Raw genomic sequence first — 55719 nt, forward strand, 5'->3', positions numbered from 1 at the left:
GATCGCCGGCCCCTCGGAGGTGCTCGTCATTGCCGACGACACCGGCAACGCCGATTGGATCGCCGCTGACCTCTTGGCGCAGGCCGAGCACGATTCCAGCGCGCAGTCGATCCTGATCACGGACTCGGCGCGCCTTGCCGCCGACGTCGAAAAGGCGGTCGAGGCGCAGCTGAAGACGCTGCCACGCGCCGCGATCGCCAGCGCGTCCTGGGCCGATTTCGGCGCCGTTATCATGGTGAAGAACCTGGGCGACGCCGTCCCGCTTGCCGACGCCATCGCGGCCGAGCATCTCGAGATCATGACCGTCGATCCCGACGCGCTCGCGGCGAAGATCCGCAATGCCGGCGCGGTGTTCCTCGGACCGCACACGCCCGAAGCGATCGGCGATTACGTCGGCGGCTCCAATCACGTGCTGCCGACGGCGCGCTCGGCGCGGTTTTCCTCCGGCCTCTCGGTGCACGACTTCATGAAGCGCACCTCGATCCTGAAATGCGGGCCCGACCAATTGCGTGCGCTGGGACCTGCCGCGATGACGCTCGGCAAGGCGGAGGGGCTGGACGCCCATTCCCGCTCGATTGGATTGCGCCTCAATCTGTCATGACAAAGCCGCCCGCACAGGACGACTCAACTAATCGCATCGTCGGCGTCACGCTCGACGAGGAATCGATTGGCCGTTCCGGGCCCGACATCGAGCACGAGCGGGCGATCGCGATCTACGATCTGATCGAGCAGAACCTGTTTGCGCCCGAGGGTGCGGACGGCAAGGGCCCGTTCACGCTGCATATCGGCATCACCGGCAACCGGCTGATGTTCGACATCCGCCGCGAGGACGGCACGCCCGTGGTCGCGCATCTGTTGTCGCTGACGCCGTTCCGGCGGATCGTGAAGGACTATTTCATGATCTGCGACAGCTATTACCAGGCGATCCGCACCGCGACCCCCGACAAGATCGAGGCCATCGACATGGGCCGCCGCGGCATCCATGACGAAGGATCGCGCACGCTGCAGGAGCGGCTGAAAGGCAAGGTGCGGGTCGACTTCGAGACCTCGCGCCGGCTGTTCACGCTCATTACAGTCCTGCACTGGAAGGGCTGAGCGCGATGGCGGATCCGCCACGCGCACGCGATCCTCAGTCGGTGCTGTTCGCCTGTGCGATGAACAGCGTGCGCTCGCCGATGGCCGCGAGCCTGTTGCAGCACATGTTTCCGCAAGGGCTCTATGTGAAGTCGGCCGGCACCAAGAAGGGCGAGCTCGATCCCTTCGCCGTCGCCGTGATGGGCGAGCTCGGCCAGGACATCTCCGGCCACAAGCCGCAGACCTTCGAGGAGCTGGAGGATTGGGAGGGACTGAATTTCGACCTCATCATCACGCTCTCGCCCGAGGCGCATCACAAGGCGCTGGAGCTGACGCGAACGCTCGCGGCCGAGGTCGAATACTGGCCGACGCAGGATCCCACCACCATCGAAGGCAGCCGCGACCAGAAGTTAGCTGCCTATCGCGAGGTCTGCGATCAGCTCCTGATGCGCATCCGGCGGCGCTTCGCCAAGGTCGGCGCGGCGAGCGGGTAGCATCAGCCCGCCGTAACACCCGCGTCACAGAGAGCAGGCACAGCCGTGGCGGATACCTCGAATCACCAAACTCCGGTTCCCGGGTTGTGAAATCAGCCCCCTTCCGATAGGTTCCGCGCGCAATTCACCCCTGCCTCATCTTCCAAATCACCTGATGCTTGGCCGCCCCAAATTCGTACTTGCCTCCGGCTCGCCGCGTCGGCTGTCGCTGCTCAACCAGGCCGGCATCGAGCCGGATGCGCTCCGGCCGGCCGACGTCGACGAGACGCCGAAGCGGGGCGAGCTGCCGCGCGCCTGCGCCAACCGGCTGGCCAGGGCCAAGGCCGACGCTGCGCTGAAGTCGGTGCAGCTCGACGACGAACTGCGCGGCGCCTTCATCCTCGCCGCCGACACGGTGGTGGCGGTCGGCCGCCGCATCCTGCCCAAGGCCAATCTGGTCGACGAAGCCGCGCAGTGCCTGCGTCTCCTCTCCGGCCGCAACCACCGCGTCTACACCGCGATCTGCCTGGTCACGCCGCGCGAGGCTTTCCGCCAGCGTCTGGTCGAGACGCGCGTGCGCTTCAAGCGCCTGTCCGAGGACGACATCCAGGCCTATATCGGCTCCGGCGAATGGCGCGGCAAAGCCGGCGGCTACGCCGTGCAGGGCATCGCCGGATCCTTCGTGGTCAAGATGGTGGGGTCCTACACCAACGTCGTCGGCCTGCCGCTGTACGAGACCACGACGCTGCTCGGCGGCGAGGGCTTTCCGATCCGCTTCGGCTGGCTCAATACCACCGCGGTGTGAGCCCAAGTGAGCCCAAGGGCCGCGCCGACAAAAACCTCGAAAACAACCCCATGCACAGTAGAATGGCCCCGCCGGGTCCGCGCCGCGGCACATGCGCGGCTGCACCGGGAACCCGTTTCCTCGCGGGCGCTTGAACCCCGTTACCTCGTGTAAGCTGCCGACATCCATGGACGACCAGGTCACCAAGCCCACCGGCCCGCTCAAAACCTGCCCGATCTGCGGCAAGCCGCAGACGCAGGCCACCCGTCCGTTCTGCTCCTCGCGCTGTCGCGACGTCGACCTGAACCGCTGGCTGAAGGGCTCCTACGTCATCCCCGGCCGCGACGACGAAACCGACGACGTCGAATAATCGAGCTGTATCAAAGCTTTAATTGCCTCGCTGAAGCGCCGAGCAGCAGCCGCAGCAACCCCGCCCGATCTTGTGCACAGAAGGGCCGCGCCCGGCGCAGCCACTTGGCGAAGCCGGGTGGACAGGCCGCCTCGAGCCCACTATAAACCGCCCGCTCGATGGGCTTTGGCCCCTCTCTTGGAGCACGCCCAGGTAGCTCAGTTGGTAGAGCATGCGACTGAAAATCGCAGTGTCGGTGGTTCGATTCCGCCCCTGGGCACCAATCTACGCTTTTCCACACTGAAGCACGATCTCGTACGATAGCGCTTGCCAGATGACCGGCGCGAAGCGCGCTCGCGTTTTTCTTTTCTCTTCCTGGAGCTTGCCAAGAGGCATCTGGAAAACCCGGCGCGCGGCGGCGTCTGGAATCAAGGCATCTAAGTCGTTCGGCAGGCTTGGCCGACCGCCTAGGCTCCCGCTAAAGGCTGCGCGATCCCGCGCGGCTTCCGCAGGAGCCCAACCATGAAGCAACTCAAGGATATAGCCATCGAAGCCCATGGAGGCCTCGATCGGTGGCGGCAGTTCGAGCAGGTGTCGGCCGATCTTGTGCAGGGCGGCGTCCTGTGGTCCTTGAAGGGACAGGCAGTCACCCTCAAGCGGACCAACGTCACCGTGGGTCTGAAGAGGCAGTGGGCGTCACACGCTCCGTTCGGCGCTGACCATCGCCGCTCGCGCTTTGAGCCGAGCCGGGTGGCTCTGGAAGCAGACAACGGAACGGTTCTCGAAGAGCTGCTTGAGCCGCGCGCGAGCTTTGCCGGCCATGAGTTGCAAACGCCGTGGACTGAACTGCAACTCGCCTACTTCGCCGGCTGCGCGATGTGGACCTATCTGAACATGCCGTTCCTGCTTGCCTGGCCGAGACTTGAGACCGAGGAACTGGAGCCCTGGCCGACCGACAGCGGAGACTGGCGCCGCCTTGCGGTGCGATTTCCGGCAGAGATCGCGACGCACAGCACCGTGCAGACGCTCTATTTCGACGGTGAGGGGCTGCTGAAGCGCCACGACTACAACGTCGAGATCTCCGGCAACACGCCCGGCGCGCATATCATCGAAGACTACACGGAAGTCTCGGGCATCAAATTCCCGACGAAACGCCGGATCTATTCCCGCCAGCCAGACGGCAGCTTCAGCACCGAGCCCCTCGTCGTTTCGATCGATCTTTCCAACATCCGGCTCAGCTAGCGATGAGCCTTTGGAATCCAAACTCGACGGCGTGAGAAGCCGGTGGCCTTATGACGATTGATCCGACATGGGCCGCCTTCTCACACGCATTGCCGCGGTCGCGCGTCGATCATAGTGCGGCCAGCGGTCCGGCATCATTGCGGATGGCTCTAGGGACCTCCCCAAGCACGCGCGCAAACGCCAGACGCATCCGCTCTCGGTTCGCGAACCCCACCTCGCGAGCGATGACCTCGATCGGCAACCGACTTTGTTCCAGCATCAACTTCGCGGCTTCGACACGCAACGCTTCGACCGCCTTTGCGGGCGTGGTGCCGGTTTCCGCCCGAAACAGCCGCGTGAACTGCCGGGGGCTGAGGCACGCGGCCTCGGCAAGCTCGTCAACGGTGAGGTGTTCGGCAAGGTTCTGACGAGCGTAGTTCAGCACGCGCTGGACCCGATCTTCATTCGCGCCGAGGTCCAGCAAAGTGGAATGCTGGGACTGTCCGCCTGAGCGGCGATGGTACATGACCATGCCCTTCGCGACCGAACGGGCAATATCGGAGCCGTGGTCGCGCTCGATCATCCCCACGACCAGGTCCGTTCCCGCGGTCATGCCGGCTGACGTCCATATCGGTCCGTCCGCGATGAAGATCTTGTCCATGTCGACCTCGCAGCTGGGGAAACGGTCCTGCAGCGCCTGCGCGTAACGCCAATGCGTGGTGGCGCGCCGGCCGTTCAGCAAGCCCGCATCTCCCAGGACGAACGAGCCCAGGCAGATGGCGGCGACGCGGCGCGCGTCGCGAGCAGCAGCGCGAAGCAGCCGGACCAATCCCGGCGACGAGGTCGGTATCTCCAGGCCCGCGGCGACGATCAGCGTGTCATAGCGAGCATCGTCGATTGGGTCCGTCATGACCTGCATGCCGGATGACGAGGCGACCAGTCCTCCTTCCTCCGAGAGGACGCGCACGTCATAGACCTTCTCGCCGGCCTGCTTGTTGGCCACGTCGAACGCTGCGACGGCTCCGAAGCAGACGGGTTGGAAACTCGGGCAAAGGACGAGGCCGATCTTCATGCTTTCTCCGCGACGGTTGCTAATCGCCTAGATGGTCGTTCCAGCGATGTTTCGCCATGCATGGCCGGAATGATGGCATCTACGTCCTGTCGGCTTGGGCAGGCCGCTGGTAGCGCTCCGACAGGTTTTTCAGACCTTGGAGCTTTCATGTCGAGCGATCCGACGACATACAGCGCTGTTCAGGCCGTCGCGCCGGGACAGCTCGAACTGACGCAAAAGCCGCTTGTCGATCCCGGCCCCGGGCAGGTCCGCCTTCGCGTCGAGGCCTGCGGTGTCTGCCACTCCGACGCCGCGACCGTCGAAGGGGCTTTTCCGATCCAATGGCCGCGCGTGCCGGGCCACGAGGCTGTAGGCGTGATCGACGCGGTCGGCAGCAACGTCGAGGGTTGGACGCTCGGGCAGCGCGTCGGCATCGGCTTCCTCGGAGGTAGTTGCGGACACTGTGCAGAGTGCCGCGGCGGCGATCTCGTCAATTGCCGGAACCAGGAGTTCACCGGCGTTCATCATGACGGGGGCTACGCGCAGTACATGCTCGCGCGCTCAAGTGGCCTCGTGTCGATTCCCGATGGGCTCGCCTCGGAAGACGCCGCTCCGCTGCTCTGCGCCGGACTGACGACCTTCAGCGCGCTCCGCAACTCTCCCTCTCGCGCCGGCGATCTGGTCGCCGTGATCGGCATTGGCGGCCTCGGGCACCTCGCCGTGCAGTTCGCCCGGCGCATGGGCTTCGAGGTCGTGGCGATTGGGCGCGGACCGGACAAAGGTGGTCTCGCCGGAAAGCTTGGCGCCCACCATTATGTCGACAGCTCGAGCGTCGCGGTTGCTTCCGCGCTGCAGGATCTGGGCGGCGCGCAGCTCGTCGTCATCACCGCGTCAGGTGGTAGCGCTGTGGCAGACGCGGTGAAGGGGCTTCGGCCGCGCGGCCGGATCATCGCGCTCGGCGCATCTCCCGAACCTGCGGAGATCGCGACGTCCGACCTCCTGTTCGGCGAGCGTTCGATCGAAGGCGCCTTGACCGGCGATCCAGCGACCGCCGATGCCACCTTGCGGTTCAGCTCGCTCGCTGGCGTTGCCGCCATGATCGAGACGATGCCGCTAGAACGCGCGCCGGAAGCGTATCGCAAGATGATGGCGGGCGAAGCCCGCTTTCGCATCGTCCTCACCATGTAGATGCGCTGCCAATCATCAGGATCGACTCCGCATCAAGCAAATGCAACTCACAAAGGAGCAACCATGTCGCTCGAAACCGCTAGAACAGAATCTTTGAACGTCGGCGATGTGCGCTTCGCCTTCCGGCGGCTCGGCCCGACGGCCGGGACGCCGCTCATCCTGCTGCAGCACTTCACCGGGACGATGGATGCCTGGGATCCGGCAGTGGTGAATAGCCTTGCTGAAACGCGGCCGGTCATTGCGTTCAACAATCTCGGCATAGGCACCTCTACCGGCCGGACGCCCGACACGGTGGAGCAGATGGCCTCGGATGCCGAGACATTCATACGAGGCCTTGATCTGCCAAAGGTTGACCTCCTCGGCTTCTCCCTCGGCGGCATGCTCACCCAAGTGCTTGCCGTGCAGCACCCCGGCTTGATCCGCAAGCTCATCATCGCCGGCGCTGCACCGCGCGGGGGCGAGGAACATCTGCTCGCCGTAGTCGACGAAGCCTTCGCTCAAAGCGGGACGGATGTGCGGTTGCCCCTGTTCTTCACACCCTCCGAAGAAAGTCAGCGCGCCGGCCGCGCTTTCGTCGCCCGCGCAACGATGCGCAAGGAGGATCGTGATCCGGACAGCGGCGAGGATGTCAGCAACGCGCAGGCGAAGGCAATTATTGGCTGGTGCGCCAGGAAGCATGAAGGCGAAGCGACGCTCCGCGCCATCGCGCAGCCTACGCTCATCGTGCACGGCAGCGACGACACGATGTTTCCGAGCATCAACGCCTACAACATGTTCAAGGCTATGAAGAACGCCCAGCTCGTTCTCTATCCGGACTCCGGCCACGGCGCGCTGTTCCAGTATCCAGCGAGGTTCGTCGCCCATTGCCGAACCTTCCTGGACGAGTGAGGGAAGAGATCGATGCCAATCTTCAGCAACTGGCGATCGAAGCCCATGGCGGCCTCGATCGGTTTCGGCAGTTCTCGTTCCTCACGGCGCGGCTTCACCAATTCGGCATCCTCTGGAATCCGAAGGGAAAGCCGGACGTGCTCACTCATGCCAATACGTTCTTGTTGCTTGCTAGAAATTCTCTCGATATTTCAATCACAAGAGCGTCGGAGAGCGCATCCCGCCCCTGCGCACCACGCCCCGGACGTCGGATATCCCCCGAGCTGTAGCTGCCCCCGAGCCACGACCCTCGTCCGCTATACGCAGCCGGCCGCCGCTGATATGATCCTCCGACAGTAAACGGCAGCTCGCCACCAGACTATTTCTGCGATGCCGGCCTTCTGATCGGATCTCGATCCCGCTCGCGCCTTTTCGCATTGCTTCGACAAGAACGCTGAACAAATTCGTCAACGGCTGCCGCGTCCCCGCTCATATCAGGAGATGTGCCATGGCTGCATCGGACTGGCGTCTCGAAGGCGAATGGATGAAGAACTGCACCTGTTCGTTTGGCTGCCCCTGCGATTTCAACGCACGGCCGACCCAAGGCTATTGCAAGGGATTGGTCGCCATGCGGATCGCCAAGGGACATTTCGAAGGGACCAGGCTCGATGGTCTCTGCTTTGCGATCACGGTCGATTTCCCCGGGCCGCTGCATGAGGGCAACGGGACAATCCAGCCCATCATCGACGAACGCGCCACGGCGGAGCAGCGACAGGCGTTGTTCGATATCTTCTCCGGTAAGCATTCGGCCGAAGGCACGCTGTTCCAGATCGTCAGCATGATCGTCACCAAGATCCATGATCCCGTGTTTGTGCCGTTCGAGTTCTCCTTCGACAAGGACGGACGCGTCGCAAGACTCGTCGCCAAGGGCGTGCTCGAGACCGATGTCGAGCCGATCAAGAATCCGGTGACCGGTGATCCGCACCGCATCCAGGTGGTCATGCCCGAAGGGTTCGAACATCGGGCGGCCGAGGTCGCATCCGCCGACATCCGCTCGACCGGCGCGATCCGGTTCGAGACCCGCGCTACGCATAGCTCGCTCGCCAATGTCGTGCAGACGCCCAAGGGCGTTGCAGCATGATGCGGCGCTGACACCGACACAAGATCTCGGTGTCAGCTCCTCGTCGCCATGGACAAGTCGATGCAGGAGCGCTCGATACTCGAACACTTGCTCCACCGCGACCGGCTGATCGTCGCGATCGGGACCGCCGCAGTGGTCGCGCTCGCCTGGGCCTATCTCGCTGCGGGCGCCGGCATGGACACCGAGATGATGGCCGACATGCCGGACATGGCGCCGATGCCGTGGACGCCGTTCTATGGCGCGCTGCTGTTCGTGATGTGGTGGGTGATGATGGTCGCGATGATGGCGCCGAGCGCGGTGCCCACCGTTCTCCTGTATGCGACCATCAAGCGCAGGCAGGAGGCTGCCTCCCGCGCCGCAATCGATAGCTGGATCTTTCTCGCCGGTTATCTCGTGACGTGGGCCGGGTTCAGTCTCGCTGCGGTCCTGGTGCAAGGAGCATTCGAACGCTTCGGGTTGTTGTCGATGGCGATGGCAAGCACCAGCGCGATTCTGGGCGGCGGCGTGCTGATTGCAGCAGGGCTCTATCAGTTCACGCCGCTCAAACAGGCCTGCCTGCGCTACTGCGACAGTCCGCTGTTGTTTCTCAGTCGATATTGGCGGCCCGGCACGCGCGGCGCATTCCGGATGGGACTTCGCCACGGCAGCTACTGCGTCGGCTGCTGCTGGTTTCTGATGGTATTGCTGTTCGTCGGCGGCGTGATGAACCTGGCCTGGATCATCGGCATCGCGCTCTATGTCGCCGCCGAGAAGCTGCTGCCGTTCGGCCAACGGTTGAGTTATGCGGCAGGCGCGCTCCTCATCCTGTCCGGCACGATCGTCCTTGCGCGCGCGATGTGAAAAACGGTCCAAAGACGGTTAAAATGTGCCGCTTGCGACATGGCGATGTGCCTGATTGCCCAATACCAGCCGACCTCCGTGATGATACGGAGGCTTTGAGCTGAAGAATTGAGCTTCCTCCAAACAAAAACTTAAGGCTGTTTCGGCTACCTTCGCGCTATGAACGGCACCCGCGCGGGTGTCCCTGTGCAGTCGAGGCGGAGACAAGGCGATGCCAATACTGCGGGCGAGCGCAGTTCTGCCCTGGCGGCCGAAGCGGGGGTGCGCGTCGTGATTCCCGCAGGGGCAGTTCGCAAAGCCGGAAGAGCGATCCTGCGGAATGCTCCGCTGCAGATCGCATTGTTCTTTCTCCCCCTGGTCTGGATCGGCTATTTCGCGATCACCGCCTCCGAGCGGATGGACGCGATCCAGCAAGCGCGGTCGCACGGCAACAGCGTCGCCGAATTGTTCGAGGAGAACACCGAGCGCATCTTCGAGCGCGTGGATCAGTCGTTGCTGGTGGTACAGGCACTCTACGCCCAGGATCCGCAGGCCTTCAGCCTGAAGTTCTGGTCCGACAAGGCCCGCCTCGCCACCGGCGACGTGGTCCAGTTCGCTCTGATCGGATCGGACGGATACATGACCGAGACGACGGCGGGCTATTCCGGTCCGCCACTTTATCTCGGTGATCGCGAGCACTTCATTCATACCATGTCGCAGGTCGACGATCGCCTTTACGTGGCGAAGCCGGTGCTGGGCCGCGCGTCCAAAAAGTGGACGATACAGCTCGCGAGAAAGCTGTTCGATCTCGCCGGCAATCGGGTCGGCGTGGTTGTCGGCTCGATCAGCGTCGACGTCGTCGGCAGGTTCTACGACACCGCAAAGCTCGGCGTCGGGGGAACGCTGGTGCTCAGGAATGCGAGCCACGTGGTGCTCGCCGCCCGGGGCGTGGACCAGGGGTCAGTGCTGGGACAAAGCGCGCCGAGCCGCGTCGCGGGCGAACTGGGCGACGGCTTCTATGCGCAATATTGGAACGAGAACCGACCGGACCGCAGCGACCGACTGATCACGGCGCGCAGGTCGCGCGCGTTTCCGCTCATCTTCACCGTCGGCATTTCGGAGCAGGAGATCTATTCCCGCTCCGCCTTCAGGCAGAAGGTCTATCTCGGCGGCGCGGTGCTGCTCACGTTCATCATCCTCGCCGCGACGACATTTCATTGGCGACGGCAGCAGGCGCTGGATCGCGCCCACCGCGAGCGGCGCGATTTCGCCAGCAAGTTCGAGGATGCGCTCAGGAACCTCCCCCAGGGCTTGAGCATGTTCGATGGCCGCGACCGTCTGATCGCGTTCAACCGGCAATGGCTCGAACTTTACGACCTCGTGCCGGAAGACATCCGGATCGGCATGGACTTCCGGGAGGTGTTCGCGAAGCAGACCGCCGTGCTCGACGTCGAGGCGTACCTCGTCGATTTGAAGAACCGGCTCGCCCAGTCGGAGCAGATCTCGAACACCGTGCAGTTTCCGGACGGCCGGGTCGTCTACATCTCCTACGGCCGGCGCGAGGACGGCGGCTGGGTTGCCACGCATGAGGACATCACCGAGCGCAAGGCGTCGGCGGACCGCATCGAGCGGCTCGCGCATTACGACAGCCTGACCGGCCTTGCCAATCGCAACCTGTTCAAGGAGCGCATCGACGAGGCGCTGGCCCGCCCGCGCCGGCCGGAGCCCGCGTTCGCCGTACTCCTGCTCGATCTCGACAAGTTCAAGTCGGTCAATGATGCGCTCGGCCACCAATGCGGCGACGCGTTGCTGAAGCAGGTTGCCGACCGGATCAAGGCGCAGATCCGTGATGCCGATACGGCGGCGCGAATCGGCGGCGATGAATTTGCCGTCATCGTCGCACCCGGCGGGGCCGCGATGCGCGACGGCGCTGAAAGCCTGGCCGCGCGGCTGGTCGAGGCCATTGCCGAACCCTTTCACATCGATGGCCACCCCGTCGTGAGCGGCTGTAGCATTGGCCTTGCGCTCGTGCCCGAGCACGGCACGCGGGTCGACGAGATCCTTCGCAACGCCGATCTTGCGCTCTACAGGTCGAAGAATGCCGGCAGAAACTGCTTCCACGTCTATTCACCGGAGCTCAAGGCGGAAGCGGATCAACGCAACGTGCTCGAGATCGAGCTGCGTGAAGCGATCTGGCGTGAGGAGATAGAGCTGTTTTATCAGCCTGTGATCGAGCTCGGCACTGGTCGGGTAAAATCGGTCGAGGCCCTGGCGCGCTGGCATCACGGCACCAGGGGCTACGTCCCTCCGGCGGAGTTCATTGCGGTTGCCGAGGCGGGGGGACTGATCGTGGAGCTCGGCCACCAGGTGCTCGCCAGGGCCTGCCGCGATGCGATGAACATGCCGGGCGACATCAAGGTCGCTGTCAATCTCTCCGCCCTGCAATTTGCCAGCGCCAATCTCGTCGACACCGTGACCTTTGCGTTGACGCAGAGCGGGCTTCCGCAGACCCGGCTCGAGCTCGAGATCACCGAGAGCGTTTTTCTCGCCGACACCGAGGAGAACCTCAGGACGCTCCAGCGCCTCAAGGCGCTCGGCGTCTCCATTGCCCTCGACGATTTCGGTGTCGGATACTCGTCGTTGTCCTATTTGACGGCCTTTCCTTTCGACAAGGTCAAGATCGACAAATCCTTCATCGACAGGATCGATCGCTGCGAGACCGTCGCCGTGCTGAAATCCATCGTGCAGCTGGCAAAGACGCTGAAGCTGTCGATCGTCGCCGAGGGGGTCGAGTCCTCGGAACAGGTCAGACGGCTCCAATCACTCGGCATCCCGCTCGGCCAGGGATTTCACTTCAGCAAGCCCGTGCCGCTTGCAAGCCTCTCCTGGCAAGCCCCCACGGCGCGCCGGAAACGGCGGGTGGCGTGAGGTCAATGCCTCAGGCGTTTTCATCATGCCTCGCCACTGCAGCCCCTTCGGCCGAAGAGCGTTCCTCAATTGCCGGTTCGGAAGCCTGCGCCCGTCCTGGCACTCCCCTTGCTCAGTCCTGATCCAAGCCCGGGCCTCGGTGGAGAGGCCGTTTCAGGTTGAGGCAAGTGATGCAGGAAGTGTCCCGTTCTGGTGCTGTTGACGAACTCCGGCTCGACGCGTTGATCGCCGATCTATGGTGGCGCGTTCGGCTGATTAATACCGACATTCTCGAGGAAGAGGCGCGCGCCGGGGTGTTCGACCCGGTTCAGCCGACCTACCCGCTTCTCGCGGCCAACCTTCGCGCCCGGCGCGACAATCTGGTCGCGACGATCGGCGTGCTCGAGCAGCGTGCGAGATCGGTGTCGGAAGCGGCTTGAAGCGGTCGCGGGGGCGCGCCAGCCTCGGCGTCTTCGTCAACCGGCCCGGCTGCAGCGCCAGAGGCGGGCGCGGGATGCAATGCGCATCCTCGCATGGCTCGAATGCCTCCGACGCTGTGCCGCTAACAGTTGAATTCAGGCCGCCGCCTGCCCGTGTTATGGCTGGTCTCTGCACCCCCGCGAGGCCGCCATGCTCCCCATTCCCGCCGATATCTTCACCGAACCCGAGGACGTCTCGCCCGACGGCCTGGCCAATCTCGGCCCGCTTCGGCGTCTTGCCGGCACCTGGCAGGCGGACAAGGGCATCGACATCAATCCGAAGGCGGAAGGGCCGGAGCGGCGGACCTTCATCGAGCACATCCGCATGGATCCGATCGATCCGCAGGCCAACGGGCCGCAGCTGTTGTACGGGCTGCGGTACCACATCCACATCAACACGCCCGAGGAAGACATTACCTTCCACGACCAAGTCGGCTACTGGCTGTGGGAGCCGGCGACCGGGCTGATCATGCAGACCCTGGCGATCCCGCGCGGGCAGGTGCTGCTGGCCTCGGGCAAGGCCGGGCCCGACGACAAGACGATCTCGGTCACTGCCAAGCGCGGCGACACCGCCTACGGGATCTGCTCGACCGATTTTCTGGAGCAGGCCTTTCGCACCGATGCTTACCGCTGCGACATCACCTTCAACGACGACGGCAGCTGGACCTATCTGATCCAGACCGAGTTGTTCGTGCGCGGCGCGCCGTTCAATCACCACGACACCAACACGCTCCAGCTCATAGCGCCACCCAGGCTTAATCCGCTGGCCGCGATTGTGAACGATCGTGCCGCGCGCGGTGGACCCGCGGCCTGAGCGCTGCCCTGAGGATTGCATGAAACCGTATGTCATCTGCCTGATGCACTCCAGCCTCGACGGGCGCACGCATCCCAGCCGCTGGCGTCCGAAGGGCGCGGGCACGGACTGGTTCGAGAAGATCCACGATGAGCTCGGCGGCGATGCTTGGGTGATCGGCCGCGTCACGGGTTCGGAGTTCGCCAAGGGCAGGCCCTATCCCTCGACAGACGCGAAATTTCCGCGCGAAAACTGGTTCGCCCGGCGCGACGCGAAGACCTATGGCGTCGTGCTCGATGCAGAGGGCAAGATCGGCTGGGGGCGCGCGGAGATCGGCGGCGATCCGATCGTCGTCGTGCTGACCGAGAACGTCCCGGATTCGCATCTCGCTGGCCTCCGCAGCGAGGGCGTGTCCTACATCTTTGCCGGCAAATCCGAGATCGACCTCGCACTGACGCTGGACATTCTCAGCCGCGAGCTCGGCGTGAAGCGCCTGCTGGTCGAGGGCGGCGGCGTTGCCAACGGCGCGTTCCTGCGCGCCGGCCTCATCGACGAATTCAACCTGATCCTCAGCCCTGCGATCGACGGCGCAAAGGGCGCCCCGTTCGTGTTCGATTCCACCGAGGCCGACAGCGACCGGCGCGCGCCGATCGCCGCGATGACGCTGGAGAGCACGCGCGAGCTCGGCGGCGGCGTCCTGCTGCTGCGCTATCTGATCCAGAACGACCCGCAAGCCGTGAGCCGGTAAGGCGCGGCCATGTCCGATCCGTCCGAGCACATCGTCATCGTCGGCGCCGGCGCGGCCGGCCTGATGGCGGCGCGCGAGCTGGCGCGTGCCGGCAGCAAGGTGACGATCCTGGAGGCGCGCCAGCGCTGCGGCGGCCGCATTCATCCGCTGCCGGCCTCGCAGTTCGGCTATGCCGCCGACGGCGGCGCCGAGTTCGTCCATGGCGAGGCGCCGGTCACACGCGCATTGCTGCGCGAAGCCGGCCTGTCGCTTCAGGAGATGGAAGGCGAGCAGTGGCGCTTTGACGGGACGAAGCTCACGCGCGAGCGCGACGATCCCCATGAAGCGGAGCTTCAGGCCAAGCTGGCGGACTTGAAGGACGACCTCACGGTCGCCGACTTCCTGCGCCGGCATTTTGCAGGCGACAATTACGCGCCGCTGCGCCATTCGATCGAGCGGATGGTCGAAGGCTATGACGCGGCCGATCCCGAACGCGCCTCCACGCTGGCGCTGCGCGCGGAATGGATGGACGGCGGGCACGCTCCGCAGGCGCGCATCGAAGGCGGCTACGGCGCGATGATCGATTTCCTGGCGGCCGACTGCCGCAGGCAGGGCGTCACCATCCGCCTCGGCAGCGTTGTGTCGGCGATTGCGGAGGAGGGCGGCGCGGTGATCGTTCGCTGCGCCGGCGGCGACGTGCACGCCTGCGACCGCATGATCCTCACCGTGCCGCTGCCGCTGCTGCGCGAGATCGCGCTACCGGCAGGCGCGCGTGCCAAGCTGGCTGCTGTCGACGACATCGGCTTTGGCAACGTCATCAAGATCCTGCTGCGCTTCGCGCGGCCATGGTGGCGCGAGCGCAAGGAAGACCTTGCGGACATGACCTTCCTGCTGTCGGATGAGGCGATCCCGGTCTGGTGGACGCGCTATCCGGACCAGCATCCCGTGCTGACGGGCTGGTTCGGTGGCCCCCGCACGGCCGAGCTGGAAAGCCTCGACGCGCGAGCATTGATCGATGCCGGGCTCGGCTCGCTCGCCGCAATCTTCGGCCTGCCGCGCGATCACATCGTGCGCGAGCTGGTGGCGTCCGCCGCGACTAACTGGGCGCATGATCCGTTCGCGCGCGGCGCCTATTCGTGGGCGACGCCGCGCACGCGCGCGGCACAGGCGATCCTCGCGCGCGGCGACGGCTTGGTGCTGTTTTCCGGCGAAGCGCTCTATCGCGGCCGCGACATGGGCACGGTCGAGGCGGCACTGGCGAGCGGCCTGGAGACGGCGGACATGATCCTTCGGGGACAATGAAAAGAGGCCCGCATCTGATGCGGGCCTCTCGTCGCGTGTCTCTCCAGATCTTACCAGCGGCCGCCGCCGAAGCTGAACGTCACGCCGGGGCCTCCGCCGTAATAGCCGTAGGGCCCGCCGCCGTAATAGCCGTGGTGCCGCGGGTAATAACCGTAGCTCCTGTAATACGGCCGGTAATAGCCGTGATGATGCCGCCAATGATGATGGTGGCGGTAATGCCTGCGGTGCGCGCTGATGTCGGTGGTCTGGCTTTCCTGCGCGGTCTGCTTGGCACTTGTATTGCCGGCCGCACTCGCCGATCCACCGGCCAACGCCGCAGCACCAAGGGCGATCGCGGCAATGAGATATTTCATGTCATCACTCCAGTTGAAGGTCGTGTGACAACACATGAGTATCCCGCGCGTTCCAGCCACTGCGGGCGTCGAAACGACGCAGATTTTCAGTTCCCCGATGAACGCACGTTAACGTTTGTGAACGAGCGAAGGCCGCGCGATCTATCGTCGCATGAAGAGGCATGGCCTGCGACTCGCGCCCCGAACGCGGCGCAGCTTCTCTTCGACGATGCGGTGCGAGTCCGGGACACGAGAGTGGCGCATGTAGATTTTCGCAACTGGCACGGATGCGGATTAGGAAAGCGGTGTCGCTCGGAGAGCGCAGCGAGGATCGCATCCTGTCTGCGATGAATGTACGACCGTGATAGCTGAGCGCAGTGCCAGGGCTCCGTGGCATCAGCGCGATCGTACACGTTGACGCCAGCGGACACGGACCTACTTGAACGGGTCCTGGATCGACGGGGCCGACTGACGGATGCGGCGCACGCTGACCGGGGTGCCGTCGGAGACGAACAGCAGCTCGTATTTGCGGCCCTCGCTGTCGGTCGCCGAGCAGGTGACGTCGTTCACCTTTCTGGCGGCGAAGTTGCCGGTCTGGCGGCAGATGCCGGTCGAGGTCTGCTCGGCCGGCACCGGCAGGCCGTCGACCTTGGGGCGGTTCTTGGAGTTGAGCAGCACGCGGTCGATCCGCAGCTCGTAGGAATTGTCGTCGGCGCGCTTGCCATTCTCGCCGGAGAACGACACCACGTGGCTGTCATCGGAGGGATCGTCGACCGCGACCGCGAAATTGACCCGGCCCGTGTCGCCATGGGCATAGGCCACCGTCTTGCACGGGAAGGTGCGGCCCGCGACCCTGAACGTCTTGCAGTGGCCGGACATCAGCGCCAGGAGATCGATGAAGGCGTTCGGCTGCGCGGGCGGATTGTTGACCGGAACGGGTTTGGAAGTCTCGGCAAAACAAGGACTTGCCGCGATCACGAGCAACGCGGCGAGGACCAATCGGCGAAGGCGCGTCGTCGGGCTCATGAGCCAGGGGGCCATGGCGGAAGAGTTCCGCACCGTAACCATCGAACCGCAAGTTGGTTGCGATCCCGTTTGTGCTGCAAATCCCGTCTGGAATATCACCGCGTCAACCCCGAGGGCGATTCGTCCAAATCGCCCGATCCGTCCCGGCGGCCACATGCCATCAGGGCGGTGTTTTTTTCGTGGCGGAGCATGATCCGAAAAAGTGCGTAGCGGTTTTCCGAAAAAATCATGCTCAAACAATAACCTAACCCATTGCCGCCTGCCAGCGCCTGTCGCGGAAGGAGGGGCGGCGGTGGAGGCGGGCGTCCAGCACGGCGCGGGCGCGGGGCAGCTCACCGCTGCGCATGAGCGCGACGATATAGGTGTCCTCGATCAGCTCGCGCTGGGCGTGGCTGCCGCCGATGCGCACGACCTCGCCGAGCACCGGCGCGAGCATCTGCACGCAAGTCCGGTAATCCTCATCGGCGAAAGCCGCGAGTGCGCGGAAGATCGCCGGCACCACAGGGCCCGCCGGCAGCTTGCCGTCGGCAAGCCGCTGCTCGATCGCCGCAAGGCGGGCGGCGAGCGCTTCGCGATTCTGCGTCGCGGCTGCGAATAGCGCCATGTGGACGTCGGCAAAGGACAGACTCGATTTCGGACAGTTTTTGCGCGGCGGCGTCGGCTTCCTGCCACAGCGCCTTCGGCACCGCATGACCGTACATCGACAGGCGCCACAGCAGCGAAGCGCTGTCGGTGATGACGTTGAGCGGCGGCGCCTGCGTGGCAGTGGGCCGAAGCACGTCGGCATAGATCGCGAGCGCCCGCGCCGCATCGCCATGCTCGAGCGCGCCGAGCGCCTGATGCCAGCTTATATGGCCGTGGAGGATTCCGGAGCGGTCATAAGCCGGGAGCCATTCGTCCACGAGACGATCGGCGTCCTCGATCGATCCGTCCTCGAACATCGCATGCAGCACCGCGTGCGCGGCGTGGGCATTTTCCCGGCGCAGATGGAAGCCGCGCTCGGTGACGGCGCGGCCGCGCGCGACGTCGCCATTCTCCGTCATCGCCCAGCCGGACATGGTGAGGAACCACCAGTCCTCGCCGTAATGTGGGGCGACGCGTTCGCAGAGCTCGTGCCGGGCGCGGTCGTGATCGGCCATGCCTGAGAAGGCGAACAGGCCGAACACGCCAAGCGGCAGCGACAGCACCAATGCGTCGCGGGGCCATGCGTCGATATGCTTCAGCGTCGATGCGATCGCCTCCGGCAGCCGGCCCTCGATCGCGAGCGCCAGCGTCTCGACATGCGAGCGCTCGCGCTCGCTGCCGCGCCCGGCCACGAGCTCGCGCGCGCGTGCCGCCTTTTGCCGCGCGAGATCGCCCTGCTGGTAGAAGGCATGAACGCGGCCGCGGGCGATGTGGGCCAGCGCGAAATCAGGGTCGGCCGCGATCGCGCGCTCCAGCATCTCCGCCGTGCCGGTCCAGCCCGCGAGCATGAGGTCGACGCCGTCGCGATAGGCGGATGCTGCCTCGTGCGAGGTGGTGGAGAGCGGCAGGCCGTAGCGGTCTTGAAGCGCCATCGAAGGCCCCCTCACGCCGTCCGCGCGCGGCGGCCTTCGATCGGATAGGCCGGATCATTGTAGCCTGGCGTCGAGGGATGGCCTGGCGTCACCAGGCGGTCGATCAGCGCCTCGTCCTCCGCGGTGAAACGATAATCGAGCGCGCTGATGTAGCCGTCCCATTGCTCCTCGGTGCGGGGACCGGCGATCACCGACGAGACGAAGGCGGAGTTGAGCACCCAGCCGACCGCGAACTGGCCGGCGGTGATGCCTTTCGTGTCGGCGTGAGCCTTGATCTCCTGCGCAAGCTGGAGCGATTCCGGCCGCCATTCGGTCTGCATCATGCGGGTGTCGTTGCGCCCCGCGCGCGTCTCCTTGTCGGGCGCTGCATCCACCCTGTACTTGCCGGTGAGCACGCCGCGCGCCAACGGGCTATAGGGCACGATGCCGAGACCGTAATAGGCGCAGGCCGGAAAGTGCTCGACCTCCGGCATGCGGTTCATGGCGTTGTAATAAGGCTGGCTCACCGCGGGCCGGTCGATGCCGAGTCGGTCGCAGATGTTGCAGATCTCAGCGACGCGCCAGGCGCGGTAGTTGGAGACGCCGAAATAGCGCACCTTGCCGGCGTGGATCAGGTCGCTCATGGCGCGCACCGTCTCCTCCAACGGCGTGGCATGGTCTTCCTTGTGCAGATAGTAGATGTCGATGTGATCGGTGCCGAGCCGCATCAAGCTCTCGTCCGCCGCCTGCAACACCCAGCGCCGCGACAGTCCGCCGCGATTGGGATCGTCCCCCATGGGGTTTGCGAGCTTTGTGGCAAGCACCCAGGCACCACGATTGCGCGCGATGGCGCGGCCGACGACCTCCTCGGAGGCGCCTTTGGAATAAGCGTCCGCTGTGTCGATGAAATTGATCCCGGAATCGCGTGCCTTGTCGATGATCCGCTTCGACGTGGCTTCATCGGTCGGCCCGCCGAACATCATGGTGCCCAGGCAAATCGGCGAGACCTTGAGGCCGCTGCGGCCGAGCTGGCGGTATTGCATGGGCGAGTCCTCGATGTTGGTGGACGGCAGCATAGCCAGCAAAGTCCGTCATTGCGAGCGCAGCGAAGCAATCCAGAGATGTGTCCGCGGAGGGATGCTGGATTGCTTCGCTGCGCTCGCAATGACGGTGGGGCACGTTTGCGCCTCACATTCAGTGTCATCGCCCGCGAAGGCGGGCGATCCAGTACGCCGAGACAGTCGTGATCGATCGAGGGGCCGCGACGTACTGGATTCCCCGCCTTCGCGGGGAATGACGGCTGCGGGTGTGGCGCGCAGCAGCGCCGGCCTGATCGCCCGCTACCCCGGCCCCTTCAAGATCTTGAACACGCCGTTCGCCATCACGATGCAGCGGTCGTCCACGGCCACCTCGGTGCTCATGAAGATCAGGCTGCGGGTCGAGCGCACCACGCGCGGGCGGGAGATCAGGGTGTCGCCGATCTGGCCGGCCTCGACGAAATGGGTGTCGAGCTGCACCGTCGCCAAGTACTCCTTGCCGGAGACGTAACGGGCCGTCATGCCGCAGGTGCGATCGGCGAACGTCATCATCACGCCGCCCTGGACCATGCCGCGGCGGTTGTGGTGCTTGTCCTCGGTCGCGAGCGCGAATTCGTAATGGCCGTCGACCTTGCGCTCCCACAACGGGCCGATCAGATGCAGGAAGCCCGTGGTCTCCAGGATGCTCCAGCCCTCTGATTTCAACCTTGCGGCGGCCTTGCTGGTCATGTCGTCGTTCGTCCTTGCAACGCGATGTCTCCTCGTTTCATCAGATGCAGTCCTGGTGTAGTCAAGCATCATGAGAGCGTTCGACGATGCCACCAGACGGAATATCGCAGAGGCCTGCGCGGCCTTCGCGCGGCTGCCCGACACAGCCGAGCCGCCGGCGCTGAAGCGCGCCGCGGTGGTGCTGGCGCTGACCGAATCCGACGACGGTGGCGACACCGCCTTCTTGCTCACCAGGCGCGCCTCGCACCTGCGCGCCCATCGCGGCCAATGGGCGCTGCCCGGCGGACGCTGCGATGCCGGCGAGACGCCGGTCGAGGCGGCGCTGCGCGAGCTCGACGAAGAGCTCGCACTCGCGCTGTCAGCCGATGCGGTGCTCGGCCTGCTCGACGATTATCCGACGCGCTCGGGCTATCTGATCACGCCGGTCGTGGTCTGGGCGGCCGATAGTGCTGCGATCCGCCCGAACCCGGACGAGGTCGCCTCCGTTCATCGCATCGCGCTGGCCACGATCGAGCGCGACGATGCCTTCGATTTCACTGAGATCCCCGAGAGCAACCGCCGCGTGATCCGCTTCCATCATCAGATGAGCCTGATCCATGCCCCGACCGCGGCGCTGATCTACCAGTTCCGCGAGGTGCTGGCGGGGCGGCACACCCGCGTCACCGACCTGGAACAGCCGGTATTCGCCTGGACGTGACGATGGTAAACGGCGCGTTAACGCGACGGTTACCGGATGCCTGCTAAGAAGGCAGCATGCATCATTCGATTCGAAACAAATTGGCGCTGGTTCCGCTCGCGCTCGTCCTGATCTCGCCCGCGGCGCGCGGCGCTGAGGCCGAGGCGCTGCCGCCCGCCGTTCGAAATGCCAACGCCCAGCTGCTGTCGCAGTTTTTCGCACAAGGCGGGGGGGCTTCGCCGGCCGTGCTCGAATATCGCCGCAAGCTCGCGGAATATCAGGCCGCGCGCGCCGCCTTCGATGCCGAGGCCGGCGCCTATTGGAGCCAGATCTCCGAGAAGCGGAAGACGCGGAACGCCAAGCGGCGCAATGGGCAGCAGATCACGCTCGATGATTACGTGCTGGAGCATCCGCCGCTCTATACCGGGCCGAAGAAGCCGGTGAATCCGGAGCCGGAGGAAACGCCGGATCGCCCCGCGAGAAGACCGATTCCCGTGGTCGCCGATTTCCTGCGTGCGGCGCAGGAACTCTACCAGTTCACGCCGCAACGCCCGTCCAGCGAGCTCGAGTTCAAGCGCGCCTATGCGCGCTACGCTCTGGCCCATGGCCTGACGCGCGAGCAGGCGGTGCGGGTCTATTCGTTCGAGACCGGCGGCACCGGCAGTTACGACGTGCAGGCGGGCATCGAGCATGGCGGCAAGCGCGCGATCTCGACCGCGATGGGCTACAACCAGCTGCTCACCACCAACAGCGTCGAGCTGCTCGCCGAGCAGGGCCATGAACTGATCCGCGCGCTGTCCGAGAAGGTGACGCGCACATCTGGACCGGCGCGGCATGCGCTCGAGCACAAGCTCACTGTCCTGAAGAAGATGGTGGCCCACGCCAAGTCCGTGCCCGACACCTGGTCGGAGCACGAGAAGATGGGCGCCACCCCGCAGGGCTGGGCCATGCATGCGATGGTGCTCGACGTTGACATCGGACCGATGCTGCAGACCCACAAGCTGCTGACTTCGGTGCATTTCGCCCGCGCCAAGGGACACTCGCGCCCGCTGTCGGCGGCCGAGCTCGAGATGATGAACCTCACCGGCGACGGCACCGGCCTCGACATGGTGACGATGCCGCAAGCGATGCGCGAGCGGGTGCCGACCTCGAATTTCTTCCAGCGCGGCGGCTATGAGCGCAACCCAGTCGCGATCCGCCACAACACGGTGGCGAAGCTGCTGGCCGTGACCGACGAGCGCATGGACGTGAACAGCGGCAAACCCGGCGCAAGGGAATTGGCAGGGGCGTTCTAGGACGCTGGCGTAGGGTGGGCAAAGCGAAGCGTGCCCACCATTCGTTGATTCGACGATATGAGATGGTGGGCACGGCACTAACGCGCCTTTGCCCACCCTACGCTCTGTCGCCTGCGAGCGCGGGCCCCTACTGATCCGGCCCGAACTTGAACTTGCCGTCACCCTCCAGATACGGGCCGGTGCGCATGTAGAGCTGGCCGTTCTGGCCGATGAAGAACAGCGTGCCCTTGGGCACCTTCTTGGCGCCCTTCAAGAGCTCGCCGGCGTTGCTGGTCCCCATCTTGTAGGAAAAGGTCTTGCCCTCCCTGTCGTAGACGTAGCCGGTGTCGGTCTTCAGCTCCCAGGGCGTCGCTGCGGTTTGCGCCAATGCGGGCGCTGCCAATGCGCCGAGGGCGGCTGCGATTGCAAATGTCTTGATTGAAAATGCCGTCATCCCATCCTCCCAAGATCGGGACATTCCATGATTGAACAAATCACGAACGATGCGTCCCGGTCAACTTGCGATAGCGCCGCAGCGCATCACGTCTTGCCCAGCAGTTTGTGATTTTCCCTCCGTCCCCTCGCGACTATGTTCCGCTTTCCGTTTAGAACGCAACTCGACAAAAATATTGGTGGGGATGATTCGAATGAACCTTGTCGTCAAAGCCTGCTCGGCTGCCGCGCTGTTGCTCACGGCGCTGGCGCCGGCCGCCCAAGCCGATGACTACCGGCTCAGCCACAACCAGCGGATTTCGTGCAGCCGCGGCCTTGCCCCGGGCAAGCTGAACACGGCGACCTGCAAGTCCTACACCTATCTCTTCAACACCAGGACCTCGGAATATTTCCGCTGCCAGGTCTCCCTGGCGCTGACCCGCGACAACAAGGAAGTCATCAACGTCCAGACCGACGGCGGCTGCACCAAGAAACCGCGCATTTTCGAGACCGACGGCAAGTACGATTTCGACGCCACCGAGACCGAGCCGCCGAACACCAATTCGTTCTTCGGCCCCGGCGGCTATTCGGTCTGGGCCGCCGACGTCGGCGCGCAGAAGGTGCGCGGCTGCATCACCATCTCCTCCGGCCTCGGCTCCGACATCTCCAAATGCCTGGACATGACGTTCCAGTGAGCGAGCGCTCGATAGCCACTGCGTAGACGGTGCGCTCCCTGCCCCGCCTACGGGGGAGGGCTGGGGAGAGGTGTCTCCGCATCGGGACAATCTCCTAGAGGAGAAAACCCTCACCCGCGCCTTTGGCGCGACCTCTCCCGCAAGCGGGAGAGGTGACCGAGCAAGCCGCTCCGACTCGAATCTAACGCGACTCCAGTCCCGCTGCGCCACCTCGCCGCACCGTCCGGTTCCCAAAAACCCAGCGGGAACGGCCCTTTGCCGCAGTCCTGTTTTGCCTTTTGGATGGGTTGACCCGCATCCCTCGTCCGGCCAATTTCGCCGCCGGTTTGGGGAGAACAACAACCATGAAACGGACGATTTTCGGCGCGGCCGCGGCTCTGGCTCTGGCGGCGTCGGCACCTTGCGCCCAGGCGCAATCCTTCATCAACGTGCTGACCGGCGGCACCTCCGGCGTCTACTATCCGCTCGGGGTCGCGATCGGAAAGATCTACGGCGAAAAGATTCCGAACGTGAAGACGCAGGTGCAGGCCACCAAGGCGTCGGTCGAGAACCTGATCCTGCTGCAGCAGGGCCGCGGCGAGCTGGCGTTCACGCTGGGCGACTCGCTGAAAGCCGCCTGGGAGGGCGAGGAGGAGGCGGGCTTCAAGACCAAGCTCGACAAGCTGCGCACCATCGGCGCGATCTACCCGAACTACATCCAGATCGTCGCGACCGCCGACAGCGGCATCAAGACGCTCGCCGATCTCAAGGGCAAGAGCCTGTCGGTCGGTGCACCGAAGTCGGGCACCGAGCTGAACTCCCGCGCGATCCTGGCCGCTGCCGGCATGAGCTACAAGGAGCTCGGCAAGGTCGAATATCTGCCGTTCGCCGAATCCGTCGATCTCATGAAGAACCGGCAGCTCAACGCCACGCTGCAATCGGCCGGGCTCGGTGTCGCCTCGCTGAAGGACCTCTCGACCTCGAGCCCGATCACGGTGGTGTCGGTGCCGAAGGAGACCGTCGACAAGATCGGCCCGCCCTTCGTGGCGGCGACCATTCCGGCCAACACCTATACCGGCCAGGACAAGGACGTGCCGACTGCGGCCGTGATCAATTATCTGGTCACCAGCTCCGCCGTCTCGGACGATCTCGCCTATCAGATGACCAAGCTGGTCTATGAATCGCTGCCCGAACTCGTCACTGCGCACGCGGCCGGCAAGGAGATCAAGCTCGAGACCGCCGCCACCGGCAGCCCGGTCCCGCTGCACCCCGGGGCGATCCGCTATTACAAGGAAAAGGGGCTGATCAAGTAATCAGCTCCTGTCGTCGGACGTCATGGCCGGGCTTGTCCCGGCCATCCACGTTCTGCGGCTGTGCATGGAAGTTTCGTGGATGCCCGGGACAAGCCCGGGCATGACGGCTCGGGACATACCGTGCCAATGCTACAAGCGCTCGACGATTGGGGATGGGCTGAGATGCTGGAAAAGGCAGAGGGGACTGAGATCGCGCCCGACAAGGTCAAGGTCGAGTTCGACAATTTCGAGCATGGCTTCCCAGAAGGCTTCGGCCCGGGCTGGTGGGGCCGGCTCGCCTACTGGATCGGCATCGCGTTCGCGATCTTCCAGCTCTACGTCGCCGCCTTCAACTATCTGCCGAGTCAGGTGGTGCGCGGCGTCCATGTCGGCTTCCTGCTCCTGCTCACCTTCGGCCTGATCGCCAACTTCACCGCGAAGAGCAATTTCGGCCGTGCGCTGGGCTGGGCGATCGGCGCCGCCGGCTTCTACTGCGGTCTCTACCAATGGATCTTCTATGCCGACCTGATCGCGCGCGACGGGGATCCGACCAGGCTCGATCTCGCCGTCGGCACCCTACTCGCGGTGCTGATCTTCGAGGGCACGCGGCGGCTGATGGGCGCGGCGCTGCCGCTGATGTGCGGTGCGTGTCTCGTCTATTGGTTCTTCGGTCAGTACCTGCCGTCGCCGCTCAACCATCGCGGCTATGATTTCGACCAGATCGTCACGCATTTGTCGTTCGGCACCGAAGGCTTTTACGGCGTGCCGGTCTACGTCTCCGCGACCTACATCTTCCTGTTCATCCTGTTCGGCTCGTTCCTGGAGCGCGCCGGCATGATCCAGCTGTTCACCGATGTCTCGCTCGGCCTGTTCGGCCGCACCCGCGGTGGACCTGCCAAGGTCGCGGTGTTCGCTTCGGGCATGATGGGGACCATCTCCGGCTCGGGCGTCGCCAACGTCGTCACCGTCGGCCAGTTCACGATTCCCTTGATGATCAGGTTCGGCTACCGCCGCGCCTTCGCGGCCGGCGTCGAGGCGACGGCCTCGATGGGCGGCCAGATCATGCCGCCGGTGATGGGGGCGGTCGCCTTCATCATGGCCGAGACGCTCGGCGTGCAATATTCGGAGATCGTCAAGGCCGCCGCGATCCCCGCGATCCTCTATTTCGCCTCCGCGTTCTGGATGGTGCATCTGGAAGCCGGCAAGCACGGCCTCGTCGGCATGAAGCGTTCGGAGATCCCGAGCGCCTGGAAGGCGCTGGTGACGCGCTGGTACCTTGTGCTGCCGCTCGCAGCGCTGGTCTACATGCTGTTCGAAGGTTTTACACCGCTCTATGCCGGCAGCATGGGCCTTGCGCTGACGGTGACGCTGATCCTCGGCACTGCCATCACGACGGGCGCCTCCTCGAACGTGATCCGGACCATCTTCTGGGTCGGGCTCGCGCTCGTCGTCGCGGCATTGTCGCGCGACGGCCTCCAGATCGTGCCGGTCGCGACCGTCGTGGTCGGCCTGATCGTGATCACGGCCTTCGTACGCGGCGGCTTCGCGGCGTTGCGCGCCTGCCGCGATGCGCTGGCCGAGAGCGCAAAATCCGCCATCACCGTCGGCATGGCCTGCGCGATCGTCGGCGTCATCATCGGCATGATGTCGCAGACCGGCGTCGGCACCATTTTCGGCGGCTGGGTGATCGGGCTCGGCGAGAAGAGCCTGTTCCTGGCGCTGGTCATGACCATGCTGCTGTCGATCCTGCTCGGCACCGGCATTCCGACCATCCCGACCTACATCATCACCGCCGCGCTCGCAGCTCCCGCGCTGGCCAAGCTCGGCGTGCCCTTGATCGCGAGCCACATGTTCGCATTCTATTACGGCATCATGGCCGACCTCTCGCCGCCGGTGGCGCTCGCCGCGCTTGCGGCGGCGCCGATCGCCAAGGAGAACCCGGACAAGATCGGCTGGGAGGCGATGCGCATCGCGCTCGCCGGCTACGTCATTCCCTTCATCTTCGTCTATTCGCCGGCCTTGATGCTGCAGGCCGGCGATCCCATGGCGGCCAAGCTCGGCTTCTACGGCGCGGTGGCGCTGGCGAGCTTGAAGGCGCTGGTGGCGATCGGCCTGTTCGGCATGGCCGCGATCGGCTTCCTGTTCACGCGGCTGACGCTGATCGAGCGCCTGGTCGCGCTCGGCGCCGCGTTCTGCCTGCTCGGCGAATTCCCCTTCAGCGATACTGCGGGCTTCGTGCTCGCCGCCGCGCTGGTGCTGTGGCAATGGCGGCAGCGTCCGCCGGCGCCGGTCGAGGCGGTGTGAGCCTCTGTCTTGCGACAGCGGGCGGCGTGAAAGCGCTGACGCTGTCCGCGTTCACGCTTGTCTGGACGCATTCGATCGCGAAGGTCGAATGGCAGGAAGACTGGCGCCTCACGCCATCAGGCCTCGAGCTGGTGCAAGCCCGCGTCAAGGGCACCGGCCCCGGCATGGAGCCGCCGGCCGAGGCGCGGCTGGTCGACGGCTGGTTTCAATGGCGGCCGCAGCGTGCGCCGATGCCGGAATTGGTGCTCGGCAATTCCGGCGCGGCCGGAGAATGGCGGCTGTGCCATGACGGGACGTGCTGGACATTGTCGGAGATTGTCGGGCATCCCATTGGTGCTAACGTCACCACGTTGAGCGTCTGCAAAGAACCGTAGCCCGGATGGAGCGGAAGCGTAATCCGGGACCACTGCCCCGGATTGCGCTGCGCTCCATCCGGGCTACAAGAACAACAACACGGGAGACACGCGATGGATCGGCTCAAGGGCAAGGTTGCGATGGTGGTGGGGGCCGGCTCGATCGGTCCAGGCTGGGGTAACGGCAAGGCGACCGCGGTGACCTTTGCGCGCGAGGGCGCGCAGGTGTTCTGCGTCGATCGCAACGGTGCCGCGGCCGAGGAGACCGCCAGGATCATCAGCGGCGAGGGCGGCAAGGCGATTGCGTTCACGGCCGACGTGTCGCGGCCTGCCGAGATCGAGGCGATGGTCGCGGCGTGCCTCAAGGCCTATGGCCGCATCGACGTGCTCGACAACAATGTCGGCATCGCCGAGATGGGCAGTGTCGTCGAGGTGAGCGAAGAAAGCTGGGACCGCGTCTTCAGCGTCAACCTCAAGAGCGCCTATCTCGCCATGAAGCACGTCGTTCCCGTCATGGTGAAGCAGGGCGGAGGCTCGATCATCAACATCTCCTCGATCGCCTCGATCCGCCACATGGGCATCTCCTACGTCACCTACGGCGCCTCGAAAGCGGCGATGAACCAGATGACGCGCACCACAGCGATCGAGTTCGCGCGCCATCACGTCCGGGTCAACGCGATCCTGCCCGGCCTGATGAAGACGCCGATGGTCGAGCACTCCGCCGGCCTCGCCGCCAGCTACGCCAAGGGCGATGTCGAGGCGATGTGGCGCGCGCGCGACGCGCAGGTGCCGATGGGCCATATGGGCGATGCATTCGACGTCGCCAACGCCGCGCTGTTCCTGGCCTCGGACGAGTCGAAATACGTGACGGGCATCGAGCTCGTTGTCGACGGCGGGATCACGTGCAAGGCCGGGGCTTGATCAGCCCCAGCTTGCACTGCGAGTCATAGTCGATAGCCCTGTCTTGCAAGAAGGAAGCAGATCATTCACAGCAAGGTGTATTGCGCGCGTTCGCGCCTGGCGAGCAGCGGCAGCGCCTGTTCCGCGATGTAGCTCTTGAAATGCGCGCTCTCCTGGTGGGCCCTGAAGGCGGCTTCGTCGCGGAACAACTCGTAGAAGAGGAACTGGGCCGGATTGTCCTTGGCGCGCGAGATCAGGAACAGCTTGACGCCTGGCTCGCGCTGCGCCTGAGGGAGGAAGCCGCGCAGGATTTCAGCAACCCGGTCGACCTCTTCGGCCTTTGCTTCCCATTGCGCCACGACGAGAAGTCCGCCGCCGATGGCCGGGTGGCCGGTCTGTTGATTCATTGCCTGTTCGGTCATGATGGAGCTCCCTGAGAATGCTCCATTCGATAGCGCAGCTCTGGGCGACAATGGTTCGATGAAGATCGTAGTGCGAATGTCGCCGAACGGCCCGACGTTCCGTCGCGGGTCGAATTGATTTCCTGCGCGAATTTCGCTACCGCCTTTTCCCGTGGATACGCTCAAGGTCAGAGACGCTAAAGACGTCGAAGAGGTGGTGCGCGCGGCGATCGCGAGCGAGCAGCCGCTCGAGATCATCGGCCATGGCGGTAAGCGCGGCATCGGCCACGCCATGGCGACCAACGCCGTGCTCGACGTCTCCGCACTCAATGCCGTCACCGCCTACGAGCCGAACGAGCTCATCATCACGCTCCAGGCCGGCGCGCCGCTGGCCGACGTGCTGGCGCTGATCGACGCCAAGAACCAGCAATTCGCCTTCGAGCCTGTAAACACCGCCCCGCTGCTCGGCACGACGGCAACAGGCACCATCGGCGGCATGATCGCGGCAGGGCTCGCCGGGCCGCGGCGGATCCGGGCGGGCGGAGCGCGCGACCACCTGCTCGGCGCGCATGCCGTCTCGGGTTTCGGCGACAGCTTCAAGACCGGCGGCAAGGTGGTGAAGAACGTCACCGGCTACGACCTCTGCAAGCTGCTGGCGGGGTCCTGGGGCACGCTGTCGGTGATGACCGAGGTCACGCTCAAGGTGATGCCCAAGCCCGAGGCCGAGCGGACGCTGTTGCTGCGCGGGTTAGATGATGCCGCCGCCAACAAGGCCATGACTGCGGCGCTGGGCTCGCCCTTCGACGTCTCCGCCGCCGCGCATCTGCCGAAATCCGCACTCCGGGCCGGGACCGAGGGGCTGGGCGACATTGCGGGCCAAGGCGAGGCCGAGGCGCTGACCGTGCTGCGGCTCGAGGGCATCACCGCGTCCGCTGCGCACCGCGCCGGCTCGCTGCGCCAATTGCTGGCGCCGTTTGGAACCGCGACGCTGATCGAGGACGTGGCATCCGCGGCCCTGTGGAGCGCGATCCGCGACGTGCTGCCGTTCGCGGCGAGCGGCGCGCTCGGCGCCTGGCCGGTCTGGCGGATCGTCTGCCCGCCGGCCTCGGGCGCGGCGCTGGGCACGCAGCTGGCGCGCGAGACGGGGGGCGATGTGATCTACGATTGGGGCGGCGGCCTGATCTGGGCGGCGCTCCCGCCGAAGCCGGACGCGCATGCCCCGGCGGTGCGTGCGCACGCGAACGCGGCCGGCGGGCATGCCACGCTGATCCGGGCGACTGATGATGTCAGGCGCGAGGTCGACGTGTTCCATCCGCAGGCGCCGGGGATTGCCGCGCTGAGCGAGCGGGTGCGCGCCAGCTTCGATCCGAAGATCATTCTCAACCGGGGGCGGCTCACGCGGAGCGCTGGCTGATGAAGACCGAATTCTCACTCGCGCAGCTCGCCGACCCCGATATCGCGGAAGCCGACAAGATCCTGCGCGCCTGCGTCCATTGCGGCTTCTGCACCGCAACCTGCCCGACCTATGTGCTGCTCGGCGACGAGCTCGATAGCCCGCGCGGCCGCATCTATCTGATCAAGGAGATGCTGGAGAAGGACCAGGCGCCGACCGCCGACGTGGTCAAGCATATCGACCGTTGCCTGTCGTGCCTTGCCTGCATGACGACCTGCCCCTCGGGCGTGAACTACATGCACCTGGTCGACCAGGCCCGGGTGCAAATCGAGCAGCGCTATCGGCGGCCGCTGACCGAGCGGCTGCTGCGCCAGGTGCTGGCCTTCGTCCTGCCGGACCCGCAGCGCTTTCGCGTCAGTATGTGGCTGGCGCGGCTCGCCCGTCCGCTCGGCGTCTTGCTGCCGACACCCCGGCCTGCGGCGACGCCGGGCTTGATCCAGCGCATCAAGGCGATGCTGGCGCTGGCGCCGGACCGGCTGCCGCCCGCAGGGCCCGCCGCCGGCAGCGTGTTCGCGGCGCTGGGCAAGAAGCGCGGCCGTGTGGCACTGCTCCAGGGCTGCGCCCAGCAGGTGCTGGCGCCGCGCATCAACCAGGCCGCCATCAGTCTCCTGACCCGCCACGGCATCGAGGTCGTCCTTGTCAGGGACGAGCAGTGCTGTGGCGCGCTGACCCATCACCTCGGCAACGACCAGGATGCGCTGGCGCGGGCTCGCGCCAACGTCGCGGCGTGGAGGAAGGAAATGGCCGGCGAGGGGCTCGATGCCATCCTGGTGACGACCTCCGGCTGCGGCACGGTGATCAAGGATTACGGCTATCTCCTGCGCGAGGACACAGCGTGCGCGGCCGATGCTGCGAGGGTCTCGGCGCTCGCCAAGGACATCACCGAATACGTCGCCGGCCTCGAGCTTGCGACCGCGGCGCGAGCGGACGACATCGTCGTCGCCTATCACTCCGCGTGTTCGTTGCAGCATGGACAGAAAATCACAGGGCTTCCGAAAGAATTGCTTTCCAAGAATGGATTCGTGGTGAAAGATGTGCCCGAGAGCCATTTGTGTTGCGGTTCGGCGGGGACCTACAACATTCTCCAGCCCGAGCTTGCGGGTCGGTTGCGTGATCGCAAGGTCGCCAACATCGCGAGCGTCAAGCCGGACATGATTGCCGCGGGCAATATCGGCTGCATGGTGCAGATTGCCAGTGGCACGTCAGTTCCGGTCGTACACACGATTGAGCTTCTCGATTGGGCGACGGGCGGGGCGCGGCCGGCACTGAACGCGCAGGTTTGAGCTTTCAGGAGCCCGAACTGTCCTCCCGAGGTGACGACTGAAGACGCCCGATCAAGCATTGTTCGGCGGCAACAGGAGGACCACGATGGCGAAAGCGAAGAAGAAGAAAAGCAAGAAGGCCAAAAAGGCCAAGAAGGCCGTAGCGGCGAAGAAGTCCGCGAAGAAGGCGACGAAGAAGAAGGCGGCCAAGAAGACCGCCAAGAAGTCTGCCAAGAAATCTGCCAAGAAGGCCGCCCCGAAGAAGGCTGCCAAGACGACCGCAAAGAAGTCGGCGGCCAAGAAGGCTGCTCCGAAGAAGGCCGCGAAGAAGGCGGCACCGAAGAAGGCGAAGGCAGCGCCTGCTCCGAAGCCGTCGGCACCGGCGGAGACTCCCGCGCCCGCCGAGACAAGCTGGGCGATGCCTTCGTCTTCTGCGGAAGCGGCGCCGGCCGAGGGGCAGGGGTAGGAAGGCGGTCTCTCATCGCCTTCGGACTGTCACTCGGGACTGTCACTCGGGACTGTCACTCGGGACTGTTACTCGGGATTGTTACTTGGGATTGTAACGAGAAGGCCGCGGCACCCCGGTGCTGCGGCCTTTTTGCATCGCGGAAAGCCGCCCTGGCAAAGGCGCTCCGGGCCCACCCTGATTCGTAGCGAAGGTGTCACGCCGCCTGGCGATCCCCGGGTTTACACGGGTCTGCACTGCACCTTGGAATGCAAATAATGTGATCGAGAAGCCACACAGCCTGACAACCTTTCGTGAATTCGTCAAAACGCCTAAAAAGTCGGCAGATGCCCGTGCTTTTTGCTTCACGGTTCCTGTCCATCGATCCAAATTGCCGCAGTGACGCAATTTTGCAGGTAGGCCGCATGCCCCGGGGGGCTTCCGGGGGCGACTGCTAAGTAAGAACGGGTAGATGGGGATCGAAATGAAAAAAGTGGCTTTGTTGGCAACGGCGCTGGCAATGGTGACGACGGGTTCGGCGTTCGCGGCAGATCTGCGCGTGAAGGCATTGAAGGCCCCGCCGCCCCCGGCGTTCGATCCTTGGGATATCGCCTTCGGCGGCGGCATCATGAGCGATTACGTCTTCCGCGGCATCACCCAGTCGAACCATAAGCCGGCCGTCACGGCCTATTTCGAGCCTCGCTACAACGTCACCAAGGACTTGCAGCTCTACGTCGGTACGTCGGCCTCGAGCATCTCCTTCCCGAACCGCGCTGCGGCGGAAGTCGATTTCTACGGCGGTATCCGCCCGACCTTCGGCATGTTCGCCTTCGACTTCGGTCTCTGGGGCTATCTCTATCCGGGCGGACAATGCTTCGGCTCGCAGTACACATTGGCTCAGGGCAATTGTGGCGGCGACATCGATTACTCGCAGGGGGCAATCGGCCTTCCGATCAACGGCAACTTCGCCAAGAAGGACGCCAGCTTCTTCGAAGCCTACGCCAAGCTGAACGTCGTCATCAACGACCAGTGGACGGTCGGCTTCAACGAGTACTACTCGCCGAACTTCCTGAACCTCGGCGCCTGGGGCAATTACGCCTCGATCACGGCCAAGTGGACCGCCCCGAGCACAATCTTCGGTGCCAGCGGCGTCGGCATGTACGTGTCGGGTGAGTTCGGCCGGCAGTGGTTCGGCACTTCCGACATCTTCTACGGCATCGCGGGCGATCCGGTTTATGCGAACGGCATCAAGGAGCCGAGCTATAACACCTGGAACGTCGGCGTCGGCTTCACCTACAAGGTGTTCACGCTCGATCTGCGTTATCACGACACCGACCTGAACAAGGGCGACTGCAACGCCTTGACCAGCGATCACACCGCGAAGTTCACCGGAAGCTTCACCCCCATCAACCCGGGCGGCTTCGGCTCCAACTGGTGCAGCGCGGCCGGCGTGGCCAAGCTCTCGTTCGACCTGACGGCGATGAGCAATCTGAAGTAAGCTTCTTCCCGAAACGACTTCGCGAGGGCGGCAGGGCAACCTGCCGCCCTTTTGCTTTTCTCCACGCCGTCATGGCCGGGCTTGACGCGTGTATGGAGTGACGACTCGAACTTGATGATCAGCGGCTACCCAGCGCTCGCCTCAGCGCGCGGCGCTCGGCTCCGCCGCAGTCCGCTCGCCGCCGACGACGTGGATCGCACCGTCCTTCACCAGCGCCACCTTGCGGGTGTGGAAGGCATCGAGCGTCGAGCGGTGGCCGATCGAGACGATGGTGGCCTGCGGCAGTCTCTCCGCCAGCAGCCGGTAGAGCCGGGCCTCCGACGGCTCGTCGAGCGAGGCGGTGGCTTCGTCCAGGAACAGATAGTCCGGCGCATGCAGCAGCGCGCGCGCTAGCCCGAGACGCTGCTGCTCGCCGAGCGAGAGCATCCTGTTCCAGTGGCCGTCCTCGTCCAGCCGCTCGGCGAGATCGGGCAGCCCGACCGCGATCAGGGCCTCGCGGACCTGCGCGGCGTCGAACGCGCCCGGCGCTGCCGGATAGACCACGGCATCGCGCAACACACCGACCGAGAAATAGGGCCGCTGCGGCAGCATCATCAGCTTTGCCTTTTCCGGGACCACAACCGTGCCGGTGCCGAACGGCCAGATGCCGGCGATGGCCCGGAACAGCGTGGACTTGCCGGAGCCGGACGGTCCGGTCACCAGTACGCGCTCCGAGGCCTGAATGGTGAAGGCCTTGGCGGCCACCAGCGGCGTGCCGTTGGGCAGGTTCACGCAGAGCTGCTCGAGGTCGATATGGCGGCCGGCGACCTCCAGCGCGATGGCAGGCTCATGTGCCGGCAGATTGACCGCCGAGGCGACCGACATCTCGAAGCCATCGAGACGGGCAACCACCGCACGCCATTCGGCCAGGGATCGGTAGGCGCTCACGAAGAAGGACAGGGCCTTCTGCACGCTGCCGAAGGCGGAGCCGGTCTGCACCATCCCTCCAAGTTGAATCTTACCGGCAAAATAGGCAGGCGCGGTGAGGATGAAGGGGAAGATCACGGCGGCTTGGGAATAGCTCGCCGTGAAAGCAGTCAGACGCTTGGTCCGGCTCATGATCGCGTACCAATTGCCGACGACATAGCCGTAGCGGTGCAGCAGTCGTTCGCGTTCGGCGCCTTCGCCCTTGAGCAGTGCGATCTGTTCGGAGTTCTCGCGCACGCGGACGAGGTTGAAGCGGAAGTCGGCCTCGTAGCGCTGCTGCTCGAAGTTGAGATTGACGAGAGGCGAACCGATCCAGTGCGTGAGCGCGGTGCCGAAGATCGCGTAGACGAGCGCCGCCCACACCAAATAGCCGGGGATGGGAAAGTCGAGGCCGGAGATATGCAGCGGTGCCGCGTTCGACAGCCCCCACAGAATGACCACGAACGAGAGCAGCGTGACGATCGAGGAGAGCAGCCCGATGCCGATATTGAGAGTCTGCTCGACGAAACTCCTGACGTCGTCGGTGATGCGTTGGTCCGGGTTGTCGGCCGCATCGCCCTTGAGCTGCATCCGATAGTGGGTCGCGCTATTCAGCCATTCGCCCAGATAGTGACGCGTCAGCCATTGCCGCCAGCGAATCTGGAGCCACTGATTGAGATAGAGCTGGTAGACGGAAAGCGCGACGCTGGCGCTCGCGAGCAGTGTGAAGACGCCCAGCTCCCAGACGAAGCCGTTCCAGTCGCGCTCCTGGAGATAATTGTAGAAGCGGCTGTACCATTGGTTCACGAGCACATCGATGGCGACCAGCAGCAGTTCGATCACGATCACCGCGCCGAGCAGGCCGCGGCCGGCCCATTTGTCCTCTGATCGGAAATAAGGGATGGCGATTCGCCAGACGATCGCGAGCGTGGCGCGGATGTTGTTCACAGAGCTGGATCTCCTCAGGGGATGTGCACGATGCCCAGAGCCAAATAGCTGAGGCGATGGCGGAAATGGGCGCGCTTAGACGAAAGTCGCAAGTTCTGCAATTTGCGTTGGATTGTCGCAGCCAGCAACCCTAGCATGGTGCCCGCCGGTGCGGGGCAGGGTGCTCCGGGATTTCGCGACCTTGTGAGCGGACGGGAACCGCCGGATGCGCGAGAACTTCGCGCCGCGGCTGCAACTGGCTGCCGATCGCTTTCTCGTTCGGCGTGGTCTTCGAAGGCGCCCCGGGCTTCGCCATGCCGGTGCGCCTGCATCGACCATGCGCGAACCTTCTCAACGCCTCCGCCGTCTCATAGAAGGTGCGGCAAGTCAGGTCGGTCGAGAGGTCTCATGGTTTCGTTCCAGCGATTGGTGTGTGCGGCGGTTGCAATGTTCGCGATGTCCACACTCGCGCGTGCTCAGGAGGGGTTTCCGTTCGGCACCGAGATGACGCTGGAGGCGTTGCCGCAGGCAGGCTCGAAGCGGATTCCCAACATCGAGATCGGCGACAATGGCGAGGTCGTGCTGGAGCTCTGGTGCAAGGGCGGCAAGGGCCAGTTCTCGGTCGCCGGCAACACCGTGATCTTCGTGCCCGGCCAGATCCAGAACCGCAACTGTCCGCCGGCGAGAGCGCAGGCCGACGACGAGCTCGTCGCAGCCCTCGGCAGCGTCGAGACCTGGAAGCGCCAGGGCGACGTGCTGACGCTGATCGGCCCGAAGCCGCTGCGCTTCAGGACGACGGGGAATTAGGCCTCTGTCATTCCCCGCGAAGGCGGGGAATCCAGTACGCCGCAGCCTATCGATTCCATCGCTGCTGTCTCGGAGTACTGGATCGCCCGGTCAAGCCGGGCGATGACAGCGGTGGCTGTCTCAGCCTACTTCCACACCGACTTGTCGGCGTCCCAGCGCTGGCCCTTCAGCTCCTTGACGAGCGCCTCGATCGAGCCGTTGTCGTCGGGCAGATCGCCTTCTTCGTCGAGGCTGGCATCGTCGGACAGATTGAGCCTGGCCCCGCTGCCCTCGTCGGCCGTCGTGGTCGCCGGGCTGCCGATCCAGAGCATGAGCTTGTCCGTGGTGCCCGGCTTGTCGGGCGAGACCAAGCCTGCGACCTCGATCGTGTCGGTGAGCTCGAGCGCCGGGAAGTCCTGGTTCGGCCGCTTGAACACCAGCTTGAGCCTGCCGGTGGCCGGGTTGAAGTTTTGCGTGACCGGCTTTGCGGCGAGCGTCCTGCTCAGCACGCTCGCCACCGCCGTTGCAAGCTTGCCCTTGTTGATCTTGTCGCCCTCGCGCCAGTCGGCCGCAGGGAAGCGGATGGTGCGGTCCATCTCGGTCATGCCCGCGGTCCAGCCTGCGGCGGTGACGCCCGGCATTGCCTTGAACTTCGCCAGCAGCGCGCCGGCGCGCTCGGGATCGACCGACATGGTGATGGTCTGCTCGCCCGCGCGCAGCGCGTCGCAGCCGACATTGAGGCTCGCCAGCGTCACCTCGACCTCCTGGCCCTTCAGGCTCTTCAGGAAGTCGGTCGCCGCATCCAGCTTGACCTTGACCGCGATCGCTTCCGGCGAGACGTCGGTGAAATCCTTCGGCTGCGGCGTGATGCCGTCGTCGGAGGTCTGACTGTCCAGGAATTCCTTTTCGCTGAGATCGGAATTGTCCGGCGAGGTCACTTCGGTCACCGCCTGGCCGACCGCGATCTGGCCGCGGAATTCGAACATGTCGCCGGACTGCTTGCGCGTCAGCTTGACGCTGACCGGCGACTTCTCACTGATGCTCTGCGTCGTTCCGGTCAGCGTCTGGCCGGCGACCTGGAGGTTGACGACGAAGCGGTCCTTGCGGTCGGAGTTCTTCGCGATGGGGTAGCAGACGTCGAGCACCGCCGCGCTCAGCGTCTTGCCCTGGCGCGTCTCCTTCAGGATCACGTCGGCATTGCCGTCCATCAGCCCGTCCATCGCGGTGAAATAGCGCGTCTCGGTTCCCCCCGGCGCGGTCGCCTTCGGCGACAGCTTCATCTGGGCGGAGGCCTGCGGTGGAACGGCGAGCAGGGCCAGAACGGCCGTGGAGCAAACCAGAAGCGCACGCATCGATGACATCCTCGCGCAACGGCCATGATCCGGAAAGCGTGAAGCGGTCTCTAGGATCATGCCCGAACAATCAGAATCGGCGCGCCACCGTAGTGGGTTTTGGCCGCTGGTTGAATCGGAAAGCGAAACGGGCAGGGTCGGCAAAAAAGAAGGCCGCCCGGAGGCGGCCTTCGCAACTCTGTCACGGAACGGAAGGCTTAGAAGCCGCCCATGCCGCCGCCGGGGGGCATCGCGGGCGGAGCTTCCTTCTTCGGCATCTCGGCGACCATGGCCTCGGTAGTCACCAAGAGGCCGGCCACGGAGGAGGCGTCCTGCAGCGCGGTGCGCACCACCTTGGCGGGATCGATGATGCCCTTCTCGACCATGTCGACATAGTCCTCGTTCTGGGCGTCGAAGCCGAAGGTCTCGGACTTGTTCTCCAGGATCTTGCCGACCACGATCGAGCCTTCCACGCCGGCGTTCTCGGAGATCTGGCGGATCGGGGCTTCCAGCGCCTTCAGCACGATGTTGATGCCGGCCTGGACGTCGTCATTGGCGTTGGTGAGGCGGCCGACCGCCTTCTTGGCGCGGAGCAGCGCGACGCCGCCGCCCGGGACGATGCCTTCCTGAACCGCGGCGCGGGTGGCGTTGAGCGCGTCCTCGACGCGGTCCTTCTTCTCCTTGACCTCGATCTCGGTGGCGCCGCCGACGCGGATCACCGCGACGCCGCCGGCGAGCTTGGCGAGGCGCTCCTGGAGCTTCTCGCGGTCGTAGTCCGAGGTGGTCTCCTCGATCTGCGCCTTGATCTGGCCGACGCGGGCCTCGATGTCGGGCTTCTTGCCGGCGCCGTTGACGATCGTGGTGTTCTCCTTGTCGATCACCACCTTCTTGGCGCGGCCGAGCATCTTCACCGTGACGTTCTCGAGCTTGATGCCGAGCTCCTCGGAGATCAGCTGGCCGCCGGTCAGGATCGCGATGTCCTCCAGCATGGCCTTGCGGCGGTCACCGAAGCCCGGCGCCTTGACGGCCGCGACCTTGAGGCCGCCGCGGAGCCGGTTGACGACCAGGGTGGCCAGCGCCTCGCCCTCGACGTCCTCGGCGATGATGACGAGCGGCTTGCCCGACTGCACCACGGCTTCCAGCACCGGCAGCATGGCCTGCAGGCCCGAGAGCTTCTTCTCGTGCAGGAGGATGTAGGCGTCCTCGAGCTCGGCGGTCATCTTCTCGGCATTGGTGACGAAGTAGGGGCTGAGATAGCCGCGGTCGAACTTCATGCCCTCGACGATATCAACCTCGGTCTCGAGCGACTTGTTCTCCTCGACGGTGATGACGCCCTCGTTGCCGACCTTCTGCATCGCCTGGGCGATCATCTTGCCGATGGCGGCATCGCCGTTGGCCGAGATGGTGCCGACCTGGGCGACCTCGGAGGAGGCGGCGACCGGCTTGGCGCGCTTCTCGATGTCCTTGATGACGGCGGCAACCGCGGTGTCGATGCCGCGCTTGAGATCCATCGGGTTCATGCCGGCGGCGACCGCCTTGGCGCCTTCGCGCACGATGGCCTGGGCCAGCACGGTCGCGGTGGTGGTGCCGTCGCCGGCGAGGTCGTTGGTCTTGGAGGCGACCTCACGCACCATCTGGGCGCCCATGTTCTCGAACTTGTCCTCGAGCTCGATCTCCTTGGCGACCGTGACGCCGTCCTTGGTGATGCGGGGGGCGCCGAAGCTCTTCTCGATGACGACGTTGCGGCCCTTCGGGCCGAGCGTCACCTTGACGGCGTTAGCGAGAACGTCGACGCCGCGCAGCATGCGATCGCGCGCGTCTCCGGAAAACTTGACGTCTTTGGCAGCCATGGTCTGCAATCCCTCGTGTTATGTGATGTGTGTTGTCTTGTGCCGTGCGGCGGAACGATGGATGCCCGGATCGCCTGGATCCGGGCATGACATTCAGCGGCTGTTCAGGCGGACGGCCTTAGGCCAGCACGCCCATGATGTCCGACTCCTTCATGATCAGGAGCTCTTCGTTGTCGATCTTGACCTCGGTGCCCGACCACTTGCCGAACAGCACGCGGTCGCCGACCTTGAGGTCGATCGGGATCAGCTTGCCGGTCTCGTCGCGGCCGCCGGGGCCGACGGCGACGACCTCGCCCTGGGACGGCTTTTCCTTGGCCGTGTCCGGAATGATGATGCCGCCCTTGGTCTTTTCCTCGGCGTCGATACGTTTGACCACGACACGGTCATGCAGCGGACGAAATTTGGATTTAGCCATGACGTTTCCCTTTGGAGGCTCGCTTCGGAAGTAGTGGGGTCGGTGGGGCGGCGCTTCCGTCCGGCCTCGCGTCGAGGATCGAACGGCGCGCTTAGCAATCGGGCTTTCCGAGTGCTAATAGTGGGTCCGGAAATATGGCTTGGCCGCGATCCTGTCAAGCAAAGGTGGTTAAGCGATTGTTGAGGCGGATATAGGATGGTGGCATTGGAAACTCGCTCGGGGCGTCGCCGTAAAGAACGACGTCATTGCTCCGGCAGCGGTTTTGCGCTTGGCTGCGGGAGGGGTGCGGCCATGGTCTTGTTCGGGGGAATGCCATGATCAGTTCGGCTCACGCGCGCACGGTTGCCAATCTGGCGGCCGCCTCTTGTCTGGCGCTGCTGCTGGGCGCCTGCGGCGGCGGCTTCAACCTGCCGTCCCTCACGTCGTCCCCGCCGCCGCCCGAAGCCGAACCTGGCGTCGCTCCGGAAATGCCCGCCAGCATCCGCGCCGACGAGATCGTCGGCCGCTGGGGCCTCGCCTCGTTCCAGAACCCGGCCGATCGCGCCCGCACCGAGAAGATGGCGCGTGAGCAATGCAGGAACCCCTACGTGATCACCGCCGGTTCCTCCGGTGGCGTGATCATGCATCTCGCCGACCAGGCGACGCCGCAGGAGCTGCGGCTGAAGGGCTCGCCGAGCGGCAAGAACTACATCGGGCCGGCCGGCCCGACCCCCGGCGACCAGGACCGCGAAATCGTCTCCTTCGACGGTCGCGTCATGATCACCCGCTTCATCGACAAGGACGCTGGCACCCGCTACGGCAACATGGTCTACGTCCGCTGCGCGCCGAGGGCGTGACGGTCTCTTACTCTGTCCCCTTGTGGGAGAGGTGGCTCGCCGCGTAACGGCGAGACGGGTGAGGGGTCTATCTCCTCACGAACGGTCTTGCGAGTCGAGAGAACCCCTCATCCGGCGCTTCGCGCCACCTTCTCCCACAAGGGGAGAAGGGAAGAAGAGTTCACGATCTGCACCGGCCAAACAAAAAACGCCGGCCCAAGGCCGGCGTTTTGTTATTCCTATGTCGTCGCCGCTCAGTCGAACAGCGCGTCGATGTCGTCCTGCGAGGCGTGGCCGACGTCGCCGGCGAGCTTGGGGCCGTTGAGGAGCTTCTCCTCCTCGCTGCGGTTGTCGACCTGCGCGGGCACATGGGACTTGATCGCGTCGACGCCGCCCCAGATCTCCATCATCGCGTTGATGTGCTGCTCGATGAACTTCATCGTGCCCATGACCTTGCTGATGCGCTGGCCGGTCAGGTCCTGGAAGTTGCAGGCTTCGAAGATCGAGATGACGCGTTCCTGGATGTCGTCGGCAAGGCGCTTCTGCTGATCGATCGAGTCCACCTTCGACATCGCGCTGGCGGCCTGGTCGATCGATTCCGCGGCTTCGAGGATCTGCTGGGTCGCCTGCTCGGTGCCGCCGACCACCGCGCCGAGCTCGCCGTTGACCTTGGCCATCTCGCCGCCGTCGAAGCTCTTGCCGTGCAGCGTCGCGATCTCGCGCTTGGTGCGGTCGATGGCGTCGTGGATGAGGTCGAGCTCGACCTTCAGCTTCTCGCACTGCTCGATCTGCGCCCGGTAGGTATCGAGCATGGTGCGCGCTTCGGCAAGCTCGTGCGCGGTCGAGGCGTCGATCGCCGCCATGGCAGCGCTGCCGGACAGCGGGGCCGCGACGATGCCCTTCGCCATCTGGGCGCGGATCGCGCGCAGCTCGGCCATGATCTCGCTATGCATCGGGAGTGCCTCTTCAGTTACGTCTACAATGGGCATCTCGCCACCGACGATATCTTCGACGCGAAAACGCTTGCGGTGAACAGCCATCAGGATACTCCCCCCACCTCACTCACGCGTCTTTGTAGGCAGAAGCGATTTAACACGAAGTTCACAGCAGGAACTGCTGATCGGCCGCGCGCGACGCGGCGCAAAGAAGCGATTAACCATCACCGCGCGGCGTTCATCGAAAATAAACGCTGATCGCCAAATTGCAGGCGCGCTCGCGACGTGGTGAATCCAAACGCGCTGTCCGTTTACCAAACAAAACGGCTTTTGCTTTTTATTGACCACGTCGAAGAGCGCGGATCAGCCACCGGCTCTCCACGACGCATGTGATCTAGACGAAACAGTACAGAGTACGTCGATGTTCAAGAAAATGTCTGTCGCGCTGCTCGGCAGCGCTTGCACCTTCATGGCCGGCGCGAACGACGCGGGCGCCTTCGACAACAGCGTGCCGAACGATCCGCCCGCGGTGCTGTACCAGCCGCGCGTGCCGCCGGCGCCGGTGCGCGTGGCGTCCCATTCCAACATGGGCGGCGGCTTCATCGAATTCCTGTTCGGCGATGGCCCCGGCCGCGGCCCGGCCTACGCGCCGGAGCGGCCGGTGTATCAGCAGCAGCCGGGCTATTACGACCAGCGGCGCCTGCCGCCGATGGGCGAGCCGCAGATGCAAGGTGGGTATCAACAAGGCGGATATCAGCAGGGCGCGTCTCTGCAGCAGGAGGCGGTCGATCCGCGGCAGCGTCCGTTCGATCCGAAATTCGAGAAACAACTCGTTGACTATAGCGGCAAGGAAAGTCCCGGCACGATCGTGGTCGATACGCCGAACAAGTTCCTCTATCTCGTCGAGGGCAACGGCCGGGCATTGCGCTACGGCATCGGCGTCGGCCGTCCCGGCTTCACCTGGTCCGGCGTGAAATCGATCACCGCCAAGCGCGAATGGCCGGACTGGACGCCGCCGGCGGAAATGCTCGCGCGCCGGCCCGATCTGCCCAGGCACATGGAAGGCGGCCCGGAAAATCCGCTCGGTGCCCGTGCGATGTATCTGGGATCGACGCTCTATCGCATCCACGGCTCCAATGAGCCCTGGACCATCGGCACCAACGTCTCCTCCGGCTGCATCCGCATGCGCAACGAGGACGTCATCGACCTCTATGGCCGCGTCAATGTCGGCACCAAGGTCGTGGTGTTGTGAAGCGTCATGCGCTCGATGGAGCGATCAAGTCCGGGTGCCGCGTCGGCTCGAAATGCGCGGCGTCGAAGGGACGCTGCCGCCGCCAAACGTCTGCCTGAATAGTCCTACGTCCGCTGACGGTGCCTCGACCCGGGACGAGGGACAGCGGAGCGGCGAGGACGAGTTGATGAAGCCGAATGCGGTGCGCGAGCCGAGCGGTTCAGCCGCCGCACCGACAGCTCTGCCTTCCTGAGGCGCTCGTGCAGTCCCTCCAACTCGTACAATTCGGTGATGAGATGGGTCGTGACGTCGCTCAGGGTCGCGATGCGCTGTTGAAGTGAACTCATTCTTAAAACCCCCGACTGTAGCCAAGAGAGGCAGCCACGATGTGTGGCATAAGCAGTGTGTTCTTCCAATTGAACACCCATGTCCAAATTTGGAAATCCGGGAGTCTACGGCGGCGTGTGTCGGAGGACGATTTCGCCCGGCATGGTGAAGTCAGGCGCACCTCGTGACGTTCTGCACGGTGCGGTCCGACAACGCACGCACTAGTCATATTATATCGAATGGCATCATGGCGTGTGGTGGCAGAGCAGAACTGCGTTGAGCTCTGCTTGAACAGAAATCGGCCGCCCGGAGGCGGCCGTTCCACATCTGTCGGTCGAATGGCCTACGCGTAATCGCTGCCGCCGTCGTCGTCACCGCCGAAATCGCTGTTGTCGGCCGTGTCGAAGCTGTCGTCGTGATCGTTGCCGTAGTTCTGGTCGTAGTTGTCGCGCTCGTTCGACGCCTGGTCGAAGAAGCCCTGGCGGGATTCCCGGTTCGAGCCGATGTCATCGAGGCCGGCCTCGCGCGCCAGCGAGCCGCCGGCCTGATCGCCGCCGCCCCAAGGACTTCCACCAGCGCTGCGGTCGCCGAGCGCGTTGCTGTCGCCAAAACCCTGCTGGTGCGATCCGCCCATCATGCCGCGGATGCTCGAGAGCAGCAGCGAGCCGCCGACGACGCCGGCTGCGGCCGCCGCCGCCGTGCCGAGGAACGAGCCGCCGCCACCGCCGATCGGCGGAGCGCCCTGACCCGGACCTTGGCCGTAAGCCTGTCCGTAAGGCGGCGCGCCGTAACCCGGCTGGCCTTGCGGCATCGCCTGTCCGGTATTCCAAGCCGGACGCTGCTCACGCTGCGGCACATTCGGCACCGAGCCGCGGGACGGGCCGCCGCCAAACAATGTGTCGCGCATGGTGTCGAGGAAGCCGCCGGACTGCGCCTGCTCGGGCGCGTGGGCCGCTTCCAGCTCCTGGATGCGGGCATTGGCGCGCTTCAACGCTTCGTCCTGGACCAGCGTGGTCTGCACCAGCGCGTAGATGGCGCCGGGCGCCTTGCGCAGCCCGTCGGAGATCGCGGCGATCGCATCGGGATCGCGCTGTGCATTCTCCAGCTTAGAAAGCCGGTCAAAAAGGTCGTCGACGAGCTGGCGTTCCTGCGGCGTCATGATCTGTCTCCTTCGCGCCAAACCAAGCGCGAGAGGAGATGTAGGGTTCCATTATGGCCCCAACAGTGCCGGCCGGATTAAATTTCGGTATGCGACAAGCTGCCTCTGGGCCGCTTTTCGCCGTTCACTGCAGTGTCACGTTGCTGTCGGCCAGCAGGCGCGCGAAGGCATCGCCCGCGAGATAGGCGTGCTCGCGCTCGCGCACGTCGGTCATGGGGTCGAGGCCGGTAAGGACATCATCGACAAAGCCGGGATGGCACATCACGAGGCCGCCATCGGGAAGGCCGTCCAGGAATTGCTGCATCAGCGCGCCGAAATCGGCGGCGCGCGTGAAATCATAGGCGCCGGCGAAGCCGGGGTTGAAGCTGAGGCCGGCGCTGCCGGCGCGGCGGCGGAATTGCGCGCTGAGGATATCGAGCACCATGGCCTTGGGGGAGGCCAGCCGCTGCCGCAGCGGCAGGTCGCGGCCGCCTTGGCGCACCCAGGCGTTCGGCGCGACTTCGCTGACCGCATCGACAAAACCGTCGCGCACCTGCGGGAAGAGCTGCACATGCTGGTGACCGTCGACGAAGTCGGGGGTGCGTCCGAACGCGTCCATGAAGGCGGCCAGCTGTGCCTTCACCTCGTTGCGGATGAATTCACGGTCGAGCCGGCGCATCAGACCGGCGCGCAGCAGCTTGGGAAAGGCGAAGAACATGTCGCCGTCCAAGGGGCGGAAATGCATGGTGAGCGGCCGGAACGGCGCCGACAGCGTCACATGCAGCCCGATCGCGCAGCGCGGGCTTTGCTTTGCCGAAGCCTGCAGCGCCTCGACGTCGCCGCGCGCGATCGCGGGTCCCACCATCATCACCGAGGTGGCATTGAGGCGGCCGCGTTCGATCAGGTCGCGGATGGCGCGGTTGACGCCCGGGCTGATGCCGTAATCGTCGGCGCAGAGCCAGATCCGCCGCGGGCTCGCGGCCACGCTCATTCGGCTGCCGTCCTGCTCGCGGCATCATCAGCTTCGGAATGCTTCTCGCTGTGCTCGGCGACGAAGTAGATCGGGCGCGCCTTCAGCTCGGAGAGGATCTTGCCGATATATTCGCCGACGATGCCGATCATGATGAGCTGCACGCCGCCGATCGTCATCAGTCCGATCACGAGCGAGGGATAGCCGGGCACCTGCTTGCCGGTCGTGAACACTTCCCAGAGGATCGAAAGGCCGAACAGGAAGGCGCCTCCTGCGAGAATGACGCCGAGCAGGCTGGCGAAGCGCAAGGGCGCCACTGAAAAGGACGTCAGGCCCTCGATCGACAGGCCAAGCAGGCTCGCGGCGTTGAAGGTGGTGACGCCATGGGCACGCGCTGCGGGCTCGTAGTCGACGCGGATCTGGCGGAAACCGATCCAGCTGGCGAGGCCCTTGAAGAAGCGGTTGCGTTCCGGCAGCTGCCTCAGCGCCGCGACCGCGCGCGGCGACAGCAGGCGGAAATCGCCGGCGTCCTCCGGAATCTTCTGGCGGGCGCCCCAATTGATCAGCGCGTAGAAGCCGTGCACCGCGACCCGGCGCAGGAAGGACTCGTTGTCGCGATGCGCCTTGGCGGTGTAGACGACGTCATAGCCGTCATCGATCCAGTGCCGCACCAGCTGTTCGACCAGCGCCGGCGGATGCTGGCCGTCGCCGTCCATGAACATGACCGCGCCGAGGCGGGCATGGTCGAGGCCCGCCATCAGCGCGGCCTCCTTGCCGAAATTGCGCGACAGCGACACCACCTGAACGTCGATGGCGTCGGCCGGCAATGAGCGCGCGATCGCCAGCGTCGCATCCTTGCTGCCGTCATCGACATAGACCACCTCGCAAGACAGGCGATAGCGCTGCCGCAGGGTCTTGGCGAGCTCGCAGATGCGCTGATGCAGGCCGGCAAGGCCAGCCGCCTCGTTGTAGACGGGAACGACGATCGACAGCCCCTTCGCGGCTGCGCTGGCTGCGGTGGTCGTCATGCCGGATACGTCAGAGCCCAGCGTCATCGATCAAGGTTCCAGAGGTGTTTAGGTCTTCTCAACCGCATATGGTAGCTGCCGTTTGCTGTCGCAAAGCTGAACAAACCTTGGGCTCACCGCCGCAGGAACGCCTCCAGCTTGGCGAACAGCGGGTTCTCCCGGTCGAACACGTAGTCGAGCGACACCACCGAGACGGTCTCGGCGCCATGCTCGCGCAGGAAGCTCGCCAGCGCGTAGAGCTGCCCCGGTGGGCAGTGCAGGGTCAGCATGCCTGACGAGGTCGGACCGCCGAACGGGGCCTCCACGCCGAACCGGCTGTGGGCTTCCCCGAGCAGGGCGGCATCGCATTGCCGGAAGCGGGTGCGGACTTCGCGGTACTTGTTGGCCCGCGCCCGCGCTGCGATGTGATCGAGGATGACACGCGCCGTCTCGCGCGCCTGCGGCGACCAGTCGGCCTCCTTGGCGGCCACCAGATTGGCCTGGCTGCGCAGGATCACGCCGTCATCGAGCACCCGCAGGCCGTTGGCCGCAAGCGTCGCGCCGGTCGTGGTGATGTCGACGATCAGCTCGGCGCTGCCGGCCGCCGGCGCCCCTTCGGTGGCGCCCGCGCTCTCGACGATGCGGTAATCGCTGATGCCGTGAGCCTGGAAGAAGCCGCGGGTGAGGTTGACGAATTTGGTCGCGACCCGCATCCGCATGTGATGCTGCTCGCGGAAGCCGGTGGTGACGTCGTCAAGGTCGGCCATGGTGCGGACGTCGATCCAGGCCTGCGGCACCGCGACGACGACGTCGGCATAGCCGAAGCCGAGCCCCTCGATCAGCGACACGCGCTTGTCGGCATCGGCGATGTTCTCGCGCACCAGGTCTTCGCCGGTGACGCCGAGATGCGCGAAGCCGCGCGACAATTGCGCGGCGATCTCGCTCGCCGAGAGATAGGCGACCTCGACATTGTCGAGGCCTGCGATGGTGCCGCGGTAGTCGCGGGCGCCGCCGGCCTTCGACAGTTTGAGGCCGGCACGGGCAAAGAAGGCCTCAGTGTTCTCCTGCAGGCGGCCCTTGGAGGGAACGGCCAGAACGAATGGCGCGCTCATGACTTAAGCTCCCACCTTGCGGCCGATCCGGTTCAGCGCCTCCACCCAGACCGAGAAGCCGACCGCCGGAATCGGCTCAGCTGATCCGAGCTGGGTCATCAGCCCGTCGTAGCGGCCGCCGGCGACCAGCGGCTCGGTGCCGTTGCCGCTGTGATGCAGCTCGAACTCGAAGCCGGTGTAATAATCGAGCCCGCGCCCGAACGCGGTCGAGAAACGAATCTGCCTCACGTTGATGCCGCGCGCGGCCATGAAGCCGACCCGGCTCTCGAACTGATCGATCGCAGATGCGAGATCGAGCTTCGCGTCCGTCGTGAGTGCGCGCAGCTCGGCGATGGCGTCGTCTGGATTGCCCGAAATCGACAGGAAGCGCTTGAGCACGGCGATCGCCTCGCGCGGCAGCGCGCCGCCCTTCAGCGTCGATTGCTCAAGGAAGCGATCGGCGATCTCTGCCGTGGTGCGGCCGCCGACATTGGTGGTGCCGGCGATCGACATCAGATCGGTGACGAAGGCGAGTGCCGCCTTGCGGTCGGAGCCGGCAAGGGCCGCCAGCACGCCCTCATACTCGCTGCGCGTCGCGGTGGTCGCGGCCGCCAGCCGCTCCAGATCCTGCTCCAGGCTGATCTTGCGGTTGAAATCCTTGACCAGGCGGCGCCGCCAGACCGGATAGAGGTTGAGGGCGTCGAGCAGCGCATTGAACAAGGCGACATCGCCGGTGCGGATCTCGACGTCGCGGACGCCGAAGGCGGCCGTCGCCTCCAGCCCCAGCGCCAGCATCTCGGCATCGGCCGCGGCGCGGTCCTGACGGGCGAACGATTCGATACCGGCCTGGAGGAATTCACGGGCCTGGCCGCTACGGTAGCGGAACACCGGACCGAGATAGCTGAACCCCGCCGGCTGGCCGGCGCGCCCCGAGGCCAGATAGTCGCGCGCGACAGGAATGGTCAGGTCCGGGCGCAGGCAGAGCTCCTCGCCGGAGAGGTCGGTGGTCAGGTAGAGGCTCTTGCGGATGTCCTCGCCGGACAGGTCCAGGAACGGCTCGGCTGGCTGCAGGATGGCGGGCTCGGCCCTGACATAGCCGGCCTGCGCGAACGACAAGAGCAGCGTATCCGCCCAGGCGGCAGAGCCGGCAGCATTTGAGGTGGCAGTCGCGGTCATCTCACGGGTCCATCGTCCCGGCGGAACCGGGCAGGCAAGGGGAGGCGAATTGGCGCAGCCCTTAGCATGGCCCGACAGCGGTTTCGACCTCCAAAGGATCAATCGCTTAACGGGTGGGCAATGCGCAGGATCAGGCGCTTTTGCCGCGCCAATCCCCCAGCACCGCTTGCACCAGCGCCAGCGCGGCCACGGCGGCGGTGTCCGCCCGCATGATGCGGGGGCCGAGCGCCAGCCGCAGGATTTTGGGCTGGCGCAGCAAGAGCGCCCGCTCCTCCTCGGCAAAACCGCCCTCGGGGCCGATCAGCACGTCGATACCGCGTCCGATCTCGCGCGCGCCTTGCAGGCTCTGAACGGGATCCTGGACCTCCGCCGCCTCGTCGCAGAAGATCAGCAGACGGTCGGCGGGCCGCTGGCTCAGGAAGCGCTCCAGCGGCACCGGCTCGGCCACGCTGGCGATGCTGAGGATGCCGCATTGCTCGGCCGCCTCGACCACATTGGCGCGCATCCGCTCGGTGTTGACCCGGGAGGCCTGGGTGAACCGGGTCAGCACCGGCTGCAGGGCGGCGGCGCCCATCTCGATGGCCTTCTGCACCATGTAGTCCAGCCGGGCATGTTTGAGCGGGGCAAAGACGTAAGTGAGGTCGGCGAGATGGTCCTGGGGCCGGGTCTGCTGCAGGATCACGAGGCCGTCCGGCCGCTTGCGGCCCTCGATGGCGGCCTGCCACTCGCCATCCCTGCCGTTGAAGGCCAGGACCTCGGCCCCGGCCGCCAGCCGCAGCACATTGCCGAGATAGTTGCTCTGGTCGCGGTCGAGCGGCACCCTGGCGTCCTGGGCCAGGGGGGCATCGACGAACAGGCGGGGGGCGCGAAAATCGTGGGAAGGCATCGCTTGGGATCCGATTACCGGCCGTTCTTAACCGAAAGGCGCCATTTCGGGGGTAAATATTGCCGAACTGGTGCGTCCCAGCGCCGCGCTCTCGCCCTATTCCACGGGTTGTTAAGCGCCGGCGGGAATCGTAAAAACGCGAACACGCTGGTCGCGCTTCAATTAGGAAGCCCTGAGCCCCGTAAGCTCCTGCCGGAGAGACTGTCTTGATGATCCGCCATTTGATGGTTCCGATCACTGCCGCCATGGTGGCCATGGGTGCTGCGGGCGCGACTGCGCAAAGCGCGTTCCCGGCGCCGCTGCCCAACCAGCCTGCCGCCAATTCCCCATTTCCTCCGGTTAACGGTTCGGCACCCGCTGCTTCGCTCGGTGCGGCGCCGCAATCGTCCTTTCCCGTGAACGGTGCTGCCCCGATCGGTGGCGCTGGCGCCTTCAGCGCGGCTCCCCCGACGCAGGCCGGTCCCGGCGAGGACTGCATGAAGGCATTCATTCCGCTGCGCGAGGAAGCCGAGAAGCGCGGCAAGCTGATCAAGGCCGCGAGCGATCGTCGCGCGCAGCCGGACGAGGCCTGCAAGCTGATCCGCAATTTCAGCCAGGCTGAAGTCAAGATGATCAAGTACATCGAGACCAATGCCGCCAAATGCGGAATCCCGCCCCAGATCGGTGCGCAGCTGAAGGAAGGTCACAAGAACACCGAGGCCATGGCGACGAAGGTCTGCAACGTCGCGCAACAGATGCAGAACCAGCCGCGCGGTCCGGCCGGTCCGTCGCTGAGCGAGGTGCTGGGCTCTGGCTCCGCGCCCGAGGCCAATGCCGGCAGGAAGGGTGGCAGCACCTTCGATACGCTCAACGGCAACGTCCTGACCCGATGAGCGATACATCCGCCCGCGTTGCCGATTCCACCGGCAACTGGGTCGATACGCTCGCGCCGCATTGGGCGCGGCCTTACCTGCGCCTGTCCCGCTTCGATCGCCCGATCGGCTCCTGGCTTCTCCTGATGCCATGCTGGTGGTCGGCGGCGCTGGCCGCCGGCATGGCGCATGACGTTCGCGGCCTGCCGCTCACCATCGTGCTGTTCTTCATCGGCGCTTTCGTCATGCGCGGGGCCGGCTGCACCTGGAACGACATCACCGATCGCGACCTCGACGGCAAGGTCGAGCGCACGCGCTCGCGGCCGCTGCCGTCGGGGCAGGTGACCACCAGGCAGGCGCTGGTCTTCATGGTCGCGCAGGCGCTGGTCGGTCTTGCGGTGCTGCTGCAGTTCAACCGCTTCGCGATTGCAACGGGCATCGCCTCACTCCTGATCGTCGCGATCTATCCCTTCATGAAGCGCATCACCTGGTGGCCGCAGATCGTGCTCGGGCTCGCCTTCTCCTGGGGCGCGTTGATGGGGTTTGCCGTCACCTTCGGCCGCATCGACGCCACCGCGCTCGTGCTCTATGCCGGCGCGATCTCCTGGGTGATCGGCTATGACACCATCTACGCGCATCAGGACACTGAGGACGACGCGTTGATCGGCATCAAGTCGACCGCGCGCCTGTTCGGCGCGCATACGCGCCAGGCGCTGGTCCTGTTCTACGGGCTCGCGGTGATGCTGATCGGCGTCGCGCTGGCATCCGGCGAAGCGCGCTGGCCGGCCTGGCTTGGGCTTGCCGCCTTCGCCGCGCATCTGGTGTGGCAGATCGTGCGGCTGCGCATCAACGATCCCGAGCTGTGCCTGCGCCTGTTCAAGTCGAACAAGCATGCGGGCCTGTTGCTGTTTGCGGGATTGCTGGTGGATGCGATGCTGCGGGCGGCGTGAGGCGAATGCGTAGGGTGGATTAGCGAAGCGTAATCCACCAACTTCTATCCGAGGGGAAAGCAATAGGTGGGTTACGCCCTTCGGGCTAACCCACCCTACGACACCTGTGATTGCCGCCTAATTCCTCGCGATGATCTCGCGCTCGCCCTGATGAACCGGCAGCTCGCGCGCCATTGCGGTGCGCCGGCGCATCAAGAATTTCGGACGGCGGGCGCGGATCGCATTGGCGCGGCGGCGGCGTGGTGCGGGTTTGCGCGCGCCTTCGTCGAGCTGCGGCAGCGCAAAGATCTCGCTCCAGATCGCCCAGGCCTGCGCGATCTCGTCCGCGTCCGCGCTGATCAGTAGCGGGATGGACAGCGAAGGATCGCGATGCACGAGGACGAGCGTCTGCGTCTCGTCATTGCCGCGGAGCGCAACGCCGGTGAAGTCGGCGACGCGCACGTTGATCGCCATCTGCATGCCGCGCACGGCACGGCGCAGCACGACACGCTCGCGATGAAGCTCGATCTGCCTGACATGCCCGTCGGCGCGCGGATCATGCGCATCGAAGCGGACCGGAAGGGAAAGAGGGTCGAGCCGCAGGGAGCGGCTCGACCCGGCGGGGTGGACCCCGCATGTTGCTGTTTGACGCCTCACGGCTTCGTTCTCCCCGCCAGGATTATGTTCCCGGTCGATGCGAGGACCTTAGCGCCGGGCGGTCCGAAACCGCTTAAAAAGGCTGGTTAACCCACCGTCACTCGCTCCTCATGATTGACAAGACCTTGGCGTGCATGATTGACGAGACGTTGCGCCGACGTCGCGAATCTGAGCTTTTGGCGGGCTGAAAATGCTTGAAGTCCGCGCTATCAGGGCACATCTGTGGGTTCCGGTCCCGAACCCCGCCCCAACAGGATTTCGTTCGTGAACTCTTCACCAAGCCCGACGCTTTCGCCTTCCGCCAATCGCGACCTGTTCGATCAGTCCGCGCTCTCCGATCTCGCGCAGCGGCTGGTCGAGGCGGCCAAGCGCGCCGGCGCGGATGCGGCCGACGCGGTCGCGGTGCGCGGCGTCTCGCAGGGCGTCGAGGTCCGCGACGGACGCGTCGAGGAATCCGAGCGGTCCGAGGGTGACGATGTCGGTCTGCGCGTGCTGGTCGGTCAGCGTCAGGCGGTGGTCTCCACCAACGACGTCAGCGGCGATGCCGTCACCAAGCTCGCCGAGCGTGCGGTTGCGATGGCGCGCGTCGCGCCCGACGACAAATATGTCGGCCTTGCCGATCCCGCGCTGCTCGCGCGCGACTTTCCCGATCTCGACCTGCTCGATCCCGCCGTGCCCACGACGACCGAGCTCGAGCGCCGCGCGCTCGCGGCCGAAGCTGCCGCGCTCGGCGTCAAGGGCGTGACCAAGTCCGGCGGCGCCTCGGCTTCCGCCGGCATCGGCGGCATGGTGCTCGTCACCTCGACCGGCTTCCACGGCTCCTATCTGCGCTCCAGCCAGGGCATCTCCGCCACCGCCATATCGGGCGAAGGCACCGGCATGGAGCGCGACTACGACTTCACCTCGGCGCCGCATGGCGCCGATCTGCTGTCGCCGGAGGTCGTCGGCCGCTCCGCCGGCGAGCGCACCGTGGCGCGCTACAATCCGCGCAAGGTCGAGACCTGCAAGGTCCCGGTGGTGTTCGATCCGCGCGTCGCCGGCTCGCTGGTCGGCCATCTCGTCGGCGCCATCAACGGCGCCTCGATCGCGCGCAAGACCAGCTTCCTGAAGGACAAGCTCGGCCAGCAGCTGTTTGCGAAGAACATCCGCATCATCGACGATCCCCTGCGCAAGCGCGGGCTGCGCTCGCAGACCTTCGATGCCGAAGGCGTCGCGGTGAAGCGGACCGCGCTGGTCGACGACGGCGTGTTGACGACTTGGCTGCTCGACTGTGCCACCGCGCGCGAGCTCGGCCTCACCACCACCGGTCACGCCCATCGCGGCGTGTCCTCCTCGCCTTCGCCGGGGCCGTACAATCTGCATCTCGAGCCCGGCTCTGCAACGCCGGCCGAGCTGATCGCCGACATCAAGCAGGGCTTCTACGTCACCGACCTGATCGGCTCCGGCGTCAACGGCGTCACCGGCGATTACAGCCGCGGCGCCTCCGGCTTCTGGATCGAGAACGGCGAGATCACCTATCCCGTCAGCGAGGTGACGATCGCCGGCCATCTGTTCGAGATCTTCAGGTCGATGCAGCCTGCGAACAATCTCGAATTCCGCTACGGCATCAATGCGCCGACGGTGCGCATCGAGGGTTTGACGCTTGGCGGACGCTGACGCGCATTCTCTCGACCACACCCTCCTGACCCGCGACGCGGCGCTGCTGAAGGACACGGTGCGGGAGGCGGGCGCGCTGGCGCAGTCGATGTTCCGCACCGAGCTGAGGAAGTGGACCAAGGGCGCGTCCTCGCCGGTGTCGGAGGCCGACATCGCCGTCAACGATCTGCTCGAATCGCGCCTGCGTGCCGCAACGCCCGAATATGGCTGGCTGTCCGAGGAGAGCGCCGACGATGCGGCGCGGCTGTCGCGGCGGCTGACCTGGATCGTCGATCCCATCGACGGCACGCGCAATTATCTCGGCGGCCATGACGAATGGTGCGTCAGCGTGGCGCTGGTGGCGGACGCTTCGCCGGTGCTCGCCGCCGTATTCGCCCCGGCCAGCGACGAATTCTTCTTCGCGGTGCGCGGCAAGGGCACGACGCTCAACGACAAGCCGGTGCGCGCGACAGGCGGATCCGAACTCGACTTCGCCCGCGTCGCCGGCCCGAAGCCGCTGGTCGAGCGGCTGAAGCCGTCACTCGGCGAGATCAAGCTGCACCGGCGGATCGGCTCGCTGGCGCTGCGGCTGTGCCGGGTCGCCGATGGCGCGCTGGATGCGGCATTTGCGGGCGGCAACAGCCATGATTGGGATCTTGCGGCGGCCGATTTGATCGTGCAGGAAGCGGATGGTAGGATGAGCGACCTCTCCGGAGAACCCATCCTCTATAACCGCCGGGAAGTGGCGCACGGGGTGCTGGTGGCAGCGGGACGCGAACGTCATGCGGGCATTGTCGCGCATTTTCGCAACCGTCCGATAGCCTAAGGCGCATTCGTGGTGCTTCTCGAACACTGCTTTGCCGGGCAGCCCCTTAGGAACAGAACTCATGCCAGATAGCGCCCCGCAACAACTGCTCCACCTCGTCATCGGCGGCGAGCTCGTCGATCTCAAGCACAACACCTTCAAGAATCTGGACGAGGTCGACATCGTCGGTCTGTATCCGAACTATGCCAGCGCCCACGCCGCCTGGCGGGCCAAGGCGCAGAGCACGGTCGACAATGCGCAGATGCGCTACTTCATCGTCCACCTGCATCGGCTGCTCGATCCGAATCAAGAACCGGCGCGTTGAAGAAACTGCTTCGCAATACGCTGCGAAGCAGCTGGTTTCAGCGTGCCGTCGGGGTCCTGGCGGCCGAATATCTGCGTCTGGTCTGGCGGACCAACACCTTCACCTTCGATCCGCCCGACGTCTACGAGCGCGTCGAGCCGCAGCTCCCTGCGATCTTCGCGTTCTGGCACGGCCAGCATTTCCTGACGCCCTTCATCAAGAACCAGAACAAGGCCTCCTATCGGGCCAAGGTGCTGATCTCCCGGCACCGCGACGGCGAGTTCAATGCGATCGCCGCCGAGCGGCTCGGGATCGGCACCATCCGCGGTTCCGGCGACCATGGCGGCGCGTTCCACCGCAAAGGTGGCGTCGGCGCCTTCAAGGAAATGGTGCGGACGCTCCAGGCCGGTTGTAATGTCGCGTTGACCGCCGATGTCCCCAAGCGCTCGCGCGTGGTCGGGCTCGGCATTATCATGCTGGCACGGGAATCGGGACGGCCGATCATGCCTTTCGCGATGGCGACCAGCCGCTTCGTCCGGCTCAAGAACTGGGATCGCACCACCATCAATTTGCCATTCGGGCGGGGCGCTTTGGTCGGCATCAAGGAAATCCACGTTCCCGCAGATGCCGACGCCGCCATGATGGAGACGTTGCGACAGGAGCTGGAAGACACGTTGAACGAGGCGACCCGGCGCGCCTATGCGCAGCTCGGCCGCCCGGGACCGGAAGATGCCTAAGTCGCTGCCCATTGCGCTGCCGATCACGCTGCGGATGTATCGGCGCCTGGCCGCCGGCCTGGTGCCACTCGCGCCTGCGCTGATCAAGCGGCGGCTGAAGCAGGGCAAGGAGGATCCCGCCCGCGTCGGCGAGCGGCGCGGCCTGTCCGCCGACGTGCGGCCGCACGGCCCGTTGGTCTGGATTCATGGTGCCAGCGTCGGCGAGGTCCTGGCGGCGGCCGCCCTGATCGAGCGCCTGCGCGATCTCAATCTGCGCATCCTGCTCACCTCGGGCACGGTCACCTCGGCCGCGGTCGTCGCAAAACGCTTTCCCCCCGACGTCATCCATCAATACGTGCCGTATGACTCGCCGCGCTACGTCGCGCGCTTCCTCGATCATTGGAAGCCGTCGCTGGCGCTGTTCATTGAATCCGATTTGTGGCCGAACCTGATCCTCGCCGGCGCGGCGCGCCGGGTGCCGATGGTGCTGATCAACGGGCGGATGTCGCCGCGTTCCTTCCCGCGCTGGCGCCGCATGCACGGCACCATCTCGGCGCTGCTGTCGCGGTTCGACATCTGTCTTGCGCAGTCGAGGAAAGATGCCGAGCGCTTTGCCGCGCTCGGCGGCCGCGACGTCGCGACGACGGGCAATCTCAAGCTCGACGTGCCCGCGCCGCCGGCCGACCCCGCCAAGCTCGAACGGCTGATGGCGATGACGCGCGGGCGTCCGATCATCGTCGCGGCCTCGACCCATCCGGGCGAGGACGAGATGCTGGTCGCGGCGCATCGCAGCCTGGTCGGCTTCTTCCCGCAGCTTCTCACCGTGATCGTGCCGCGGCACCCGGATCGCGGCTCATCGATCGCAGGCCTCGTCACGGCGTCGGGCCTGAAGCCCAGCTTGCGCTCGCGCGAGGAGCTGCCGACCGCGACGACCGACGTCTATGTCGCCGACACCATGGGCGAGCTCGGCCTGTTCTATCGGCTCTCGGGAATCGTGTTCATGGGCGGATCGCTGATCCACCATGGCGGGCAGAACCCGATCGAGGCGATCAAGCTGGGCGCCGCGATCGTCCACGGTCCGCACGTGTTCAACTTTGCCGACGTCTATGAAGCGCTCGATACCAGCGGCGGGGCGCGGCAAGCCGACACGCAGGAGGCGCTCGTCAAGCAGCTCGGCCAGTTGCTGGCCGATCC

General features: G+C 65.3%; 55 protein-coding genes, 1 tRNA gene and 1 pseudogene (2 of these 57 running past the window's edge). 37 read left to right on the top strand and 20 right to left on the bottom strand.

From position 1 onward, the window contains the following. The 7 genes from hisD to I6F12_RS23565 form a co-directional block, all read left to right on the top strand. Nucleotides 1-601 carry the end of a histidinol dehydrogenase gene (gene hisD / locus I6F12_RS23535; RefSeq protein WP_225157318.1) on the top strand. Its footprint begins 695 nt before the window's first position, so the window shows 601 of its 1296 coding nt (coding positions 696-1296); its start codon lies off the left edge, out of view; it ends in the stop codon at nucleotides 599-601. Continuing rightward, nucleotides 598-1095, top strand: a complete 498-nt coding sequence (locus tag I6F12_RS23540) for a UPF0262 family protein (RefSeq protein WP_025032375.1) — start codon at nucleotides 598-600, stop codon at nucleotides 1093-1095. Before hisD ends, I6F12_RS23540 begins: the two co-directional genes overlap by 4 nt. A gap of 5 nt (nucleotides 1096-1100) precedes the next feature. Continuing rightward, nucleotides 1101-1568, top strand: a complete 468-nt coding sequence (locus tag I6F12_RS23545; protein WP_036026992.1) for an arsenate reductase ArsC — start codon at nucleotides 1101-1103, stop codon at nucleotides 1566-1568. Nucleotides 1569-1722: 154 nt separating this feature from the next. Then, complete coding sequence (locus I6F12_RS23550) at nucleotides 1723-2352, top strand: Maf-like protein (protein ID WP_057027605.1); 630 nt, start codon at nucleotides 1723-1725, stop codon at nucleotides 2350-2352. A 166-nt stretch (nucleotides 2353-2518) separates the two neighbouring features. Continuing rightward, nucleotides 2519-2701 carry a DNA gyrase inhibitor YacG gene (gene yacG / locus I6F12_RS23555; protein ID WP_225157319.1) on the top strand — a complete coding sequence of 61 codons (183 nt, stop codon included), beginning with the start codon at nucleotides 2519-2521 and terminating at the stop codon, nucleotides 2699-2701. 186 nt (nucleotides 2702-2887) lie between these two features. Then, nucleotides 2888-2963: transfer RNA gene (locus I6F12_RS23560), tRNA-Phe, on the top strand. Nucleotides 2964-3202: 239 nt separating this feature from the next. Then, nucleotides 3203-3922, top strand: coding sequence for a hypothetical protein (locus tag I6F12_RS23565; protein ID WP_225157320.1), 720 nt, complete (start codon nucleotides 3203-3205; stop codon nucleotides 3920-3922). 109 nt (nucleotides 3923-4031) lie between these two features. Here I6F12_RS23565 and I6F12_RS23570 read toward each other — a convergent pair whose 3' ends face one another. Further along, nucleotides 4032-4973, bottom strand: coding sequence for a GlxA family transcriptional regulator (locus I6F12_RS23570; RefSeq protein WP_225157321.1), 942 nt, complete (start codon nucleotides 4971-4973; stop codon nucleotides 4032-4034). 147 nt (nucleotides 4974-5120) lie between these two features. Between I6F12_RS23570 and I6F12_RS23575 the strand changes: the two genes are divergently transcribed. The 9 genes from I6F12_RS23575 (at nucleotide 5121) to I6F12_RS23615 (ending at nucleotide 15175) form a co-directional block, all read left to right on the top strand. Then, complete coding sequence (locus tag I6F12_RS23575; RefSeq protein ID WP_225157322.1) at nucleotides 5121-6140, top strand: alcohol dehydrogenase catalytic domain-containing protein; 1020 nt, start codon at nucleotides 5121-5123, stop codon at nucleotides 6138-6140. A gap of 63 nt (nucleotides 6141-6203) precedes the next feature. Beyond that, nucleotides 6204-7028, top strand: a complete 825-nt coding sequence (locus I6F12_RS23580) for an alpha/beta hydrolase (RefSeq protein WP_225113367.1) — start codon at nucleotides 6204-6206, stop codon at nucleotides 7026-7028. A gap of 487 nt (nucleotides 7029-7515) precedes the next feature. Further along, complete coding sequence (locus tag I6F12_RS23585) at nucleotides 7516-8148, top strand: DUF1326 domain-containing protein (protein WP_225157323.1); 633 nt, start codon at nucleotides 7516-7518, stop codon at nucleotides 8146-8148. Between the two features lie 60 nt (nucleotides 8149-8208). Further along, entirely contained in the window at nucleotides 8209-8988 is a 780-nt protein-coding gene (locus I6F12_RS23590; RefSeq protein ID WP_225144915.1) for a DUF2182 domain-containing protein, read from the top strand. 339 nt (nucleotides 8989-9327) lie between these two features. After that, a complete protein-coding gene (locus tag I6F12_RS23595; protein WP_225157324.1) occupies nucleotides 9328-11895 on the top strand; it encodes an EAL domain-containing protein in 2568 nt (855 codons plus the stop codon). Nucleotides 11896-12065: 170 nt separating this feature from the next. Continuing rightward, nucleotides 12066-12314, top strand: a complete 249-nt coding sequence (locus I6F12_RS23600; protein ID WP_225113365.1) for a hypothetical protein — start codon at nucleotides 12066-12068, stop codon at nucleotides 12312-12314. Nucleotides 12315-12504: 190 nt separating this feature from the next. After that, entirely contained in the window at nucleotides 12505-13167 is a 663-nt protein-coding gene (locus I6F12_RS23605; RefSeq protein ID WP_225157325.1) for a heme-binding beta-barrel domain-containing protein, read from the top strand. A gap of 19 nt (nucleotides 13168-13186) precedes the next feature. Continuing rightward, on the top strand, nucleotides 13187-13894 hold the full coding sequence (locus tag I6F12_RS23610) for a RibD family protein (protein ID WP_036027015.1): 708 nt from the start codon (nucleotides 13187-13189) through the stop codon (nucleotides 13892-13894). A gap of 9 nt (nucleotides 13895-13903) precedes the next feature. Then, nucleotides 13904-15175 (top strand): NAD(P)/FAD-dependent oxidoreductase, encoded by a 1272-nt coding sequence (locus tag I6F12_RS23615; protein ID WP_036027018.1) that lies wholly within the window; start codon nucleotides 13904-13906, stop codon nucleotides 15173-15175. A 50-nt stretch (nucleotides 15176-15225) separates the two neighbouring features. On the opposite strand, the gene I6F12_RS23620 is transcribed toward I6F12_RS23615, so the two are convergent. The 5 genes and pseudogenes from I6F12_RS23620 to I6F12_RS23640 form a co-directional block, all read right to left on the bottom strand. Then, nucleotides 15226-15528 carry a hypothetical protein gene (locus tag I6F12_RS23620; RefSeq protein ID WP_036027019.1) on the bottom strand — a complete coding sequence of 101 codons (303 nt, stop codon included), beginning with the start codon at nucleotides 15526-15528 and terminating at the stop codon, nucleotides 15226-15228. A 414-nt stretch (nucleotides 15529-15942) separates the two neighbouring features. Continuing rightward, on the bottom strand, nucleotides 15943-16548 hold the full coding sequence (locus tag I6F12_RS23625) for a hypothetical protein (RefSeq protein ID WP_225140509.1): 606 nt from the start codon (nucleotides 16546-16548) through the stop codon (nucleotides 15943-15945). Between the two features lie 229 nt (nucleotides 16549-16777). After that, nucleotides 16778-18089 (bottom strand): annotated as a pseudogene (locus tag I6F12_RS23630) (tetratricopeptide repeat protein). 11 nt (nucleotides 18090-18100) lie between these two features. Further along, entirely contained in the window at nucleotides 18101-19111 is a 1011-nt protein-coding gene (locus tag I6F12_RS23635) for an aldo/keto reductase (RefSeq protein ID WP_225157326.1), read from the bottom strand. 297 nt (nucleotides 19112-19408) lie between these two features. Continuing rightward, nucleotides 19409-19834, bottom strand: coding sequence for a PaaI family thioesterase (locus I6F12_RS23640; RefSeq protein ID WP_225157327.1), 426 nt, complete (start codon nucleotides 19832-19834; stop codon nucleotides 19409-19411). Between the two features lie 70 nt (nucleotides 19835-19904). Between I6F12_RS23640 and I6F12_RS23645 the strand changes: the two genes are divergently transcribed. Together I6F12_RS23645 and I6F12_RS23650 are read left to right on the top strand one after the other, a co-directional pair. After that, nucleotides 19905-20531, top strand: coding sequence for a CoA pyrophosphatase (locus I6F12_RS23645; protein WP_225144909.1), 627 nt, complete (start codon nucleotides 19905-19907; stop codon nucleotides 20529-20531). A gap of 56 nt (nucleotides 20532-20587) precedes the next feature. After that, nucleotides 20588-21805: a hypothetical protein gene (locus I6F12_RS23650; protein WP_225157328.1), complete on the top strand. Its 1218-nt coding sequence runs from the start codon at nucleotides 20588-20590 to the stop codon at nucleotides 21803-21805. A gap of 127 nt (nucleotides 21806-21932) precedes the next feature. On the opposite strand, the gene I6F12_RS23655 is transcribed toward I6F12_RS23650, so the two are convergent. Continuing rightward, nucleotides 21933-22238 carry a hypothetical protein gene (locus tag I6F12_RS23655; RefSeq protein ID WP_225157329.1) on the bottom strand — a complete coding sequence of 102 codons (306 nt, stop codon included), beginning with the start codon at nucleotides 22236-22238 and terminating at the stop codon, nucleotides 21933-21935. A gap of 193 nt (nucleotides 22239-22431) precedes the next feature. On the opposite strand from I6F12_RS23655, the gene I6F12_RS23660 reads away from it, so the two are divergent. From I6F12_RS23660 to I6F12_RS23680, 5 genes are all read left to right on the top strand, one after another. Next, nucleotides 22432-22911 (top strand): hypothetical protein, encoded by a 480-nt coding sequence (locus tag I6F12_RS23660; protein WP_036014322.1) that lies wholly within the window; start codon nucleotides 22432-22434, stop codon nucleotides 22909-22911. 344 nt (nucleotides 22912-23255) lie between these two features. Beyond that, entirely contained in the window at nucleotides 23256-24203 is a 948-nt protein-coding gene (locus I6F12_RS23665; RefSeq protein WP_036027036.1) for a TAXI family TRAP transporter solute-binding subunit, read from the top strand. Between the two features lie 162 nt (nucleotides 24204-24365). Continuing rightward, nucleotides 24366-26486, top strand: coding sequence for a TRAP transporter permease (locus I6F12_RS23670; RefSeq protein WP_036039900.1), 2121 nt, complete (start codon nucleotides 24366-24368; stop codon nucleotides 26484-26486). Continuing rightward, nucleotides 26447-26860 carry a DUF1850 domain-containing protein gene (locus I6F12_RS23675; protein WP_225151903.1) on the top strand — a complete coding sequence of 138 codons (414 nt, stop codon included), beginning with the start codon at nucleotides 26447-26449 and terminating at the stop codon, nucleotides 26858-26860. The genes I6F12_RS23670 and I6F12_RS23675 overlap by 40 nt, the downstream gene beginning before the upstream one ends. A gap of 93 nt (nucleotides 26861-26953) precedes the next feature. Then, nucleotides 26954-27760 carry a glucose 1-dehydrogenase gene (locus tag I6F12_RS23680; protein ID WP_225157330.1) on the top strand — a complete coding sequence of 269 codons (807 nt, stop codon included), beginning with the start codon at nucleotides 26954-26956 and terminating at the stop codon, nucleotides 27758-27760. A gap of 65 nt (nucleotides 27761-27825) precedes the next feature. Here the strand turns inward: I6F12_RS23680 and I6F12_RS23685 are convergent, their stop codons facing one another. Further along, nucleotides 27826-28161, bottom strand: coding sequence for an antibiotic biosynthesis monooxygenase family protein (locus tag I6F12_RS23685; RefSeq protein WP_225147332.1), 336 nt, complete (start codon nucleotides 28159-28161; stop codon nucleotides 27826-27828). Between the two features lie 151 nt (nucleotides 28162-28312). Between I6F12_RS23685 and I6F12_RS23690 the strand changes: the two genes are divergently transcribed. The 4 genes from I6F12_RS23690 to I6F12_RS23705 all read left to right on the top strand — a co-directional run bounded on the left by I6F12_RS23690 (nucleotide 28313) and on the right by I6F12_RS23705 (nucleotide 32798). Further along, on the top strand, nucleotides 28313-29554 hold the full coding sequence (locus I6F12_RS23690) for an FAD-binding protein (protein ID WP_036014306.1): 1242 nt from the start codon (nucleotides 28313-28315) through the stop codon (nucleotides 29552-29554). Next, nucleotides 29554-30876 carry a glycolate oxidase subunit GlcF gene (gene glcF / locus I6F12_RS23695; RefSeq protein ID WP_225144905.1) on the top strand — a complete coding sequence of 441 codons (1323 nt, stop codon included), beginning with the start codon at nucleotides 29554-29556 and terminating at the stop codon, nucleotides 30874-30876. Before I6F12_RS23690 ends, glcF begins: the two co-directional genes overlap by 1 nt. Nucleotides 30877-30961: 85 nt before the next feature. Continuing rightward, entirely contained in the window at nucleotides 30962-31321 is a 360-nt protein-coding gene (locus tag I6F12_RS23700) for a hypothetical protein (protein WP_036039910.1), read from the top strand. A 463-nt stretch (nucleotides 31322-31784) separates the two neighbouring features. Further along, entirely contained in the window at nucleotides 31785-32798 is a 1014-nt protein-coding gene (locus I6F12_RS23705; protein WP_036027050.1) for a TorF family putative porin, read from the top strand. A 141-nt stretch (nucleotides 32799-32939) separates the two neighbouring features. Here the strand turns inward: I6F12_RS23705 and I6F12_RS23710 are convergent, their stop codons facing one another. Next, entirely contained in the window at nucleotides 32940-34691 is a 1752-nt protein-coding gene (locus I6F12_RS23710) for an ABC transporter ATP-binding protein/permease (RefSeq protein ID WP_109145355.1), read from the bottom strand. A 387-nt stretch (nucleotides 34692-35078) separates the two neighbouring features. Here I6F12_RS23710 and I6F12_RS23715 point away from each other — a divergent pair, with 387 nt between their 5' ends. Then, nucleotides 35079-35477, top strand: a complete 399-nt coding sequence (locus I6F12_RS23715) for an META domain-containing protein (protein ID WP_036014293.1) — start codon at nucleotides 35079-35081, stop codon at nucleotides 35475-35477. A gap of 125 nt (nucleotides 35478-35602) precedes the next feature. On the opposite strand, the gene I6F12_RS23720 is transcribed toward I6F12_RS23715, so the two are convergent. The 3 genes from I6F12_RS23720 to I6F12_RS23730 all read right to left on the bottom strand — a co-directional run bounded on the left by I6F12_RS23720 (nucleotide 35603) and on the right by I6F12_RS23730 (nucleotide 39052). After that, on the bottom strand, nucleotides 35603-36808 hold the full coding sequence (locus tag I6F12_RS23720) for a hypothetical protein (protein ID WP_057027627.1): 1206 nt from the start codon (nucleotides 36806-36808) through the stop codon (nucleotides 35603-35605). A 197-nt stretch (nucleotides 36809-37005) separates the two neighbouring features. Next, complete coding sequence (gene groL / locus I6F12_RS23725; RefSeq protein WP_036014289.1) at nucleotides 37006-38637, bottom strand: chaperonin GroEL; 1632 nt, start codon at nucleotides 38635-38637, stop codon at nucleotides 37006-37008. Between the two features lie 118 nt (nucleotides 38638-38755). Beyond that, nucleotides 38756-39052 (bottom strand): co-chaperone GroES, encoded by a 297-nt coding sequence (locus I6F12_RS23730; protein ID WP_025033779.1) that lies wholly within the window; start codon nucleotides 39050-39052, stop codon nucleotides 38756-38758. Nucleotides 39053-39366: 314 nt separating this feature from the next. Here I6F12_RS23730 and I6F12_RS23735 point away from each other — a divergent pair, with 314 nt between their 5' ends. Further along, the gene (locus I6F12_RS23735; protein WP_036014287.1) at nucleotides 39367-39888 is read left to right on the top strand and encodes a hypothetical protein; all 522 of its coding nucleotides are present in this window, start codon (nucleotides 39367-39369) and stop codon (nucleotides 39886-39888) included. Between the two features lie 233 nt (nucleotides 39889-40121). On the opposite strand, the gene I6F12_RS23740 is transcribed toward I6F12_RS23735, so the two are convergent. Then, nucleotides 40122-40907, bottom strand: coding sequence for a protein phosphatase CheZ (locus tag I6F12_RS23740; RefSeq protein ID WP_225113353.1), 786 nt, complete (start codon nucleotides 40905-40907; stop codon nucleotides 40122-40124). Nucleotides 40908-41223: 316 nt separating this feature from the next. Here I6F12_RS23740 and I6F12_RS23745 point away from each other — a divergent pair, with 316 nt between their 5' ends. Next, nucleotides 41224-42054 carry a L,D-transpeptidase gene (locus tag I6F12_RS23745; protein ID WP_225133918.1) on the top strand — a complete coding sequence of 277 codons (831 nt, stop codon included), beginning with the start codon at nucleotides 41224-41226 and terminating at the stop codon, nucleotides 42052-42054. 649 nt (nucleotides 42055-42703) lie between these two features. Here the strand turns inward: I6F12_RS23745 and I6F12_RS23750 are convergent. From I6F12_RS23750 to I6F12_RS23775, 6 genes are all read right to left on the bottom strand, one after another. After that, nucleotides 42704-43519: a DUF2076 domain-containing protein gene (locus I6F12_RS23750; RefSeq protein WP_225157331.1), complete on the bottom strand. Its 816-nt coding sequence runs from the start codon at nucleotides 43517-43519 to the stop codon at nucleotides 42704-42706. A gap of 124 nt (nucleotides 43520-43643) precedes the next feature. Then, nucleotides 43644-44489 (bottom strand): ChbG/HpnK family deacetylase, encoded by an 846-nt coding sequence (locus I6F12_RS23755; RefSeq protein ID WP_109145352.1) that lies wholly within the window; start codon nucleotides 44487-44489, stop codon nucleotides 43644-43646. Then, nucleotides 44486-45523, bottom strand: a complete 1038-nt coding sequence (locus I6F12_RS23760) for a glycosyltransferase family 2 protein (protein WP_057027634.1) — start codon at nucleotides 45521-45523, stop codon at nucleotides 44486-44488. Before I6F12_RS23760 ends, I6F12_RS23755 begins: the two co-directional genes overlap by 4 nt. A gap of 86 nt (nucleotides 45524-45609) precedes the next feature. Continuing rightward, on the bottom strand, nucleotides 45610-46587 hold the full coding sequence (gene hisG, locus I6F12_RS23765) for an ATP phosphoribosyltransferase (RefSeq protein WP_225157332.1): 978 nt from the start codon (nucleotides 46585-46587) through the stop codon (nucleotides 45610-45612). Nucleotides 46588-46590: 3 nt separating this feature from the next. Continuing rightward, a complete protein-coding gene (locus I6F12_RS23770; protein ID WP_109145350.1) occupies nucleotides 46591-47742 on the bottom strand; it encodes an ATP phosphoribosyltransferase regulatory subunit in 1152 nt (383 codons plus the stop codon). Between the two features lie 130 nt (nucleotides 47743-47872). Further along, entirely contained in the window at nucleotides 47873-48628 is a 756-nt protein-coding gene (locus I6F12_RS23775) for a 16S rRNA (uracil(1498)-N(3))-methyltransferase (protein ID WP_225157333.1), read from the bottom strand. A gap of 209 nt (nucleotides 48629-48837) precedes the next feature. Here I6F12_RS23775 and I6F12_RS23780 point away from each other — a divergent pair, with 209 nt between their 5' ends. Both I6F12_RS23780 and ubiA read left to right on the top strand, forming a co-directional pair. Then, entirely contained in the window at nucleotides 48838-49500 is a 663-nt protein-coding gene (locus tag I6F12_RS23780) for a hypothetical protein (RefSeq protein WP_225140496.1), read from the top strand. Beyond that, complete coding sequence (gene ubiA, locus I6F12_RS23785) at nucleotides 49497-50429, top strand: 4-hydroxybenzoate octaprenyltransferase (RefSeq protein WP_225157334.1); 933 nt, start codon at nucleotides 49497-49499, stop codon at nucleotides 50427-50429. Before I6F12_RS23780 ends, ubiA begins: the two co-directional genes overlap by 4 nt. A 117-nt stretch (nucleotides 50430-50546) precedes the next feature. On the opposite strand, the gene I6F12_RS23790 is transcribed toward ubiA, so the two are convergent. Continuing rightward, nucleotides 50547-51065, bottom strand: coding sequence for a DUF6101 family protein (locus tag I6F12_RS23790; protein WP_074448043.1), 519 nt, complete (start codon nucleotides 51063-51065; stop codon nucleotides 50547-50549). Between the two features lie 264 nt (nucleotides 51066-51329). Here I6F12_RS23790 and I6F12_RS23795 point away from each other — a divergent pair, with 264 nt between their 5' ends. The 5 genes from I6F12_RS23795 to I6F12_RS23815 all read left to right on the top strand — a co-directional run. Continuing rightward, nucleotides 51330-52721 (top strand): TldD/PmbA family protein, encoded by a 1392-nt coding sequence (locus I6F12_RS23795; protein ID WP_225157335.1) that lies wholly within the window; start codon nucleotides 51330-51332, stop codon nucleotides 52719-52721. Next, a complete protein-coding gene (locus I6F12_RS23800) occupies nucleotides 52708-53526 on the top strand; it encodes a 3'(2'),5'-bisphosphate nucleotidase CysQ (protein ID WP_036009209.1) in 819 nt (272 codons plus the stop codon). Before I6F12_RS23795 ends, I6F12_RS23800 begins: the two co-directional genes overlap by 14 nt. A gap of 61 nt (nucleotides 53527-53587) precedes the next feature. After that, a complete protein-coding gene (locus I6F12_RS23805) occupies nucleotides 53588-53830 on the top strand; it encodes a DUF4170 domain-containing protein (protein WP_225144898.1) in 243 nt (80 codons plus the stop codon). Further along, a complete protein-coding gene (locus I6F12_RS23810; protein ID WP_036039958.1) occupies nucleotides 53827-54546 on the top strand; it encodes a lysophospholipid acyltransferase family protein in 720 nt (239 codons plus the stop codon). The genes I6F12_RS23805 and I6F12_RS23810 overlap by 4 nt, the downstream gene beginning before the upstream one ends. Further along, a protein-coding gene (locus I6F12_RS23815) for a 3-deoxy-D-manno-octulosonic acid transferase (protein ID WP_225144897.1) crosses the window boundary here: on the top strand, nucleotides 54509-55719 show its 5' portion. The gene runs 136 nt beyond the window's last position; only the first 1211 of its 1347 coding nucleotides appear in the window; its start codon is at nucleotides 54509-54511; its stop codon lies off the right edge, out of view. Before I6F12_RS23810 ends, I6F12_RS23815 begins: the two co-directional genes overlap by 38 nt.

This window comes from Bradyrhizobium sp. IC4059, from assembly GCF_020193615.1.
In the GTDB taxonomy this organism is placed as follows: domain Bacteria; phylum Pseudomonadota; class Alphaproteobacteria; order Rhizobiales; family Xanthobacteraceae; genus Bradyrhizobium; species Bradyrhizobium yuanmingense.

Excerpts from the sequence above, each read along its gene's own strand:
- I6F12_RS23540 (WP_025032375.1), top strand. The coding sequence starts at position 598 with ATGACAAAGCCGCCCGCACAGGACGACTCAACTAATCGCATCGTCGGC.
- I6F12_RS23545 (WP_036026992.1), top strand. The coding sequence starts at position 1,101 with ATGGCGGATCCGCCACGCGCACGCGATCCTCAGTCGGTGCTGTTCGCC.
- I6F12_RS23550 (WP_057027605.1), top strand. The coding sequence starts at position 1,723 with ATGCTTGGCCGCCCCAAATTCGTACTTGCCTCCGGCTCGCCGCGTCGG.
- yacG (WP_225157319.1), top strand. The coding sequence starts at position 2,519 with ATGGACGACCAGGTCACCAAGCCCACCGGCCCGCTCAAAACCTGCCCG.
- I6F12_RS23565 (WP_225157320.1), top strand. The coding sequence starts at position 3,203 with ATGAAGCAACTCAAGGATATAGCCATCGAAGCCCATGGAGGCCTCGAT.
- I6F12_RS23570 (WP_225157321.1), bottom strand. The coding sequence starts at position 4,973 with ATGAAGATCGGCCTCGTCCTTTGCCCGAGTTTCCAACCCGTCTGCTTC.
- I6F12_RS23575 (WP_225157322.1), top strand. The coding sequence starts at position 5,121 with ATGTCGAGCGATCCGACGACATACAGCGCTGTTCAGGCCGTCGCGCCG.
- I6F12_RS23580 (WP_225113367.1), top strand. The coding sequence starts at position 6,204 with ATGTCGCTCGAAACCGCTAGAACAGAATCTTTGAACGTCGGCGATGTG.
- I6F12_RS23585 (WP_225157323.1), top strand. The coding sequence starts at position 7,516 with ATGGCTGCATCGGACTGGCGTCTCGAAGGCGAATGGATGAAGAACTGC.
- I6F12_RS23590 (WP_225144915.1), top strand. The coding sequence starts at position 8,209 with ATGCAGGAGCGCTCGATACTCGAACACTTGCTCCACCGCGACCGGCTG.
- I6F12_RS23600 (WP_225113365.1), top strand. The coding sequence starts at position 12,066 with ATGCAGGAAGTGTCCCGTTCTGGTGCTGTTGACGAACTCCGGCTCGAC.
- I6F12_RS23605 (WP_225157325.1), top strand. The coding sequence starts at position 12,505 with ATGCTCCCCATTCCCGCCGATATCTTCACCGAACCCGAGGACGTCTCG.
- I6F12_RS23610 (WP_036027015.1), top strand. The coding sequence starts at position 13,187 with ATGAAACCGTATGTCATCTGCCTGATGCACTCCAGCCTCGACGGGCGC.
- I6F12_RS23615 (WP_036027018.1), top strand. The coding sequence starts at position 13,904 with ATGTCCGATCCGTCCGAGCACATCGTCATCGTCGGCGCCGGCGCGGCC.
- I6F12_RS23620 (WP_036027019.1), bottom strand. The coding sequence starts at position 15,528 with ATGAAATATCTCATTGCCGCGATCGCCCTTGGTGCTGCGGCGTTGGCC.
- I6F12_RS23625 (WP_225140509.1), bottom strand. The coding sequence starts at position 16,548 with ATGGCCCCCTGGCTCATGAGCCCGACGACGCGCCTTCGCCGATTGGTC.
- I6F12_RS23635 (WP_225157326.1), bottom strand. The coding sequence starts at position 19,111 with ATGCAATACCGCCAGCTCGGCCGCAGCGGCCTCAAGGTCTCGCCGATT.
- I6F12_RS23640 (WP_225157327.1), bottom strand. The coding sequence starts at position 19,834 with ATGACCAGCAAGGCCGCCGCAAGGTTGAAATCAGAGGGCTGGAGCATC.
- I6F12_RS23645 (WP_225144909.1), top strand. The coding sequence starts at position 19,905 with ATGAGAGCGTTCGACGATGCCACCAGACGGAATATCGCAGAGGCCTGC.
- I6F12_RS23650 (WP_225157328.1), top strand. The coding sequence starts at position 20,588 with ATGCATCATTCGATTCGAAACAAATTGGCGCTGGTTCCGCTCGCGCTC.
- I6F12_RS23655 (WP_225157329.1), bottom strand. The coding sequence starts at position 22,238 with ATGACGGCATTTTCAATCAAGACATTTGCAATCGCAGCCGCCCTCGGC.
- I6F12_RS23660 (WP_036014322.1), top strand. The coding sequence starts at position 22,432 with ATGAACCTTGTCGTCAAAGCCTGCTCGGCTGCCGCGCTGTTGCTCACG.
- I6F12_RS23665 (WP_036027036.1), top strand. The coding sequence starts at position 23,256 with ATGAAACGGACGATTTTCGGCGCGGCCGCGGCTCTGGCTCTGGCGGCG.
- I6F12_RS23670 (WP_036039900.1), top strand. The coding sequence starts at position 24,366 with ATGCTGGAAAAGGCAGAGGGGACTGAGATCGCGCCCGACAAGGTCAAG.
- I6F12_RS23675 (WP_225151903.1), top strand. The coding sequence starts at position 26,447 with ATGGCGGCAGCGTCCGCCGGCGCCGGTCGAGGCGGTGTGAGCCTCTGT.
- I6F12_RS23680 (WP_225157330.1), top strand. The coding sequence starts at position 26,954 with ATGGATCGGCTCAAGGGCAAGGTTGCGATGGTGGTGGGGGCCGGCTCG.
- I6F12_RS23685 (WP_225147332.1), bottom strand. The coding sequence starts at position 28,161 with ATGACCGAACAGGCAATGAATCAACAGACCGGCCACCCGGCCATCGGC.
- glcF (WP_225144905.1), top strand. The coding sequence starts at position 29,554 with ATGAAGACCGAATTCTCACTCGCGCAGCTCGCCGACCCCGATATCGCG.
- I6F12_RS23700 (WP_036039910.1), top strand. The coding sequence starts at position 30,962 with ATGGCGAAAGCGAAGAAGAAGAAAAGCAAGAAGGCCAAAAAGGCCAAG.
- I6F12_RS23705 (WP_036027050.1), top strand. The coding sequence starts at position 31,785 with ATGAAAAAAGTGGCTTTGTTGGCAACGGCGCTGGCAATGGTGACGACG.
- I6F12_RS23715 (WP_036014293.1), top strand. The coding sequence starts at position 35,079 with ATGGTTTCGTTCCAGCGATTGGTGTGTGCGGCGGTTGCAATGTTCGCG.
- I6F12_RS23720 (WP_057027627.1), bottom strand. The coding sequence starts at position 36,808 with ATGCGTGCGCTTCTGGTTTGCTCCACGGCCGTTCTGGCCCTGCTCGCC.
- groL (WP_036014289.1), bottom strand. The coding sequence starts at position 38,637 with ATGGCTGCCAAAGACGTCAAGTTTTCCGGAGACGCGCGCGATCGCATG.
- I6F12_RS23730 (WP_025033779.1), bottom strand. The coding sequence starts at position 39,052 with ATGGCTAAATCCAAATTTCGTCCGCTGCATGACCGTGTCGTGGTCAAA.
- I6F12_RS23735 (WP_036014287.1), top strand. The coding sequence starts at position 39,367 with ATGATCAGTTCGGCTCACGCGCGCACGGTTGCCAATCTGGCGGCCGCC.
- I6F12_RS23740 (WP_225113353.1), bottom strand. The coding sequence starts at position 40,907 with ATGGCTGTTCACCGCAAGCGTTTTCGCGTCGAAGATATCGTCGGTGGC.
- I6F12_RS23745 (WP_225133918.1), top strand. The coding sequence starts at position 41,224 with ATGTTCAAGAAAATGTCTGTCGCGCTGCTCGGCAGCGCTTGCACCTTC.
- I6F12_RS23750 (WP_225157331.1), bottom strand. The coding sequence starts at position 43,519 with ATGACGCCGCAGGAACGCCAGCTCGTCGACGACCTTTTTGACCGGCTT.
- I6F12_RS23755 (WP_109145352.1), bottom strand. The coding sequence starts at position 44,489 with ATGAGCGTGGCCGCGAGCCCGCGGCGGATCTGGCTCTGCGCCGACGAT.
- I6F12_RS23760 (WP_057027634.1), bottom strand. The coding sequence starts at position 45,523 with ATGACGCTGGGCTCTGACGTATCCGGCATGACGACCACCGCAGCCAGC.
- hisG (WP_225157332.1), bottom strand. The coding sequence starts at position 46,587 with ATGAGCGCGCCATTCGTTCTGGCCGTTCCCTCCAAGGGCCGCCTGCAG.
- I6F12_RS23770 (WP_109145350.1), bottom strand. The coding sequence starts at position 47,742 with ATGACCGCGACTGCCACCTCAAATGCTGCCGGCTCTGCCGCCTGGGCG.
- I6F12_RS23775 (WP_225157333.1), bottom strand. The coding sequence starts at position 48,628 with ATGCCTTCCCACGATTTTCGCGCCCCCCGCCTGTTCGTCGATGCCCCC.
- I6F12_RS23780 (WP_225140496.1), top strand. The coding sequence starts at position 48,838 with ATGATCCGCCATTTGATGGTTCCGATCACTGCCGCCATGGTGGCCATG.
- ubiA (WP_225157334.1), top strand. The coding sequence starts at position 49,497 with ATGAGCGATACATCCGCCCGCGTTGCCGATTCCACCGGCAACTGGGTC.
- I6F12_RS23805 (WP_225144898.1), top strand. The coding sequence starts at position 53,588 with ATGCCAGATAGCGCCCCGCAACAACTGCTCCACCTCGTCATCGGCGGC.